The 57671-nt window shown below is 44.6% G+C and carries 41 protein-coding genes (1 of these 41 running past the window's edge); 9 read left to right on the forward strand and 32 right to left on the reverse strand.

Going from position 1 to position 57671, the window contains the following annotated elements; all coding sequences use genetic code 11:
• Window positions 1-357: 357 nt before the first annotated feature.
• From AC1DFM_RS31810 to AC1DFM_RS31825, 4 genes are all read right to left on the reverse strand, one after another.
• On the reverse strand, window positions 358-1155 hold the full coding sequence (locus AC1DFM_RS31810; RefSeq protein WP_477080815.1) for an abortive infection system antitoxin AbiGi family protein: 798 nt from the start codon (window positions 1153-1155) through the stop codon (window positions 358-360).
• Between the two features lie 1121 nt (window positions 1156-2276).
• Window positions 2277-2435: a hypothetical protein gene (locus tag AC1DFM_RS31815; protein WP_477080816.1), complete on the reverse strand. Its 159-nt coding sequence runs from the start codon at window positions 2433-2435 to the stop codon at window positions 2277-2279.
• Window positions 2413-2892 (reverse strand): PIN domain-containing protein, encoded by a 480-nt coding sequence (locus AC1DFM_RS31820; RefSeq protein ID WP_477080817.1) that lies wholly within the window; start codon window positions 2890-2892, stop codon window positions 2413-2415. Before AC1DFM_RS31820 ends, AC1DFM_RS31815 begins: the two co-directional genes overlap by 23 nt.
• Window positions 2893-3071: 179 nt before the next feature.
• The gene (locus tag AC1DFM_RS31825) at window positions 3072-3356 is read right to left on the reverse strand and encodes a SymE family type I addiction module toxin (RefSeq protein ID WP_477080818.1); all 285 of its coding nucleotides are present in this window, start codon (window positions 3354-3356) and stop codon (window positions 3072-3074) included.
• Between the two features lie 199 nt (window positions 3357-3555).
• Here AC1DFM_RS31825 and AC1DFM_RS31830 point away from each other — a divergent pair, with 199 nt between their 5' ends.
• The gene (locus AC1DFM_RS31830; RefSeq protein WP_477080819.1) at window positions 3556-3867 is read left to right on the forward strand and encodes a helix-turn-helix domain-containing protein; all 312 of its coding nucleotides are present in this window, start codon (window positions 3556-3558) and stop codon (window positions 3865-3867) included.
• Between the two features lie 85 nt (window positions 3868-3952).
• On the opposite strand, the gene AC1DFM_RS31835 is transcribed toward AC1DFM_RS31830, so the two are convergent.
• Complete coding sequence (locus tag AC1DFM_RS31835; RefSeq protein ID WP_477080820.1) at window positions 3953-4162, reverse strand: hypothetical protein; 210 nt, start codon at window positions 4160-4162, stop codon at window positions 3953-3955.
• A 47-nt stretch (window positions 4163-4209) separates the two neighbouring features.
• A complete protein-coding gene (locus tag AC1DFM_RS31840) occupies window positions 4210-4983 on the reverse strand; it encodes a hypothetical protein (protein WP_477080821.1) in 774 nt (257 codons plus the stop codon).
• 141 nt (window positions 4984-5124) lie between these two features.
• On the opposite strand from AC1DFM_RS31840, the gene AC1DFM_RS31845 reads away from it, so the two are divergent.
• Complete coding sequence (locus tag AC1DFM_RS31845) at window positions 5125-5337, forward strand: hypothetical protein (RefSeq protein WP_477080822.1); 213 nt, start codon at window positions 5125-5127, stop codon at window positions 5335-5337.
• Between the two features lie 53 nt (window positions 5338-5390).
• On the opposite strand, the gene AC1DFM_RS31850 is transcribed toward AC1DFM_RS31845, so the two are convergent.
• The 5 genes from AC1DFM_RS31850 to AC1DFM_RS31870 form a co-directional block, all read right to left on the reverse strand.
• Window positions 5391-5723, reverse strand: a complete 333-nt coding sequence (locus tag AC1DFM_RS31850; RefSeq protein ID WP_477080823.1) for a YegP family protein — start codon at window positions 5721-5723, stop codon at window positions 5391-5393.
• 799 nt (window positions 5724-6522) lie between these two features.
• Window positions 6523-11388: a PKD domain-containing protein gene (locus AC1DFM_RS31855; RefSeq protein WP_477080824.1), complete on the reverse strand. Its 4866-nt coding sequence runs from the start codon at window positions 11386-11388 to the stop codon at window positions 6523-6525.
• 521 nt (window positions 11389-11909) lie between these two features.
• Entirely contained in the window at window positions 11910-12488 is a 579-nt protein-coding gene (locus tag AC1DFM_RS31860; protein ID WP_477080825.1) for a Crp/Fnr family transcriptional regulator, read from the reverse strand.
• A gap of 42 nt (window positions 12489-12530) precedes the next feature.
• Entirely contained in the window at window positions 12531-13544 is a 1014-nt protein-coding gene (locus AC1DFM_RS31865) for an NAD-dependent epimerase/dehydratase family protein (RefSeq protein ID WP_477080826.1), read from the reverse strand.
• 228 nt (window positions 13545-13772) lie between these two features.
• Window positions 13773-14000, reverse strand: coding sequence for a DUF6434 domain-containing protein (locus AC1DFM_RS31870; RefSeq protein WP_477080827.1), 228 nt, complete (start codon window positions 13998-14000; stop codon window positions 13773-13775).
• A 355-nt stretch (window positions 14001-14355) separates the two neighbouring features.
• Here AC1DFM_RS31870 and AC1DFM_RS31875 point away from each other — a divergent pair, with 355 nt between their 5' ends.
• Both AC1DFM_RS31875 and AC1DFM_RS31880 read left to right on the forward strand, forming a co-directional pair.
• Complete coding sequence (locus tag AC1DFM_RS31875; RefSeq protein ID WP_477080828.1) at window positions 14356-14937, forward strand: TetR/AcrR family transcriptional regulator; 582 nt, start codon at window positions 14356-14358, stop codon at window positions 14935-14937.
• A 44-nt stretch (window positions 14938-14981) separates the two neighbouring features.
• Entirely contained in the window at window positions 14982-15773 is a 792-nt protein-coding gene (locus AC1DFM_RS31880) for an SDR family NAD(P)-dependent oxidoreductase (protein WP_477080829.1), read from the forward strand.
• 89 nt (window positions 15774-15862) lie between these two features.
• Here the strand turns inward: AC1DFM_RS31880 and AC1DFM_RS31885 are convergent, their stop codons facing one another.
• From AC1DFM_RS31885 to AC1DFM_RS31895, 3 genes are read right to left on the reverse strand one after another with little or no spacing between them, the layout of a single operon-like run.
• Window positions 15863-16996 (reverse strand): glutathionylspermidine synthase family protein, encoded by a 1134-nt coding sequence (locus tag AC1DFM_RS31885; RefSeq protein WP_477080830.1) that lies wholly within the window; start codon window positions 16994-16996, stop codon window positions 15863-15865.
• A 17-nt stretch (window positions 16997-17013) separates the two neighbouring features.
• A complete protein-coding gene (locus AC1DFM_RS31890) occupies window positions 17014-17400 on the reverse strand; it encodes a hypothetical protein (RefSeq protein WP_477080831.1) in 387 nt (128 codons plus the stop codon).
• Complete coding sequence (locus AC1DFM_RS31895; protein ID WP_477080832.1) at window positions 17384-17728, reverse strand: hypothetical protein; 345 nt, start codon at window positions 17726-17728, stop codon at window positions 17384-17386. Before AC1DFM_RS31895 ends, AC1DFM_RS31890 begins: the two co-directional genes overlap by 17 nt.
• A 276-nt stretch (window positions 17729-18004) precedes the next feature.
• Here AC1DFM_RS31895 and AC1DFM_RS31900 point away from each other — a divergent pair, with 276 nt between their 5' ends.
• Entirely contained in the window at window positions 18005-18415 is a 411-nt protein-coding gene (locus AC1DFM_RS31900) for an SMI1/KNR4 family protein (RefSeq protein WP_477080833.1), read from the forward strand.
• A gap of 92 nt (window positions 18416-18507) precedes the next feature.
• Here AC1DFM_RS31900 and AC1DFM_RS31905 read toward each other — a convergent pair whose 3' ends face one another.
• From AC1DFM_RS31905 to AC1DFM_RS31925, 5 genes are all read right to left on the reverse strand, one after another.
• Window positions 18508-19101: a 2OG-Fe(II) oxygenase gene (locus AC1DFM_RS31905; protein ID WP_477080834.1), complete on the reverse strand. Its 594-nt coding sequence runs from the start codon at window positions 19099-19101 to the stop codon at window positions 18508-18510.
• A gap of 86 nt (window positions 19102-19187) precedes the next feature.
• Window positions 19188-19553 (reverse strand): nuclear transport factor 2 family protein, encoded by a 366-nt coding sequence (locus AC1DFM_RS31910; RefSeq protein ID WP_477080835.1) that lies wholly within the window; start codon window positions 19551-19553, stop codon window positions 19188-19190.
• Between the two features lie 1037 nt (window positions 19554-20590).
• A complete protein-coding gene (locus tag AC1DFM_RS31915) occupies window positions 20591-21184 on the reverse strand; it encodes a Crp/Fnr family transcriptional regulator (RefSeq protein WP_477080836.1) in 594 nt (197 codons plus the stop codon).
• A 674-nt stretch (window positions 21185-21858) separates the two neighbouring features.
• Window positions 21859-22668 carry a hypothetical protein gene (locus tag AC1DFM_RS31920; RefSeq protein WP_477080837.1) on the reverse strand — a complete coding sequence of 270 codons (810 nt, stop codon included), beginning with the start codon at window positions 22666-22668 and terminating at the stop codon, window positions 21859-21861.
• Window positions 22669-23409: 741 nt separating this feature from the next.
• The gene (locus AC1DFM_RS31925) at window positions 23410-24042 is read right to left on the reverse strand and encodes an inclusion body family protein (RefSeq protein ID WP_477080838.1); all 633 of its coding nucleotides are present in this window, start codon (window positions 24040-24042) and stop codon (window positions 23410-23412) included.
• An 896-nt stretch (window positions 24043-24938) separates the two neighbouring features.
• Here AC1DFM_RS31925 and AC1DFM_RS31930 point away from each other — a divergent pair.
• Window positions 24939-25763, forward strand: a complete 825-nt coding sequence (locus AC1DFM_RS31930) for a M57 family metalloprotease (protein ID WP_477080839.1) — start codon at window positions 24939-24941, stop codon at window positions 25761-25763.
• A gap of 115 nt (window positions 25764-25878) precedes the next feature.
• Here AC1DFM_RS31930 and AC1DFM_RS31935 read toward each other — a convergent pair whose 3' ends face one another.
• From AC1DFM_RS31935 to AC1DFM_RS31965, 7 genes are all read right to left on the reverse strand, one after another.
• Window positions 25879-34464: a hypothetical protein gene (locus AC1DFM_RS31935; RefSeq protein WP_477080840.1), complete on the reverse strand. Its 8586-nt coding sequence runs from the start codon at window positions 34462-34464 to the stop codon at window positions 25879-25881.
• Window positions 34465-34522: 58 nt separating this feature from the next.
• Window positions 34523-35779 carry a ComEC/Rec2 family competence protein gene (locus AC1DFM_RS31940; protein ID WP_477080841.1) on the reverse strand — a complete coding sequence of 419 codons (1257 nt, stop codon included), beginning with the start codon at window positions 35777-35779 and terminating at the stop codon, window positions 34523-34525.
• Window positions 35780-35952: 173 nt separating this feature from the next.
• The gene (locus tag AC1DFM_RS31945; protein ID WP_477080842.1) at window positions 35953-37359 is read right to left on the reverse strand and encodes a ComEC/Rec2 family competence protein; all 1407 of its coding nucleotides are present in this window, start codon (window positions 37357-37359) and stop codon (window positions 35953-35955) included.
• A gap of 21 nt (window positions 37360-37380) precedes the next feature.
• Window positions 37381-40830 carry a hypothetical protein gene (locus AC1DFM_RS31950; protein WP_477080843.1) on the reverse strand — a complete coding sequence of 1150 codons (3450 nt, stop codon included), beginning with the start codon at window positions 40828-40830 and terminating at the stop codon, window positions 37381-37383.
• Between the two features lie 13 nt (window positions 40831-40843).
• Entirely contained in the window at window positions 40844-41296 is a 453-nt protein-coding gene (locus AC1DFM_RS31955; protein WP_477080844.1) for a hypothetical protein, read from the reverse strand.
• 13 nt (window positions 41297-41309) lie between these two features.
• Window positions 41310-41690: a hypothetical protein gene (locus tag AC1DFM_RS31960; protein ID WP_477080845.1), complete on the reverse strand. Its 381-nt coding sequence runs from the start codon at window positions 41688-41690 to the stop codon at window positions 41310-41312.
• A gap of 136 nt (window positions 41691-41826) precedes the next feature.
• The gene (locus AC1DFM_RS31965; RefSeq protein ID WP_477080846.1) at window positions 41827-42477 is read right to left on the reverse strand and encodes a response regulator transcription factor; all 651 of its coding nucleotides are present in this window, start codon (window positions 42475-42477) and stop codon (window positions 41827-41829) included.
• 345 nt (window positions 42478-42822) lie between these two features.
• On the opposite strand from AC1DFM_RS31965, the gene AC1DFM_RS31970 reads away from it, so the two are divergent.
• The gene (locus AC1DFM_RS31970; protein WP_477080847.1) at window positions 42823-44166 is read left to right on the forward strand and encodes a serine hydrolase; all 1344 of its coding nucleotides are present in this window, start codon (window positions 42823-42825) and stop codon (window positions 44164-44166) included.
• Between the two features lie 29 nt (window positions 44167-44195).
• Here AC1DFM_RS31970 and AC1DFM_RS31975 read toward each other — a convergent pair whose 3' ends face one another.
• On the reverse strand, window positions 44196-45194 hold the full coding sequence (locus tag AC1DFM_RS31975; protein ID WP_477080848.1) for a terpene synthase family protein: 999 nt from the start codon (window positions 45192-45194) through the stop codon (window positions 44196-44198).
• Between the two features lie 563 nt (window positions 45195-45757).
• Between AC1DFM_RS31975 and AC1DFM_RS31980 the strand changes: the two genes are divergently transcribed.
• On the forward strand, window positions 45758-46753 hold the full coding sequence (locus tag AC1DFM_RS31980) for a terpene synthase family protein (protein ID WP_477080849.1): 996 nt from the start codon (window positions 45758-45760) through the stop codon (window positions 46751-46753).
• 64 nt (window positions 46754-46817) lie between these two features.
• On the opposite strand, the gene AC1DFM_RS31985 is transcribed toward AC1DFM_RS31980, so the two are convergent.
• The 5 genes from AC1DFM_RS31985 to AC1DFM_RS32005 form a co-directional block, all read right to left on the reverse strand.
• On the reverse strand, window positions 46818-48332 hold the full coding sequence (locus tag AC1DFM_RS31985; protein ID WP_477080850.1) for a redoxin domain-containing protein: 1515 nt from the start codon (window positions 48330-48332) through the stop codon (window positions 46818-46820).
• 29 nt (window positions 48333-48361) lie between these two features.
• A complete protein-coding gene (locus AC1DFM_RS31990; protein ID WP_477080851.1) occupies window positions 48362-49936 on the reverse strand; it encodes a RagB/SusD family nutrient uptake outer membrane protein in 1575 nt (524 codons plus the stop codon).
• Between the two features lie 38 nt (window positions 49937-49974).
• Complete coding sequence (locus tag AC1DFM_RS31995) at window positions 49975-53301, reverse strand: SusC/RagA family TonB-linked outer membrane protein (protein WP_477080852.1); 3327 nt, start codon at window positions 53299-53301, stop codon at window positions 49975-49977.
• A gap of 235 nt (window positions 53302-53536) precedes the next feature.
• On the reverse strand, window positions 53537-54694 hold the full coding sequence (locus tag AC1DFM_RS32000) for a FecR family protein (RefSeq protein WP_477080853.1): 1158 nt from the start codon (window positions 54692-54694) through the stop codon (window positions 53537-53539).
• Between the two features lie 160 nt (window positions 54695-54854).
• The gene (locus tag AC1DFM_RS32005; protein WP_477080854.1) at window positions 54855-55439 is read right to left on the reverse strand and encodes an RNA polymerase sigma factor; all 585 of its coding nucleotides are present in this window, start codon (window positions 55437-55439) and stop codon (window positions 54855-54857) included.
• A gap of 439 nt (window positions 55440-55878) precedes the next feature.
• Between AC1DFM_RS32005 and AC1DFM_RS32010 the strand changes: the two genes are divergently transcribed.
• Window positions 55879-57671, forward strand: partial view of a hypothetical protein gene (locus AC1DFM_RS32010; RefSeq protein ID WP_477080855.1) — the 5' portion only. It continues 226 nt past the right edge of the window; only the first 1793 of its 2019 coding nucleotides appear in the window; it begins with the start codon at window positions 55879-55881; its stop codon lies beyond the right edge, outside the window.

A 57671-nucleotide genomic window follows, 5' to 3' on the forward strand; every position in this document is an offset into this window, starting at 1 on the left:
TCATAGCCTAAATGACTATCCAGTTCACCTTCCAGCATCTTTTCAATGCCCCGTTTCTGAATCTGGGCCAGGAAATTGTTTAGTTGATCGGCCGTTTTAAACTGCTTCAGAAAGTCGTCTGATAAAAAATCTTCTGTCTTCATAAAACTRTATATGCTTTAAAATTAAAAAATCGAGGTGAAACACCCCGATTTTTAGAATTTACACAGTTTATGAGATAGTGTCTTTAATTAAGTCTTTTTGTGAAATATTTGCCAGATATGTAACCTGGAAAGTTTGAAATTGCTCCTTCTTTCCAGGTTACATTATTTTGGTCATTTGTCTTTTGGTACTTTGTGTCAAGCCTATTTTTGAGCATTATATATTTTTCTCAATTCTGTCGAAAGAAATTATTTTAGTTTTTAAGGTTTCTCTTGCAGAACCTGCAAAAAAAGCTGCATCCAATTTGTCTATTTCTGCCATCATAGGTCCTATTTCGCTGTCTTCTTTCACAAGTATAAATTCAATATCTTCTGCTAAAAAGGTCAGTTCTACCTCTGGTAGTGTAGGTTTGGGTTGATCTTCTGGGCCACGCCAAGCAATATATTCAGCTTCTGTCATTTTTAATTGACATACAGCACAGTCAAATTCTGGAATGTAGCGCCATTCTCTCTCGTCATAAAATCTATAATTGTTAATAGTACCTTCTTTACGTACTAAATCATCTTCGTAGTGTTTGGTGTGATAGAGTGAATAGATTAAATAGCTGACCGAATCATTTAGATTCTGAGTAACCAATATTCCCTCTGGAGTTTTGTTACTAGCCAGTATAGTTCCAGCTACTGCGACTGTAGTCTGGCTAGCATTTAATGCCTTAATAAAATTGTCAATCAAATTGGACGTTTTATCAATGTATAAAACAGGATTTAATTTGTTCTTAATCGCCCATGCTCTACTTAAACCAATGCCATATCTTCCGTAAATTGTTTTCATCTTTATGTATTGATTCAGTTGCATGTCGCAAAAGGAAATCATTGGCACATATAAAGGGACTTTTTCCCCTCCATGATTTAATATTTCTTTACATCGGCTACCATAGAATTTACCTTTTAATATTGATAAAAGATTTTCTGAACTTTTTGTAAAATGAAATATTCCACTGGATGATAGAGACATATAAGACTTTTTTTACAAGGTATTCAAATTTTGTGTTATGCCGAGAGATGAAGCACGAAATGTTATAGGTGAAGGTTTGGATTTGGTACCCAGCATTGGAATTCTATTGAACATTCTTGCGTCGCACTCTTCAGCATTTGGAATTCTATTGGACATGAGTAGTAGATAGATGCGGATTTTTATTACCGGGATAGAAGCGTAGATCTAAGCGGGTTTAATGGTCTCACTCCGGCATCAGTCGGCAAAAAGGGCGCCAGGCCCTCGCTTGCCCCTTCCGCTGCGCTTCAGGGGCTGCACTCGGCCCTGTCACCCTTTTTGCGCTCCCTCCGCCTCCGTTCGGGCAGCTCCCAGTCTGGCTAAGGGCTGTTTTTACAATTGGTCGCTATTATGCCCGCCATCCCTCCGCTGCCCATTTTGTCCGCCCCCCGCCCGCCACCCCCGGCCTTCCATTTTTGATTTGCCGTCCGCTGGCGCTCCCGGCTAGACAAAGGTCGAAGGCGCGGCCTGCTGGGGCTCGCCCTCGCTTGGCCCCTCCGCTGCGCTCCGGGGCCTGCGCTCGTGCTGCCGCCCCAGCGGCCGGGGGTGGAAGGGCGGCGGGGGCGGGGCGACAGTAATCCTATTTAGCGGGAGATTATAGCACTGATCGACAAAACCCTGATTAAGCGACCGACAGGAGAACCAGGCGCGCGAACACCAGCATTTGTACCCTGATCGACATTGTACTATCGCGCGGCGTCCGTGAGAACAGATGATGGGATCAACTGTAGAGCATGGGCTCAACGGTATCACTTTGACCAGCGAAAGAACATAGGCCCAGCGTCAGTAACCCATCATCTATTCTCCCGGACGTTTGCCGATTGTTCAAATAGTGCTTTTTGTCAATTATACTTTCTCTACATAGCTGACTACTGATTGCCTGTTCGGCCCCATTCACGCCCGGCAGCCTCCGGACCGCAGCGCCCCCCTCACGGATCGGCCCCGGTTGGTGGCGTAGCACCTTGTACATCGCACACGGGTGCGTAGCACTCAAATAACGGCCCGACAGCGCGGCAAACATATCTATTAGCCACGCTGGCAAGCCTATGATGTAATACAGTAAATGTAAAAGTGAAGATGGGGAGTTAACGCTTCTTTAGGGCTTTTTCTTCCAGGTGGAATTCCCTCCACGCTGTTTTTAGATCTCTCAACAATAAATCATGGTTCCCTATGTATTTGACACTCATTTCCTCCCTGATCTTTCTCACCTCCGCCACAGCATCATACTTTTTTCTTTTTTTCATGATCATATGGTTTTAAGATTTCGCGCGGGGTCCTGATTTCAATTTGCCGATACCCCATGTGCAAATTTATGGAATTATAAAGTTTTATTCGGTCTAGGTTCACGATGTGTTTAAAATTCCAACTGGCAAGAACGTCAGCCCCATGCAACGTAGCCAAGGCAATATGTAACGCGTCATTATAGGAATTGTTACTTAGCGCGCCCGCTGCGATATACGTATCTGCTAGTTTCATAGCTTTTACATGCCCTTTCACTTTAACTTTAAAACGTTTGGGGATTTCCGCCAGCTTGGCCTTTACTTCATCTCCCGCGGGCTTCAACTCCATCATGACCAGATCAGACAGCATCAACTTTTTTACACCGGTCCTGAATTCCTCAAAAAGAGCATTACTGTGTACTTGAAATTCTTGATCAAAACAGCCTCCAATTACAGAGGTGTCTGCATAAACATTCAACATGATTGATAATTGAAGAAAGTGAAGAAGTGGGTTAAATCAAACTGCCTGATATAGGCACATAGTTACGCTACGAACACCCGGTGTTCGTTGGTAGGAGCATTTTCATTTTAAAACATGGTTTAATGGCAACCGATGTGCAGAAGGTTTACCGGTTGCTCTGGGTTAACAGAAAGTTGGGGCTATTCCTCATCAAGGTTAATGGAGGCAAGGAGGCGGCTGATTTGTCGCATCTTCCTTTTGCTGGCAGTTGGTTCCGGTTGGAGGGGTACAACTGGCAGTTTTTCATTGGTAATTACTAAACGGTTGCGTCGCACTTGGACATTAACCCGGTCACCAATAACAAAGCCGGCATCATGAAGCCATACACCGGCAAGTTGAATACAGGAAACTGATATCCATTGATCGGCTCGTTCCTGATGGAGTTGTTTGACAGTTATGCTTCTTGTTTTTAATTTACTTTTCATATTGTTAACTATTTATCACAAATATACTGATAATGTTATAAATATGATGTTTACATTGTGTTGTTTTGATCGTTTTTACGTCATTTTAATGTCATTTTATGTTAACTATTTATCACATTCTGTATGTCATTTGTGTTTGGCAATCTCTCAACTTAACATTTAATTTTAAATCAGTAGTTTAGCGCGAAAATCATCCATTATGACTTTTGGTGAAAAAGTTACCATAGCAAGAAAACAAAAGAAGTTAACACAAACAGAACTGGGGGACAGTGTTGGAACATCACGAGATATTATCGGAAAATATGAACGTGATGAAACAAAACCATCAATTGAAGTAGCAGCAAAAATTGCTGATGTCCTGGAATGCTCATTGGACTATTTAATAAGAGATATTAACCCCGAAGATGCACTTGCTAAAAAAATCAGAGAGCTTTCCCCGATCAATAAGGAATATGTTATGGCTGTAATTGAAGCGTTTGAAGCTAAAGAGAAATTACAGGGAAAAAGATAAAGGCTCCCGCTTGCGCGAAAGCCTTTACACCAAACAATCCCAAAGGTAACCACACCTTATAGCCGGGAAACGATTTAACAGCGGTCTAACCGCCTTCATTTGAAACTGCTGTCTGGCTTACCCCCGTCATGACAGTACCGGCAACAGCGATATAACCGGCAATTTTCACGATGATGACAGGGATAGCTGGGATGCCCATCAGGGCGCCACTAATCGCTGTCAGGAGCAAACCTATATTGCGCACCTTACTAAAAAAAGGCGGTGTTGATGCAGTGAGTCGTTGTGCAAGTTTCATACACACAATTTAAAGGTGAAGAAATGCCGGCCCATAAAGGCCGGTAATTAAGGGTTTGGCGCTGCCGGCATACCGGAGATATTCACCAGTGCGAGCGCATTGTAAGCACCATTTTTAAGGCTATACAAGGCCCCGTTAACCTGTTGGTAGAACTCTACACCCAACGCCAGAAACAACGGTTTGGTGCTGTTATCTGTCACGTTTACGGTCAACGCCATAACAGCGGTAGCAGTTGCATCGATGGGCAGCTCAGCACTGGCCGCATTGCCGTTKACGAACGTTTCCGCCTCGAAATCGACCTCCGCACCGGCAGCCTGGACTTTGAAATGCGTAGCACCTGCAGGAGCGGCAACCATGTTGATGGGGACGAAAGAAGGGACATCGACAATCAGAGTACCCGCTGCGCGATCAATGGCGGTGGTGAATGGGGCGTACAAGGTACTACCCAGCCGCGCACTGCTGTTGAACTCAAAACCTTTGAGCAGCTCCGCCTCGCCGTCAATGACGTTGCGCTGGCCGCGTACATTGGTGGCATCTGCCTGAATCACCTTTACCATTTCACGAGTAAGACGGGATGACATATAGCTATCCCCGACGTTCAGCAGCATTGCCCGGAAGGCTGTTCGTAACAGCTTACCAGCTTTACCAGCGCGGCCAAACTCCGCTCCATTCTCACGTGTACGGACAAACGCCGGGTCTGTAGCGATACGGCTGGCATCTACGCCGCCTTTTTCACGTGCCAGGTGTCCGGCTTTCGTTTTGTAAAAAGTGATATTGCCGATTGTTCCTTTCAGGGGAATAATTCCACTTTGTCTTGCCATATAGAAACAATTGAATGATAGATAGGGCTGTTTACATAGCCAAGCCCGTTAGGCTCACATCTGCGCATGATGCAGTACTTTTGTGGTAACCACTCCAAACCTAAGCCGGCATTTTAACCCAGAAAAATTTCCATTCCGATTATGCCATTTTCGCAGAAAATAGTACCTAACCGCATAGTGATTTATGCAAAAGATGTGATGAACATTACCGGCAGAAGTGAGCGAACCGCCAGAAAGATCCTGCAGCAGATACGGGAGATTAACGGGAAAGAAAGGGGAGCTTTTGTTACTGTAGCTGAGTTCTGTTGCTACACTGGGTTGGAAGAGAGTAATGTCCAGGTGTTTCTGAAATAGCTGGAGGGAACAGATACATGGCCGGACACATAGTTCGGCCATGTATTAACGTCTTAGACAGTTTTGTCATCGACAGTAGCCGTAGGGGCATTACTCTTAACAGAAGCAATGCCATTATCACGACTAGAAGCACTTTCGTACATTTCGCTGGTGCCGATCACCTGGCCATTCGTGGCCTTTAGGTTAAAATAGTGTTTCCCATTTGAGGAAGTCTTTTTCTCGAATCGCTCATCATGTTGGGAATTGGTGCGTACAGATTCAATTCCGTTTTCACAATTTGCTTTTGTGGTGTAGCCTTCACTGACAAGAATAGTTTCGCCATTGCCAGCATTCAGTTTAAAACGAAACTCGCCTTTGGCGTCCTTGGTGATAACAAATTTTCCCATATAGATTGGTTTAATGTAAGCTCTGAAGATAAGTAAATAATTTAAAATATGACGCGAACATATTGCAGTGTATTTTAATGGGTGGTATATGCCGGTTCCAGGTTGGTCCCAGTCGTGTATACGATACTGTTAGATACCAGAAATATAATTTATACCCGTTTGTGCTTATTTAGCAAGGGTTTTCGTATCTTTGTAGGGTTGAAAAGTTCTTTTAAACCTAAGCAAAATAAGTTATTCCGGAAGGATACAAAATCGGATACACCAGCTAAAAAATCCTTGAAAAGTGGCGGCAATTAAGCCTTTGATATAGTCCCAAGGGGATCACTGGAAAGCTTCAAAGCCTGCGCTAGTCGCGGGCTTTGTTGTTTTGGTCTATTTCTTAATCTACCAAAGTGCGAAATTACTTTTCGTGGTTACTTAGTTTTATTTGGGTTGACTTGTCTATATGTAAGGTGCAATTTTTTAAGATAATTTTTAATAGAATTATAGGCAATTCTAGATTATGCCATTCTCAAAAAGATGTGTAAATTATCAGAGAACATTGCAAGTATAAAGTTTTCTAAACGTAATAGCCTATTTTTTATCATTGTTACCTATTTTATTACCATGGCAGGTGCGCTATTTTTTTCCATAGCCCTATAAGTAAAAATGTCTCCATTAAACCATTATCTTTTTCTATCCGGCGAAAGCCTGGGCCGTCGCGGCAATTAAAGGTGCCTTAAATTTTTAACACCAGGCAGACAATGTCCTGCCCACTACTTGCTATGATGACGATATGTCAACAGTACGTACAAAGGTGTTATCGCACCAATAATATACTTCCCTTGAATGTAAATTTTTCTCCGTTTTCGCAAACGGTTTCCATAAAATAAACATAACTGCCTGCCAGGGATTTCTGATTATTCTTGCTGCCATCCCAGCCGGCAGCAGGAACATTGATCTGGAAATGTGTATTTTCAAATACAAGATTTCCCCAACGATCGTAAATACGCAGGTAGATAATTTCTTTTACTCCTTTCCCTTTCGGATAGATGCGGTCATTTTGTCCATCAAAGTTGGGGGTAAAGGCATTGGGCATAAAAACGGCTGCCTGGTTACAGAGAATATGTATGGTAACATCATCTTTTGCCTTGCAGCCATAGCGGTTTGATACCTCTACAGTATATGTGGTGGTAAGGTTGGGAGTTACCTGTATGCTTCCACAGGCAGTACAGGTGATATCATTTTCCGGAAGCCATTTATAGCTGATAACATCATTACTTGTCAGTGCGCTCAGGGACACGGAAGTGCCGGCCATTACATCCTGGTCAGGTCCTATATTAACGGTAGGATAAGGTGCTACGGTTACCTGCAGAGATGTTTTATCGGAAAAACATCCTTTGTTGTCGTAACCGGTTACGGTGTAGGTATAGTTACCGGTGTGCGGCAGCCTTGCTTTAGTAACGGCGGCATTGGGATCGATGAGTCCTTCGCCTTCCCATTTATAATAATCTGCTCCGGATGCATATAGTGGCAGCAGGGTGCCCAGACAGAGTGTTGTATCCGGTGCGGCTATCACTTTAACAGGCTGTATCACCTGTAGTGTTAACTGCGCTATATTGATGCAGCCATTATTGTCTGTTCCTTTCACCTGGTAAGTGGTACTGCTATCAGGGCTTGCTGTAGGAGCAGCTATTAATGGATTATTGAGCCCGGTCACCGGCGTCCATTCATAACTGCTTCCCCCAACAGCTTCTAACACAGTCGTATTACGCCGGCAGATAAAGTCGCTCAGTGAAGTGGCTTTTACGTTCGGCAAAGGTTGTACCTGCAGCAGATGCAGGGCGGTATCTGTACATCCATCTTTGTTGGCAACAATGAGTGATATATTGACAGCGCCGGATTGGGTGTATACCTGTTGAGGAGGTGTACTTACTGTAGCGGTTTGTCCATTGCCGAAGTTCCACTGCCAGGTGAGCCCGTTGTTGTTTGTGGCGCTACCGTTGAAGCTGGTGGGTGACTGTACACAGACTTTATCCGGACCGGCAATGCTGACTGCAGGTTTCGTGTATACGTTCACGTTGGTAGACACCGTTTGATGGCAGCCATAGGCAGTGGTGGTGGTAAGACTGAAATCATACTTACCGGGGGTGGGTATGAAAAAAGATGGCGTGGCTGTACTTACGTTGGTGGGTATCAGCGTAGAGTCGAAAGTCCATTGATAGCTGCCTGGCTTGCCCAGCTGATCTATGGAAAAGCTGTTGAACACCGGGGCAAATGTTACTGTTCCTTTCCCGCAAAGGATATCTGGTACTGGTTTTATTTGTACATCCAGTTTGTCAATAACAATAGGGTTAGGAAGCCGGGCACTGCCCCTACAGCCATTTTCATCAGATAATAACAGCCGTGGCTGATAGATGCCGGGTGTTTTGAACAGGTGTTTTACTGCTGTATCTTTTGTATGAAGAATAATACCATCGGTAAAATCCCAGCTAAAATCCTGCGTGCTTTTACTGAGGATGGTAAAGTGAATTTCCTTTTCCAGGCAGCCGCCATCTGAACTGGCTATGATTGCGGCATAAGGACCTTTCACTTCTATAGTATCGGTGAATTGGTCTGAGGTTCCGGATGCTCCCATGGCTGTGAGTACTATGGCATAACGCCCCGGCTCCGTATACGTATGTACGGGATTGACTTCCGTTGAGAAGGTGCCGTCGCCAAAACTCCAATAACTGGAAACATAATTCAGGGAAGTGTTGGTAAAGTAAAAGATCATGGGGGCACAGCTGCCACCATTGGCAAAGATGGCTTTGTAGGCAAAGTTTGCCCCGATAGGAGATACCTTCACCTGTTTTACTGCCTGGTCTTCACAACCATTGTTATCCTTTACACGTAATACTACCTGGTGAATGCCGTTTTGAGTATAGTTATTCATGGCGGTGCCTGTAGCGGTAGAAGTATTTCCATCACCAAAGCTCCAGTCAACATTGGTGATGATGCCATCGGTTTCGGTCGATTGGTTATAGAAATATACATCGGTGCCAGGTTTGACCAGATAGCTGCTGGCGGTAAATGTGGCATGGGGGCCTTTTACAAGTAACGTATTATCGTAGCCGTAACTCATGCATCCGTCTTTATCGGTGACCTTCATCATTGGGTTATAACTGCCCGGCTCTTTGTAAGTGTGGAGAAAAGGCCCTTTGGTAAAGGTTTGTATGGGGGAGCCATCACCGAAATCCCATTGCCATTCGATAACACCGGCGCTGTTGCTGATGTTGGTGAGGTCTGTGAAAACAAGTTCATTACCGGGGCATTTTGCGGGGGGCAGCCTGAATGCCGCCACAGGCCCCCGTACGCTGACGGGTACCATGTTGCTGAGGTCTGTACAGCCTTGCAGGTTTTCAACGGCCAGTTGCATTTTGTATTTGCCGGGAACCAGGTTTTTGTAGGTGAACGTATGCTGGTTATCCGGATCGCTTACGTCAGTTCCATTGGCCATCCATTTATAGCCATCGGTTTTATATATGGCCGGGTTGTAGGTAGTAATGGCAGCACCCAGTAATTCATTGCTGCACAAAGTATTTTTGTCGGTGGTGATCACTATTGGCGCAGAAGCGATCACGGTTACAGGCATGCTTTCATGTGTGGTACAGTGGCTGTCTTTTACGGTAAGCCCCACCTGGTAGGTGCCACTGGCAGGGAATACGTGAGCTAAAGTACTGGTGGAAACCGTATAGCTGGTATCGGTACCATCGCCCCAGTTCCATTGCCAGGATTCGGCGCCGATGGAATGGTCTTCGAAAATGATGGTAGTACGTTTATTACAATCCACCGGCTTGACAGTATACCGGGGAAATGGGTTGGTGGCAGTAATATATTTCTTTTTGATGATGGTATCATAGCAGGCATGGTTACCTACTATCAGCTGTACCGTGTAGGTACCTGGCAGTTGGTAGCTGTGGGGCGTATTTTTTCCGGACCCGGTACCCCCGTCGCCGAAATTCCATTGCCAACTGTCGCCAATATCTGATTTGTCTTTGAAGACAGCCGGTGTATTGCCACATATCATGGGTGCATCCGGTGAAAAGAAGTCAGGTACAGGTTTCTGGTATACTTCTACATTATTCGTTGTTTGTACTTTGCCTTTACAACCATTGATGGTAGTATATTTCAGGAAAATCAGGTAGATGCCGGCTTTATTGTATTGATGGCTGGGGGTGGGCGCTGTGGAACTGGGACTACCATCTCCGAAATCCCATTCATAGGTTTTAATTGCGTCTGTATTACTGCTGTAGGCATGGAAGGTAGTAATTAATCCCTCGCAGCCACTCCGGTTTTCTGCATCCGCTGTGATTTTTACGGGGAATACGTCCACACTGACCTGGCTCATCGCAGTACAGCCATCTTTACTGGTGGTAGCCAGTGTAGCGGCATAATTACCTGCAACTGTATAGGAATGAGATGGAGCTTTTGAGCCAGAGGTCTGACCATCACCGAAGTCCCATTGTCTGGAAGTGCCGGCAGGGGCATTGTCTGTAAACTGAACGGAGGCTGGCATATTACAGAAAGGAGGTACCATTGCTGTGATGCCGACAGTCGGAGTTGGTTTGATGCTCAGTTTTTTTTCAATGATATCCACACATTGACCGTAGGTGGCAATCAGTTTTACATTTAGCGGACCTGCAGCCGGAGGCGTATAGGTAGTGGTATTGCCGGGATTGTTCATAGTTAGCTGGCCATTGATTTCCCAGGCTACTTTTAGTTGGGAAGTAGTGGAAAATACTCCACTATAGATCCCCGGTGTATTCGAACAGATGGGAGTCGGGAAGGTGAAGTCGGTCGTGTAGGCGGCAACGTTAATGTCATCCATTTTTTTGACAGCAGTACATTGCCCGGTATTCGTTACTGTTAGGGTAACGTTGTGCATACCTTTGCCTGTAAAGGTATGTGTACCGGGATCTTTTAAGGCGGAGGTGCTCCCATCGTCAAATGTCCACTTATAGGTCAGTGTACCCGGTCCTGTAGATGTATTGGTCAGTTGCACGGTGGCGGGTGCCTTACAGAATATTTTATCAGTCACATTAAAATCGGCTACTATAGGCGGTGTCACCTTTACCAGGGTATCTATCAGTTTGAAGTTGGTACATTGATAGCTATTAGTAACAATCAGGGTAACAGGATATTTGCCTGCCTGCTGATAGGCATGTGTGCTGCTGCTGCCAGTCCCGGTAGCGCCATCTCCATAGTCCCAGGTATAGGTGATCAGGGTACCGTTTACCGGGTCTGATTTGTCTGTAAAGGTAGGCTGTAAAGGGGCGCAACCACTTGCGTTGGTGGCTGTGAAATCCACTTTTGGTTTCGATCTTACGGTGATATACCCTGTTTTGATAACTGTGGCGGAATGGCCCGCCGTGTCTTTTACGGTAAGGCTTACCGTATAAATACCGGGTTTAAGATAGGCAGCCCCGGGGTGCTGTTCAGTAGAGGTATATCCGTTGCCGAAATCCCATTGCCAGGAAATTGGCTGTCCGGTTGACTTATCACTAAATGTTGTTAGCAGCAGTTCACAATCTGTGGTTGATGAAGCATTGAAGTCTGCTTTGATTTGCGCGTTAACTCCCAGGGAAATAAAACAGCATGCTAATAGATTGGCAAGTAGTGATGGACCCGATTTATGCTTTGCCAAGCTAAAAAGGTTCATTCATGGATACGTTGTGTATCTTGAATTTACGTTATTAATTGCAATGTACAAAATAGCCGGTATCTGGATTCCTAACCAGAAAGACCTTATTAGACAGGTTGGGTATTATAATGAGCATGTCGGAAAGAATGTTTTAAATGGATAGAGAGTAATAACCCAACAGCCAGTGGGGGCGGCAGTAGCCTTAAAATTAGTGGTTAGTTGCTATCTATGAAGGAAGCATATTTTTCTTACATTTGAGCTCACTACCCTGACTACAAAGGTTACACGTAATTAAGGTGACATTACGGTTAGCAAAAGCGCTCACCACTATCAGACACAGAATCTACAAGACATTACGAAGATATGTGCTACTCCCAAGAGGATTACCGGAGTTGAAATCCGCTACTATAGGGGATTTTTACGTATATCCCGTTAGGACACCAGAGCTTTTTCTGTTTTACAATCAATGCTTCCGCAGAAAGGAGCGATTGTCCAGACGCAAGATTTTAAAAAAGATGCTTATTTTATGATGTTAATCTGCGACGTATCCTGCTCAGGCTTTCAGGCTTCATGCCGAGAAAAGAGGCGATATAAGTAATAGGGACATTGTGCAAGACTCCAGGATAATCCTCAATAAGCTTTCTATAACGTTGCTCCGCAGAAAGTGTTGCCAACTCTGCAGAGCGATTTTCATTATAAGTTATAGATTGCTGAAAAACCGTTATACTAAAGTTTTTCATAGCGGCACTTTTTGACATCAGTATCTCAAGGTCAGTCTTTGTAATGCGCAATAGTTCACACTCAGTAATACACTCCACATTTTCATTAGATTTTGTTCCATTTACAAAATGGAAATAGGAAGTGAAAAAACCGGGAGGACAATTGATGTGGGTGGTGACTTCATCTCCATTTTCATTATAATGGAAAAGGCGTAGATAGCCGGATACAATATAATAAAGGTATTTCGGTACCTTTCCCGCTTCTTCAATGATACGGTTTTTAGGGAAAAGTACCGGTTCAAAATATTGGACAATCAAATGCTCATCCTCATTTGAAAGAGAATGGCCGGACCGGATAAAATCAATTAATTTCCGTTGCATCATATCTTCACAACCATGAATAACTGGTTTTCAAATTTACAATAACTATTTTAATAGCTCTTTATGCTCCATTAAATAAGCCAGTGCATCTTGTACAGCCTGTTTGGGGCTTTTGGGATTGAACCCCAGTTCTTTTCTTGCTTTTGTAATATCAAAATTTTGTTGCAGGCCAGAGAACATAGCAATGTCCTTACGGGTCAGCACTGGTGGTTTCCCAACCATCCTGGCGGAAAGTTCCATTATCCAGGCAATAATAAACAAAATGAATTTGGGCACTGAACCAGGTATTTTAATCTTCAGCTCAGGATATAATTTGTTAGCTAAAATGGTAGTGTCAGTAATAGTCATACATTTTTCGTTAGCAAGAATRTATCGTTCTCCCCCAAGGCCATTCAGTGCAGCCAAATAGCATCCTTCTGCCACATCTTTTACATCGATCCAATTCAGGGTGATTTTGGTATCAACCGGAATTTCCTTGTTGAGGATCAGCTTCAGAACGCCATAAGATACATTCAAAGGCAGAAAAGCTTCACTTCCGATCATTGCTGAGGGCATTACAGAAACTAATTCTATTCCCAGCTTTTCTGCCAGCTCGAAGGCTAGTTTTTCGCCATCATTTTTGGAATTGTAATACATGTCTCTGCGATCGGGGTTGTACCCATAACTTTCCTTGGTCGGAAGGGTTGTATAATTCAACGCAGCTATAGAGCTTACATAGACGATACGTTTTACACCTGCTTCTGCCGCGGCTTCAATAGTATTCCTTGTCCCTTGGATGTTAACATCGTAGATTTCTTTTTTGGGGTCCCTGGCCCATAACTTGAAAGAAGCACCTACAGCGTAGAAAGTCTCTACTCCCTGCAAGGCCTTTACAAAAGATGGTTTATCGGTTATGTCGGCCTGCACCACCTCACAGTCCAGGCCGGCAAAAGGAGCTTTATTATTAATGTTCCGAACTGTGGCCCTTACAGGAATTCCTTTCCTTATTAAAAGTCTAACCAAATTATTGCCCAAATGTCCGTTGGCACCGGATACTAAAGCCAGATTTTTTTGTGTCATAGTATTTCATTTTTAATGACACAAAGCTCCAACAACTATTTGCMAATTCACTTGACTTTTGTTAGGTAAAAAATCTGATGGTTAGCCTATTTTAATAATAAAAGTCTAGCCAATTGCTTCAAATTATCAATAAATTGGTTCGGGAATTGTCCGTCCGGACTCAGATTAATTAAGCAACTGTGTAGATATATAAAATCAAAGTTCTAAAAAGAGCTTCGCTTTATATATCTACACAGTTTTTTTTGAAATAAGGTCTTTATTTTCAAACTCCTTTATTGCATCTCCTAATGTTTTGCCAACATTTGCCTTCAACCAAGCCATAAACTCCCGATTCATTTTAAAATTAGCACCAAAATGAGATTGGAAAAAACGCCTGACGTTTTGAGTGTTTTTATAACTGGTTGTAATTATGGTGTTATCCTTTAATGCTTCTGAATGCCAATCAAATTTATTCATAAAATGAAGTTAAGAAAACTTTGTCAACCTTGTGGGTAAAGTAGATATTGCACATTMTACAAGATGTTACAAAGATACATGCTACTCCCAGGTGAAGGACATTTTGGTATTTTTAATTCTTCCAGTCGTTCTAACATCAACCCGCGGCCATTCATGTGGTCTTTAGTCTTGTTGTTATACTCACTGATAACGGCTGATTTATATATCTCTACCATACCCGGATGGGGAACCAGCTTGTTCACCTCTACTATAAATAGTTTGTTGACCACATTGATTCTAATAGGCTACCAAAAAAGAAATTTTTGGATATATTCATCCGGATTATTATTTTTGTATCGATCATTACAGAAATAAAATGAGAGGGAGACCAGCTACATATGATAATGATGCGGTGGTGCTCAAAGCCCAGGAAGTATTCTGGGAGAAGGGTTACAGCGCTACGTCTTTGCAGGACCTGCAAAGCGCTACACAGATGGGTAGCGGCAGTTTGTACAACACATTCAGGGGCGGTAAAAAGGAACTTTTTTCAAAGGCGCTGCAGCAGCGACGGGAGGCTTTCCAGGCGTTTAAGAAGGAATTGAAACAATGTGTTTCGCCGATGGATCTGATCAGGGACTTTTTTCGCAGTGTGGCAATGGCAGACGAGCATACACACCTGAGGGGATGTATTGTGGCCAATACAGTAACAGCACTGGCTTTTATCGATAACGATCTGGAAGCGGAAGCCGTTGGTATATTAAAAGATGTAGAAAAAATGTTTACTGACACCATCCGGGAAGCCCAGCGTACAGGCGATGTTACCAATCCTGCGGATGCTGCTGTTTTAGGTAGATATTTAATTACCTGCTGGAACGGTCTCAATGTAACCAGACGAATGCACCCTCATAAGGAAAAATTGAAGGAGCTCATTGAAATGCAACTGAGCATACTGCGCTAAAATTTTGTGTTTAATTATGTAACGATCATTACAAAAATATATTTATGGATTTACAATTAAGCGGTAAGACCGCCTTTATCAGCGGCTCTACCCAGGGAATAGGATTTGCCATTGCCCGGCAGCTGCTACAGGAAGGTGCGGAGGTAATACTTCATGGAAGAACATCCGCTAAAGTGGACATCACGGTGCAAAAACTCCGGACGGAATTTCCAACAGCAACCATCAGCGGATGGGCGGCGGATCTCAGCATCCAGGAAGAGACAGAAAGCCTGTTGCGGCAGTTGCCTCCAGTGGATATACTGGTCAACAATGCAGGCGTATTTGGATTAAGAGATTTTGAGTCGACAACAGACGAGGAGTGGAATGATATTTTCCAGGTGAATGTGATGAGTGCGGTAAGGCTCTCCAGGCAAGTATTACAAGGGATGTTGTCCCGGGATTGGGGTCGGATTATTTTTATCAGCAGCGAGTCGGGCATGAATGTTCCGGGCAATATGATTCATTATGGTGTCACGAAAGCTGCTATGCTGGCCCTGGGTAACGGGTTGTCAAAACTCACCAAAGGTACAGCGGTAACAGTCAATACAATCCTGGGAGGTCCGGCTTACTCGGAAGGTGTTGCGGCTGCGACGGAACATCTGGCAGCGCTACATCAACAGCCAGTAGGGGTGATGAAGGAACAGATCATACAAAGTACCAATCCGCACTCATTGCTGGGACGTTTTATCGAACCTGCTGAAATAGCCAGCTTGGCGGCATATTTAGCCAGCCCATTGTCTTCTGCCATCAACGGCGCCGCTCTAAGGGCCGATGGTGGGGTGTTAAGAACGTTGTAGTTGGCGTGACTGGCATAGCTTTACCATATTTTCCTGGTCCCCGGCCAGGCAGCTATATAGGGACCAGGATTGATATTTTGCTGATGTGATTATCCATCAATCATATGAGGCACGAAGCGGCTTTTATTATCGGTGATCAGGGAGTCCGCTTCGCGGATGCCGATACCTGCAGCCTGCTGTGCTATCACCCAGCTGCCTATCACCGGATATTTGCCATCATAGGCTGGAAGCTCGAACAGTTCCTGGAATACATATCCTTCCTGGCCGTAGCCACCATCGGAGGATTGCAGCAGCTGTCCGTGGTCGATCATTTCTATATTGGCTCCTTCTCTGGAAAGAATAGGTTTTTTCACGAAGCGGTTCATGCCGTGTGAGTCGAACCATGCTGGCAGCAGATTAGGGTGATTCGGGTACATCTCCCACAGGATAGGCAGCAGTGCTTTGTTGGAGAGTATCATTTTCCAGGCAGGCTCAATCCAGAAGGCCTGATTGGCATCTTCTGGTATATTTCTTCCGAAATCTTCTCTCAGCAACCATTCCCAGGGATATAACTTGAAGATGTTCCTGATAGACTCATTCTCCAAATCCATAAATGTTCTCGTGCTGTTATCCCAGCCCAGATCGTCTATAAATACCAGCTTGGTATCCAGACCCGCCTGCATAGCACAGTCGCGCAGGTACTCGGTATTGGTAAGGTCTTCAAGGGTTTGTTTCAGACAGCTGAAATGCAGTTTGCCAGGACGCAGGTAAGATGCGAGCATTTTCCAGCCGTCGATCAGCTTTTCATGAACAGAGTTGAACTGGTCTTTTGACTTATCAAAATCCTGCAGCCAGAACCACTGCACGATGCCTGCTTCATAGAGAGAAGTAGGAGTGTCGGCATTGAATTCAAGGAGTTTAAGAAGACCGTTCTTATAACAGAAGTCAAACCGGCCGTAGATAGCAGGATGATCTTCCTGCCAGGTTTTTTCTATGTAAGGGATAGCCCAGTCAGGAATCGCAAAGCGATGATACAGGTTGTTGTCCATCACATATTGCACTGCGCCCAGGCACATATCCCACAACTCCTGTGTGGCGCTTTCAATGCTGTTTATTTCGCTGAGCGTAAAGTTGTAATAAGCACTTTCATCCCAGTAAGGGACATCTGTTGTATGAAATCCAAACCCCAGCTTCTCTACGGCGCTCTGCCAGTTGTTGCGGGGCGGAATAGTAATTCGTTGCATCTGAAAATTAATTGAAATTAGGAAGAAACACTGAAACCATGTGAGCCAAATCCGCCACGGGTAATACTTCCTTTGAAACCATTACTGCCGGTGTTGGCATGCTCACTGAGGCCTCCGGAATAGTAACCGGCACGCGTATAACTACCATTGTAATAATGACCATAAGGTCTGAAGGCATAGTACCAGAGATGCGAATGGTGGTGGTATCCGTTGTTACCGGAATAATATTCATTGTCATTCCCATAATAACTTCTTACACCGTTGTAGGGAGCAGTGCTATCGCCGCGCATAAATACCCTGCGCTGGTGATGGGGGGTAGGCTTATGACAGCTGGCAAGTATTGCGGTAATCAGCACCAGTTGTATGTGTGCCGATTTTTTAAGGTTTTTATTGAACGGTGACATAAATCTCGTAGTCCTTCTGAAGTTTAATAGATGTAGTATCTCCGTTCCCGTTTTCACCCTGTTCTGTGGTTTGGCCCAGGGCTGGAATTGTATCGCGGTGCACTACTGTTTTGTACAGTGATGAGTTAGTCCATATTTTATGGGTAGTCACCATTTCATCATGAAACTTGTCGAGGTGGTTGGTACTGAGTACTGTTTCAATAGAACCTGTTTTGTCGATGGCATCGGTAATGTCTTCATTATTGGGTTCACTGGCGTCATTACTACAGCTTCCCTGTGTTAGCATACAACAAATGAGAGCGCCTGACAGGTATAGTTTTTTATTCATGGCGGATATAAATTATACTACGAAGTTAATAAGGGAATATATTATTTATATAAAATTTTTAACTATAATAGCATAGCCCCCAGGGTAACTATCGCTCAAGTAAGCTGCTTGAGGCTCATATTCGATACTTTTTTGCCAATAAGAAGAGTAGACATTCCGGGCGGGTTATCTGTTTATCTTGCTGAAATACTACGGGTAATTACCGTTTATTATTTTGTGATCAATTTTAATAAGGCCGGCAATTCAGGCAATTATTTTATCTATCTTCATGATAACATGAAAAGTAATATTATTAAGATATTGGAACAATGGAAGAATGAAAAGATCCAACTAAATCCTGCGGCATCTCTCGATTTAATTGTTGAGGTAGAAATAGCAACAGGCTTTATATTTCCTGAAGAGTTCAAGGAATTATATCAACAAGTGAATGGATTTTCAGACGGTGACTGGCGGGAAAACATGTTTTCAGTCTGGCCACTTGAAAGAATACTTAAGGAGTACAACGGGAGTGATGATAGCGATTTTATTGGGTTTTCTGACTTCCTCATTAATAGTCACAATATCGGGTTTCTTAAGACGCAAGGCGGGGTCTTTAAAAAATATGGAATTAATGAATACACCTATGTCTCAGATTCTTTTATTGAGTCAGTTAAGTTGATAAATTCCGATGCTGATCTAATTTATTGATGAAGGAGCTTTCTGCGTCGTATCAAAAACGCATAGTAGCCGATTTGAAATCGGCGATAAAGACAAGCAAGGGTAGAAAAGCGAGTGTTGGGCTACCGTTTCAGCCATCCCGTAATACTCATTCTGCGCTTATTCGTCAACAGAACTTCATGCTCCAGTTCACTGCTTTTGAAAAAAACAGTTTTGCCACTGTCCGGATCTATTTGCTGTGCATCACCATCTTTGTGGTAAACAGCCAGCTGTCCGCCATCAGCAGGAACCCAATCACTGTTCAGGTAAATGATCATCGAATATTGCCGGCTATCGTCATTACGGAACTGATCCAGGTGCTTTTTGTAAAAGCTGCCTGCTTCATATAAGGTGTAGTGAAACTCATAACCGGTGATGCCGGTGTAACAGGAGCGGTTCAGGTATACTATAAAAGCATCCATTACTTCGAAGAAAGCATTTTCATGGACATTGTTATGCGCCTTATCCAACCAGTAGATTACATCGCCACGAACGGATTTGTCTTGTGTCACCAGCAGGTGGTTACCCGTGCCCGCCGGGAGCATACTCTTGCCCGAATGGAGTTGTAGCAGGTTGCCCTTTAGGTCGCCCGCCAGCTGCAAGCTCAGAAAATTTGCTGAAATACCAACCTTGTTTTCAATAAAGCTGTTGATCAGTGTGTCGAATGACTGTTGCAAAAAAGAGCAGATTATAGGGACAGAATTATCCGTAGTCCGGTGAAGGTAACTGGAAATAAAGGATTTTAAGTATATTTCTTAACCGCCTACCCATGATACACTCTGGAAGAAGTAATGATGCCGTCTTTTATCTCCAGTACTTCTCCTACCAGCAGATCCTCTTCGTTGGGCACCTGACGGAGATATTCCATAAATACCCGGTCCTGATTGGCGGTTAACGTATGTACGATATATTGCAGGTGAGGATATCGCTCAAAAGAGTCCTTCCACCAGGCACGGAGTGCGTCCTTGCCTTTGATAAGGCCGCCTGTAGCTGGCTGCCGGATTTTCAACTTCGGGCTGTAATGAATCGCATTATCGTGGTACAGGGATAATAATTTTTCCAGGTCATGTTCATTGAAGGCTTCGAACCATTTGTGGGCAATGAATTCCAGTTCATTTGGTGCTGACATATACTGCTGTTTGTAAGCAGCAAATATAGGTTAGTTGTCTGGACCTCACCTACAAATTGCACCGGTAGTTATAAAATTGCAACCGGTGGCGGCCGGAAAGAAGTGGAGAAACCTGATAACGGTAGGTTGCTAGTACAACACCTGGTCACGGTATGGCAAGAGCTGCCGACTTGATCTTATGCCGATCTATATAATCGGCTACCTAATCCGCCCAATAAATAGAGTAACCCAATAATTACTGCGAAGAGTGAATAAAAGGTTTCCAGGTATGTATTTGTACCATTCCAGGAATGAGATATTAACTCCCCAAATCCACGTAGTAAATAGATCCCTGAGATGATGAAGATTACCGGTTTTTGAAAAGGTAGTTTTTTGTATGGATGAGTGGCAGAAAGGCCATACAGTCCAAAGATGAAAAATATGACGGCAACGAGAACCGTTAATGCATATGGTAGAATGGGATGCACTGCTGATAGTAGCTGCATTTCATGCCCAATCCCCGTTACCTCAAACATTTTCTCTGCACAGAATAGCCCTATTATGTGGCCAAATGAAATGATTATATTTATATACCCGCCTAATCGTAACATCAGCTTTAATTTAAGGTGATGAATGGAATGAGATAAATAACCGACCCTATTATAAATAAAATGGTTACTATTATATTTAGCGGATGCTTAAAGGGGAGTAACTTCTTAAAGAAAAATTGCTCAATTGTTCTTCCAATCCAAAATAGAGAAGACCCGATAAGTATGGCTTTCCCCAGCCTGGTATCAAGTAGCTCAGACGGAAAATAGATGCACAGAAAAGAATGAAAAAAGAAAATATAAATTATCCTGAGATTTAGTATTTGCATGACCGCCTGATTACCAGGAGTGATTTTTTTGAGTTCATTTTTCCAGTGTAGTTTATTCCAAAACAAACAGTGAAATAGGGCAAAAATCAGGCTGTGGATACCACAGATCACTATTAAAGTGCGCATGAGATTATTTTGACCCAAAGGTCTCCTTAATTATCCTTAATCCATTTGATATAGATCAAATTCTGTTTTTGGGATTTCTTATTCTACTCAATGTTTCTAATGTAATACCAAGGAAAGATGCAATATGGCCTAATGGAACTCTTTGAGTAATATCCGGACGGATAGCTATTAGATTAGTATATTTTTGTAAGGCTGTTTCGAACTGTAATGAAATTAATCTTTGCTGAAGCTTGATCACTGATTGGGTAATAGCATACCTGGCCAGCTTTTCTATATCATGATGTTGATCACATAGTTCCAATATTGCTTTTTTAGGAATGATCATTAGCGTGGTCTTTTCCAGGGTCTCTATATAGTGAGAACTGGGCGTGTCGAGAAAGAAGCTGCTTCTTTCACAAATAAAGTCACCCTCAAATGAAAACCAATCGCTGATGTCTTTCCCATCTTTGAGATAGTATGCCCTTAAAACGCCGGTTACTATAAAAATTAGTATGTCAGCATACTGGTTCTCTTTAATGATGACTGCATGCTTATCGAAAACCTCGATTCTTGAACATTCTTTTAAAGCCGATCTGCTTTCAGGTTTTAGCTTTAAATACCTCTTGTCGATTAAATTAATTGTATCATCAATGCTTATTATATTGTCCATGTCTGCTATTGAAATCCTTTTTAATGGCGCACAAAGATAACAAACTTATAAGGGTGAAAAACAGTTCCGGATGCGTTTGGTAAACCAGCGTTAATATCATCACTATACGCTTGAAGTTTTTTGTTATTTCCGAAATTATTTTTCACCGTGAATAGTTTTAGAAAACTGATAGCCAAAACAGCTATGCCAGAAGTTCAGTCGGTAATACCCCTCCCATGTATTACCTTTCTTATTTTAATGGAAAGGAGATGGTGGAAGATAGTTGTCCCGTGATTAATGAGGAATTTGTACTTAAAGGTAAAATTGAAAGGATACAACGGGTGGAGTTTTATAAGCAGTATAAAAGTAAAGGATTGGAAATCTGCGCTATCATTTGGGGTCTTTTCAAACTTTGAAGGAGATACTGGAATAGCTTATGTTTTGTTGTCAGGAAAATCTGATCTGACATGAAAAAAACTGCAAAACCTGTATACAGGTTTTGCAGTTGCTGAAATACGTTATACTATTTAGAGGATTCTTCCTCCATAAAAAACGAAACAAGCAACAAGAATCATGCTTTGCAACGGTATCTGACCCTATTGAGCAAAGCGATCTCAACTGAGAGTGCTTTTTTGCTTTGTGGGGAAATATATTTTTTAGCCCGCCCCAATCTGAACAGATGATCACATGCGACCTTAGTTCCATGTTTGTCCCAGTGCAGATCCGCCACTAGCTATTCCTGCACCGATCCAGCCACCTGCAGCACCACCGAGATCAGCAAGTGCTACTCTCACGAGTGGTTGCCAGTTGGCCTTTAACCAACCCCAAAAGCCTCTTGCTGCGGGGTTGTTCACAGCGACCATGAAACGAGCTTCGTTAGGGTTGCTGCCAGCTGGATTGCCATCATAATATTGATTGGTCCAGAATAATACGGAGTAACGGCCTACAGATGCCGCTTGCAGGACATACTGTGCATCTACCTTGGGCAAACGTGGATCTGACAACACATCTTTCTCAAAACTTACAATACGTTGTTTGTAAGTATCCCAGGTATCGGTAGTGTCATGCCGGTTAACAGTAGCCACCAGCTTCGTCATGTAAGCTTTCCCTTCAACGGACAACCTTGCCTGTGCAATCGTATTGATCAAATTATTTGCAGCATCAGCTTTCAGTTGATCCGAGGTAATGTTGGCACTCTGCTGATCAGGAATAATAGTACCCGGATAGTTCTTATTCGCAAAGCTTACATAGGCAACGTACAAACGCGGAAAGGTTTGATCCTTACTGTTCCATGATGCATCCTTTGTTGCAAGCAGACTTTGGTTGTGGATGTAACCGATCTTGTCATAGGGATTGGAAGGATTGGCAGCATCATCTATAGCAGCAACAACACGCTGTTGCGAAGCAGGAAGAATTTTGGAAGCTATATCTTGTTCTACAGCTTTCTTCTGGCATGAGGATAGCGCGGCCAGCGCCAATGCGCAGGCAAATAGTAATCTTTTCATTTTGATTTTGGTTTAATTGGGTTTAATTATAATGATACAAATTTTGAGTACATCTCAGTATCCATTATCGTCCTGTATTGATGCCTACAGCATATTATTAATAACAGGGGCATAAGAGAAAATACTTACAGTAACTTTCATGAATAATGAAAATTTTAAATTGCTAGTGATAGCTTGTATAAGCCTCTCATGCCTGTAAAATTCCTGTAGATGGCTGATGGTTAACGGCTGATAGGATAGCGGAATTATTGGGTTACATGTGAAACGGGATTTTTTTAACGTTAAAAATCATTAATAATAAATTCGGTCAATGGGCTTGGGTTATCCTTACTGCTAAAATGAGCTTGACGGTTAATGAACTAATATCCTTTATGAAGATAACTTTTTTGAATGAAAAAATAATTTTTAAATTCATGAAATTACTTACTGCAAAGACTTTGCAGGGGCTTCTCGATTTGAAACAAAGTACGCGGGTAACAACATTACATATACCCCAATAATTTAAAAAGCAAGTGTATGAATGAAAATGTGAGTAATGARAATGCGATGTCTTCCCATTGTATCACGTTTTATTTTTATAGCCAGTATATTATCTACAGGTTATAGATCTGAGCTTTACAAGTGCCTGGATCACGAAAACCAGTGCAACCAATGTAAATATTCACTATTACGTCGGGACTTACTAAAAAGCATATAACGGGTATATGCTTTTTAGTAAGTTTGAAGTTTCGGATCTATATGTTATTGTTTTGGCACCGTAATGGTTGGGTCCCATTGGAAGTAACCATATAAGTTTTGATTATTTCCTGAATCATCTAGTCTATATAGCGCAAAATTTATCATAAATGCTTCGGTTCCAGGTTGGCCTACCGTTGCTTTGTACGAATAAAAGGTGACTGTTTGATGTAGTGCAGGCAATCCATTGGAATTTGGATTGGAATTTGGTACAGCGGCACCAATTCTTTTTAAAGGAGTATATACAAACGTGTCAAATACGTCGTCATTAGGTGTTATATTCGGATTAGTATTCTTAAGGATACCATACAAAATTACAGAATTATCCTGGTTGTCAGAAGCAGATATAGCACGGAATGACACGGTATCTTCTACATGCGCCTTGAAATTTAAATCGGCTGTACCCTGACCACTGATGATTCCACGTGATCCGGTACAAACCATGTATTCGCTGTTATGGTCTATCGGATAAGGGTTGTCCTGTGTGTACTTGGTAACGTCGATACTGTTATCTTCACAATATTTAATTACATAGTTCGTGTCAATCACTATTGTAATTTCAATGTCTGCAGGTTCATTCTGATCTTTTTGTGAACCTTTCAGTGGGCTTTTTTGAGGGCTTGTTCTAGTGGTTGTCATAAAATAGAATTTTTTAGTTTATACCTACTCTATTATGGCTTTTCGGTATCCGCCATTTGTTAAAGAAATAGTTGTTGGAAACGAAAGAGACAATCATGGAGAGGATATAGCATCCCCATCTGTTTACATTAAACAGTTATGAACTAAACGGCTGTAAAGTGCTACCGGTAAAGGTTAACCGTTAACATAACAGATGAATGTTTCCGCCGTAAATGTATTTGTTTTAGAATTTTCCTATAGTAAGTTTGGAGTAAGGTATGATACCTTAGGCTTACGGTTATTTTGAGTTAATGAATAAATAAATAATTGCTACTTATTAACACGCGTAAATATCATTTTGTTTGATGGGAAGCGTGTTTTTATAAGAGGTCATAACACAAATTCTTTCCCTGATTTTAATAAGATTACCGTCTGCCTCGCTCCATTCAAAAGTATGGGCAAATTGCCTGATTCGAATTTATAGCCGATGGAGATTAGAAAATGCTTAAAAAGTGATTAAGAAATCATTAGAATAGACTTAAAAAGAGTATAAAATAGTTCGGACTACTGCTATTCTATTACGGATGAAAGACCGGGTATTTAATTTAAAATATTTTTTTCAGTAATAAGAAAGCTGTAATATTGGAAAACGATCCGATACAAACCCGAACGCAGAGCCATAATCTTTAAGCAAATCTAAGTAACCCACATTTCAAATCTGTAATACGAGAAAACCACAATGTTCATTCTAAACATGCGCCTGATAACGATTGTTACAGGTGAATAGTCAATGTTTTTCCCGTCATTTCAAGTAGGTGTATGCTTAAATATTAGTTGTAAAAACACAGCTATAGTAAATACTTTTTTCGTGCAGGCACGATAGCAATCTAAAATCTAAAACCCAAAATCTTAACCCGATGAGAAATCAAGTATTTTTTCTTTTGATCTGTCTGTTGGCAGGTTCGTTCATCACGTCATGTCAGAAAGGTAACAAACAAGGGAATGCTGATAAACCCGGTATTTCTAATGACGTATTAACACAAATCAAGGCAAAAGGCTTCAGTACCAGTAATGTACATGCCGTAAACGGAGGGTATCTCGTAGAAGGAGATATTTTTCTTAGTTCAAAAGACCTCAGTCAGAAAGCCAAAACAAATAAAGTTAGAGTGGCTAAAACAGAGCAGTATTCCACTAATAACCTGGTAGCTAGCCTGCCACGTGTGATTACCGTGAGGGTTAGTAATCTGGGCAGTGCTTTTGTACAAGGCGCCGACCTGGCCATTCAACGTTACAATGCGTTGGGGCTGCGCATCCAGTTTCAACGTGTTACCAGCGGTAATGCGGATATAACTATTCAGGGCTTTTATGAAGGGCCCAGCGGTGGCTATATTACTTTAGGATCATCCGGTTTCCCTACCGATGCGGGAGACCCTTTTAATCTCATTCAGATGAATACCCACCCTGACGCATACGGCAGCAACCCGAATGTGCAGTACGTAGGTTCTGTGCTTCAGCACGAAATAGGACATTGCATTGGTATGCGCCATACCGACTATATGGACCGTTCCTATAGCTGTGGCGGAGATCCGGTGGATGAAGGTGATGGCGGTGTTGGGGCTGTATATCTGCCAGGCACTCCAAGCGATCCTGACCCGGATTCCTGGATGCTGGCCTGCTCCAATGGGGGCAACCGCACTTTTAATGCGAATGATATTATTGCATTAAATTACCTCTATCAGTAATCCATTGCTAACCGGAAATGCATGAAAAAAGAAAGGTTACACCGCGGCTATCGTGCCGGTGTAACCTCTTTGTTATAGCTGCCTCATAAAATGAGGCAGCTTTTCTGCTTTTGATTTAATGTCCACTTATCAACAAGTACAGTGGCACCTGCAGTACCGGCCTTGTACTATCGTCAGAGAAAACCGTCAGATCCAGGTCGTACTGCGCCTGGTTGGTTTCCGGCATATGTGTATCCTTCCATTTCTGCATGGCTGTTGCTACCATGGTCGCTACTGCCAGTCCTTTATCTGCGATACTTACTTTCGTTGAAGCCAGCAGTAATACAGGCAGGTTTATTGCGAATGAAGTGCCCGGTTTGGTATACTGATAGCTGACGTGTAATTTAATCAGTATATCCGTTAACGTTACATCGGCGGTGAGGGCAATGAAGAGCTGGGCCATGTTCTCCTGCAGCGTTCTCTGTTGCGGCGCAGGGAAGACATTGCTGTTGATAGTCGCGATATCTACGGCGCGGTTACAGTTGAGTAATGGCACGAGCTTGTCGAAGAAGCGCACCCACGGCGTCTGATAGATGAACCGTTGGTTGGTGGGCTGCCAGGTACCATTACCATTCTGTATCAGGTACTCATTGCGGATGATGCTGGCGCCTGACCAGCTGTTTTGCTCATGGAGTATATCCAGTGCCTGCATGATCACTTCTCTGTCAGGATCGTCGTTCCGGTGGGCATACGGGAGATATTTATCTTCCGCATTTTTGTATATCCAGGTATTACTTTGACCGCTCACCGGCTCTGCGGTGTAGTTGCTGATGTTGACCAACGGAACCATCGGCACGCTGTTGCCGCTGTCTGCCGCAACGGTGATGCTGAGATAATTGGTAGTCTGCTGTTCATTTTCTGTGATGGTATACGATAAAGTATATGGCGACAATGCCAGGCTAAGCGGTCCGTGACTTACCAGTTTTTTGGTGCGCGGATGTATCTGGTTCCAGGTGCTCCATGCAGTAGCCACTACAGTTACCACATTGATGAAAGCCGCTACGGCATTCTTTGCAGCCTGTGCATTCGGCGTGTTTTTCGTTACATCGTCAGCAGTCAGTGTCAACAGGTGCATGTTGAAATCAGCCAGCATGGCAGGGTATACAGACATGAACTGAGATAATGCCTGATCCAGTGTAGGCGCGTCATCCAGGTTCCGTGACAGGAAAGTATTACTGGATGCCGGGATATTGAACTGCACCTGCGTGTGTATGGTATCCTGTGCGGCAGACTGGTTCTGATATACATAACGGTAGTTCCATGCTCTTGTATCAGCGATGGTGATAGGATCGCTGTTACTATTGACAGGATATTCAAGTCCCTGGCTCAGGATGGAAGGCGGCGTAGGATAGGCACGCAATGGAACCGGTATGGTGATGTTGCCTATCTGCCCCAGGCTGTTATCCAGCGGGATAATGAAGGTCAGCCAGGACGATGCCATGTAGCCTTCGATGCCATCAACAGGTTGTAGTTGGTATTCCAGGTGACTTACCGCATAGCGCATGTCTGTGAAGCTGAAGCTGCGACTGGCCGGCAGGTCTTTCGATTCAAACATATACGTTAGCCACGATTGCCCGGTGCCCAATGGTACTTTGGCGTTGGACAGGGAATAGGAAGTATTAGGCGGTGTACCGGGTGGCAGGGAAGGATCAGTACCTTTCATGCTGCCATACAATGCAGGCACATAAGGTGCTTCCGGAGGCTGATTGTTGCTGCCTGTCCATCCGGAGCTGATAGTGGCAGGTGTCTGCACAGCTGTCGTATAGCGGTAAGCGTTAGAGAGCAGTTGAAGGATCACCTGTTTCCATTTGTCCTGTGCGTTGCCGATGTTGGATTGTGGTGTATTGCCAGGATCTATAATGTAGTCGATGGTTCCTTCAATAGCATTGGCAATGTTTTCTTTTTCAGCCAGCAGTGATGCCAGTGATACACCGTTATCTAACAGGAAGGCGGGCACAGCATATGCCGGGCTGAGGAAATTATCTACCGCGGTGAGGAACTGCAATCCCCAGTTGTCGAGGTCTATACTGCTGAAATGCTGTGTTACTGCGGCGCCTGCAGGATAAGGCTGTCCACTTGCATACGGATAGTTGTTGCTGCTGAACGACAACAAGTTGTTGGCCAGCGGTACGGGTGCAAAGAAGTATACTGCAGTGTTGTTGAAGTTGAAATTGATACCGCTCTTTCCGTTGGTGTCCAGTCTTATCATCCAGATGGATGGTATCTTGTCTTCGCTTTCCTTCGGTGTGCCTGTCGCCAGTTTTAGCGTGATGCCTGCGGTAGGCTGATTTTTGAAGGCTAGTTCAAACTGTTGCGCAAATGGGGTGAGCGACAAAGAATCATCGTTACCGCTACCACATGGCGTGCCTTTAGATTGTGGCGGTACGGTGGTCTGTGCGCTGGCGATACCGGCAGTATTGGCAAAAGCCGGATCGATGTGCGCAGTACGTTGTACCGTTGCCGTTAATGTCAGTGGCAGTATGTCTGCATAGCTCGCAATTGTGGCGGTATCCACCGGGCTGCTGATTGTATACAGGATGCTGTTGCTGTCTACGGTAGTAGCGGCTACTATGGCTTTCAGGTAGCTGATCACCGGTGTGAGGAAGTTGGTGTTCAGGGCCGCTATATTTATACTGCGACTGGAACCTTCCGGTAAGGCAGCCGTGCCATCAATAGAGGAACAGAAGCTCATATTCACATCCGTACATACTACCAGCTGATAATAGAGGCGCATGTAGGTTTCGAGGTCTATGGCAGCATTGTTCTGGCTCTTGCTGCCGGTGTATTTTGTCTTGTCGAAACAGAAGCTGAGCTGTATTTCCGGCTTGCCGGCATTCTGGGCAAACTGGTAATAGGAAGATACGGCAGGCCACTGGGATATTGCGATGAGTGGATCTGTGTATAATGATGCCATTGATAACGCCAATGGCTGCACGTTGCTCATGGGTATGTTACCAAACATATCCTGCCAGTTAAGCCGCATCTGCACTGTAACGCCGATGCCTCCATAAGGATTCGGATAGTCTGGGTCTGTACCGGAAGGCTGCGCGTATTTGTAGTAAGGGATCACCGCTGCGTAGTTCCAGAAGTTAGTTTGCTGGTCCAGCGTTTCACCTGCGCGCAGTTGATTTACCTGGTCTTCATCCAGTGTGTCTGCAGGACCTGCGGGCAGCAGGTTCTGATAGGCCGCCACGCCAGGTAGTGTAGTACCCAGCAGGTTGAATTGGTTTTGCAGGTATACCTGGTTATCAGCGGTGGTTGGTGGTTGCTGAGAAGGATTGTATTCTCCCGGATTATTGCGTACTACTGTATAGCCCACCGTGCCCACTGGTATAGTAGCCACGCGGGTGGTGATGCTGGCTGCCTGCGCATATACACTGGTACTGGAAGTATCCACCGGATCACCGGTGACCACGCTGTTCACAAATGGTTGTATGAGCAGATCCGTATAAGTGACCACCAGCGTGAGGCGCGCTACACCGTCTTTATTGAACAGATACGGTGGAATGCCAACGCCGTCGGAACTGCGGTAGTACAGATAAAATCCGCCTGATCTTACAATACTGTTTTCCCACAACAGTTGCAGGAAGATGCCTGGTTTGTTCAGCGTGTTATAAGTGTTGCTCACGTTGTCTTTCAGGTAGCCGAATGTGCCTACCGGGTTGGTTTCTGTGCTCAGGTTGGCCTGCACAATAGCCACTTCTAATGCGCCATTGGCAGCGGAGATATTACCTCCGGTGGAATCCGTTGTCGGATCAGGTTCATACAACACTTGTATTTGTGCAATAAAGCTGTCGTCACCTTTGCGGGTAGTATTAAGGAAGATGACCAGTTGTTGTAATAGTACCACGCCACTGTCGTCTGCGCCGGTGAGGTTGTACATGTTGCCGGTAAGCGGTGTATTAGGTCCTGAGCCAGCGGTGATCTGCTGTATTGTAATCGGTACAGTGGTAGCCCAGGCAAGATGACTGATGCTTCCTTTCTCGCTGCCATCGCCGGAAGGCTGGATGGTTTGGATGGAGAAAGGAATGGAGGTACCGGCATGTAATGCAAATATATCGATCAGGTTTTGTGGTAGCAGCCACAGCACAGGATTTCCGCTTACACCGGCAAAGTAATCGCCGGGGTATTGCCACAGTGCCGGACTGTTGAGCGTAAAGGCCTGCGGTGTATCGCGGTAATTTACCATAGCAGCCGGTGAGCCGGATTCAAGGGTAGGCGCCAACACTACACTGCGCATATCATTGATGCGGGTAATTTCATCATTGTTGATGGTGATATTGAGCGCAGCTGCATTATTGGGATTAAAGGAAATCCAGGTGGCTGCGGCATCTTTGGTGATGTCTATACTGAAGGTATCACCGGTTTTGAGCGCCGCAGGCAGTGGGAACTGCTGGCCAGTAAGCTGGTATAGTGGCGTAATAGCGCCGGTAGCCGCATTGGGTGGCGCCGGTAAGCGTAAGCCATACAGGAGGAACCTGGAAGACATGCTGCCGGCCTGCGTTACATTGGCGGTTGTCACTACTGCATTGACAAGGCTTTCGGCATCCAGACTTGTTTTCTTGTTGGCCTGCATATAATCCAGCGCATGTTGCAGGAATGTTTTGGCCACGAGGGCAATGAAATCTGTGAAGATAAAAGTCGGCATGCTCAGGTTCTGCTGCTGCTGATAATCGGGGTCAGTCACCTGCGAGCAGGCGTTGCCGTAATAATCAGCAGTGAGCTTGTTTTCTGCATCCATACTAAGCGTACGCAGTATGCCCGAAACGGCGCTGATATAGCCATTGCTGCCGGTCATGCTCTGTGTGGCGAAGTTTATCTGTGTTCCTTTGGCGCCATTGTAATCTGTTTGCACCAGCAGTGGCGGCAGCGCAGGGAAGATGGCGGCCTGCAACTCCTGCTGGGTTGCCGGGTCTGTAGCGGTGATTTGTACGCTGAAGAAGGTTTTTAAGAACGAAATAACGTCATGTCCTGCTGTATTGCTGTAGTTGAATGGGGCTGCATTATCAGGCCTTGTGTTGAAATAGCATAACAGCGCCTGTAACTGATCAGTGCTGATCTGTTGTGTTTGCAGCCAGCTCAGTGGAACACTGCTGCGGCCATTGCTGACCAGCGCGCTGAGACACCAGTACAGCACGCCGGTGCTGAGCGCGGTGAGACCGTTCACCGTATTGGCAATATTGGCGGAGGCGGTATCGATATAAAATATCATGTTGTATTGCGGGCCAGGTGTAGCGCCTTCTCCGGAAAGAGTCAGCTGTGGAATCACATACAGATCCAGCAGGTAGTTGGTGCCGGTATCCGGTGAAATAGGCTGCCAGTTTAATGTTACGGCCAGGTCTGCGGCAATGCGGTGGTATGCCGGGAAATTGCCGCCGTTGAGACATCCGTTCCATCCTGCATCCTGTGTATGATTACTGCCAATCACAAACTGCGCCCTGATAGTTGCGCTGAAGCTGAGGTTGATGTGTATTTTAAATAATCCCAGGTTGATGGTGATGCGTAGTGAAACGGATACACCTGCTACAAAGGAGATCGGTATCTCCATATAACTTTCTATCGTAATACTCACATACACATAAGCCAATATATCCACCCGTGCAGATATAATAGCAAAGTTCACTTCACCATAGATATGACCCACCAGTCCGAATGTGCCTTGCAGCTTATAATAGGTGTCGTCTTTTGCACCACTTAATCCTGGTGTTGCATGGAAGATGGCGATCACTCCCTGGAAAATGCCTACAGCAGTGAGATACAGCCCCGCCTTCAGAATACCTTCATCAATTGTTTTGCCTACGCCCAGTTGCAGTCCCAATCCAAAGGCTATCACGGGATTGAATATGCCGCAGGTAGTTTGTGGGATATTGGTAGCGGTAGCGCCACTCAGCCAGCCGAAGTAAAAACCGCCGGAGCCGGTGAACGGAAACACCTGTACGGTGAAAGAGCGCGAGAAGTCTGTAATGCTGGCAGGGAAGCCGAAGTCGAGATAGAAGTTACCATTGGTGTAGATCTTGATTCCGATATTGGGAAGCGTAACGGATACTTCCCCAAACTCAAGATGTCTGAAAGCATCTGGCAGTTGCAGATCTATCTGATACATGCCGATGTTGTCATTTATTTTCTTATAAAGAATTTCAAAATAAAGATTAGCAAAATAAGCCGCTGTAGGATCGATGCTGATCATGAGGCCATATAGCTCCGGATCATTGAAGATTAGCGCCATCCTGTAAAACTTCGCTACGGTGAAGTCTGCGCCGAAGAGCCAGTGGCTGTTCTGATCGAAATACAGGGTGCCTTGTTTGTCAGGTTTGATCGGTACACTGTTAGATTGACCATTGGTGTCAGAGAATGATTTCTTCATGGTATCGATAGCGCCCTGTATGTTGCTGATATTGCCAGGATTGGTAAATGCCACATGCTGGCCCATACCCAGGAAACGAAGATCAAAGAACTGGCTGCCCATACCCGGCACGCCCGGCATGTTGCGCACATCGCTGCCTTTGCCTGCCAGTGGAGCGGTTTCTGGATTGCCACTGCTGATAGTCATGCCCAGGAACTTGCCTTCAAAGCCAAGATATACACCGGTACTATCTTTCGTAAGTGTAATGGCAGAAAGTTGCAGGAAGCCCAGGTCTACATTGCTCTTATACACTACTTTCAGACTGCTCTGTGATGGATCACCGATATTTCTTACATATACAAACGACAACCCGTTCAGATTAATACTGTTGAGCACATTCCAGGGAGCCGATAGTGTGAAGCCCGGCTCAAATGAAGCAATTAGATGTGTGATGATCTCTCCCAGCGACATGTTTCCGAATACCACCGTGATCGTGTCTGTATTCTTCCCACTGTCGTGCTGGTATTGCGCTACAATACCTTCCCATTCGAGGTACACCTGTGTATCCGGTGTGCCGAATTTATAACCCACCTTGAAGTTCATGCCCAGCAGCAGGGCTTCCACGGTGATATTACCGGAAGCATTGCCATTTACATAATCCATCTGCAATGTAGCGGTGAGTTTAGGCAATATAAAGCTCTGGTAATTGAGCTGCCATTTAACGGTGCCGCCTGCACTATATTTATTTTTCTGATCTACTGCTCCCGGCGCCGGCGTGTATACGGTGACGTTAACCCCCTCGATATTCAGTGAAGCCTGATCTAACCAGGCGGGCAGGTTGGTGATACCCAGCGAGGAGAGGAACGTTTTCACCAGCTTCATGATGTTGATGCTGGAACCGGGCAGCATAGCGCCCATGAATGTCCATCCTGCGGAAGGATCTGCCTTCTCTGCGCGCAGTTCCAGCTGAATGTCGACGATGTTAAGCTGTGTGCTGATAAACCCGCTGATGGTGCGGTCGGCGGAAGAGAAAGGATTCTCTATATCCAGCGCCATCGCTGGGTTCACAATATCCAGCACATTAAAGAATTTAATATCTACCTGTGTGGATATATCGAAGTTGATGCGGCTGATCTGTCGGGAGCTGGCGTTGTAGGTGATTTCAAGGGTATTGAGATTGAAGCTGTCAAAAGTAATATCTACGGGCAGTGCAGGTGCGGGGGTAGTGGAAAGCCCCGGGAGCGCCGTGAAAAACTCATTGTATTTATTGATCTCCACTTCAGCGGAAAAAGCAAGTAGCCATTCATCTTCGCCGAATGGCAGGTGCGCATTGACTTGCAACTCTGCTGTAACGGAAGACATCTTCATATTAAATATACCATCAATGTCCAGTGTGAAGGTGGGTTTCACCGGCACTCTGTTAAACTGCATCATCACGCGTAGCTGCTCGATAGCAAAGCCGCTGGCCACCTGCCAGGGATGCGGGTTGGAGATGATTACTGTTACATCATAAATCTTCTGTATGGCCGGATTAAAAAGAATGCTCAACTGAGTGATACCGAAATTACTCAACACCGCCACTTCTTGTGGCATGCTGCCCAGCACATTCATACCGGGGAATAAGCCCAGAATATCGTATATGCCTCCCAGTAAGGTTTGCTGCGTGGAGAATGTCAATGACCATTGATTAGCTGGCATATTGTTGTTGATCGGTACGGCCAGCGATATAGACAGATCCGTTTTACCAATGCGGAAAACACCGGTGACGGCGAGGTTGGGGGTTCGCTCATTATTAACCGGATTGACATACGTAAGAACCGAAAAGCCGAAATCCTTCAGCGAAAGTCCTGCTGCACCTGGAATAATGGGGAAATCGATGTTGGACGAAAGGACGGAAAGCGTCATGGCATAGGTGACGGAAGAGGCATTTAACTGAATCCCCGGAAATGGAGCAGAGGGAAATATATTGGGATCTGCCAGCCGGTTCAAGGGCAGCAGTCCCATCTGTGACAGCTGTAGTATCGATAGTTGGTTAAGAATGGAATCCAGTACTGTTTCCAGTATCTCGCCCCGCGTGTTGATCAGTTGCAGCACACCGTCATTATTCTGGTTATACAGCGCCACTTTCCCGGAAATGGACAGGATATTATCTTTCACGGTGATATCAGCCGGAGTAAGCGTAAACACCATGTTTTGCAAGGACAGCATCTGCAACAGGAACGGGAACCTATTGCTGGGTATCAGTGTAGGCGTAAGCGTTAGAGTGCCGTTGGTTTGTATCTGCTGTTGCAGTTTGCTGGCTAGTTGCTGAAGGTCCATGGTGACTGTTTTATGGAAATAAGATGAGGAACAAAGTATTTATCGATAACAACAGTGATTACGGTGGTGTATTACGATGGCACTGATACGTAGACAAGAGTTGATTGGTGTTCTTGTAATAATTCACCCGGTAGACGTAGAACTGGCTTTGTGTCATGATATTATTCGGTTCTACTTTCAGTACATAACTATCTTTACAAGTCACATCTTTGCTTTGGTACTGATTGTTACCATGTACACCCGTTGCGCTGTAATCATTGCCATAGCTGAAGTTGGTACTGTCCTTATTGGCAAACAGGTTGATAGCGGTAGAGCGACAGTACTTCTTTGTACCACTGGTGAAGTTATAGAGGTTAGTGATATAGATTCCACGATTATTAACACCCAATGGCCGTTGCGCGGAAGACCATTCAGAGAGCGGATCTAATAACGTGTCTATGCGTTCTTGAAAATCAGGTATCGGTAGTCCCCATTTCGACATATTACCTGCCGACAGAAACATTGCACAGGCTGTGAATCGGAGAAGGTCGCTGCTGGAGCTGCAATCACTGCCGTGATGACTTGTCTTGAAAGCACAGACATGACCTTTGGCTGATACATCGTTGGCATTTCTATCGAAGCGGTAACTTTTAGTATTGAAAAGCGAAACAATGCCTCCGTCCACCGTGGCTTCCTGGTCAATGTAGTTAGTACAGGTGCCGTTGCTATATCCACCCATATCTCCCGCGGTGAAGTAGCGGAACTGGCCATATTCGAGTATAAAGCCCAGCGAAAAATTATTGGGATTGTTACGGTTAGTAATACCATTATTCACGGCGGTGTCACCGGCGCTATAAGTGTAGCCGGAACTGGCCACGCATTTCAGTGTAGCAGGCACACCGTTCAAAGTGTCTATCTTCAACACTTTGCCTATATCACGTGGAAAAGAAGTGACCACGAGGCTGCGGGCCCGCAGGTAATTATTAGTGAACCCATCTTTCAATGCCTTCCTGTAATTGGGCGCATCGCTGGCACCTCTGTCTGGAGTGGCTTGCGGCGGATTGATAGGGGCAAAGGTACCGCCAAGCGCATATCCACCGGGATCTATCACGGTGTCTGCTCTGAAGATAGTACCGTTCGCCAGTTTATTGAAGCCTGCATAGTGATCCTTATGGAAATGTGTCAGGATGAGGTATTTAAAAGTTACGGGCATATTGGTCGCGCCAAAATAATTGGTGAAGTAGTTTTGCAGGAATCTGTCTGTTCCTGAATTGCCGCCGTCAATCAGTATCTTCACCGGAAAGGTGTTGTTGGCGGTATCGTGGACTACTATCATTGTTGCGTCGCCATTTTCGACATTGATATGATGTATCTCCAGTATTTTATTCTGGGCCGCTGTGTACAGCGGAAGCAGGAGGCATAGGCAACAACAGCATCTGCGAAAAAGATTATATAATTGCTGATAGCACATTGTTTGTTATTATTGAATGATGATGAATGAATACTTTACTACGGTGTGTTGCGATGACATTTATATCCCCCCAGAAAACGCATGATAACACCCTTCCAGTAATTAGTCATGTATAAGTAGAAGACGGATTGTGTGGTGATATTATTTGGTTCAACGGTCAGTATATAGCTGTCTTTGCAGGTCGGATCATGGCTGGAACCGGTCATCGCACCGGTGGCCACGCCCGAGGTATCATAATCGTTGCCATATTGAAACTGCGTATCTGTACGGCCGGCAAACAACTGTACCGCATATTTCAGACAACTGTCCCTTTCTCCGCCAAATCTTTTGAAGTCGTACAAGTTGGTGATGTAAAGCCCGCGATCAGATACGCCGAAAGGCCTTGTGCTGTCTGCACGGCTGGAAAGCGGCTTCCACGTGGTATCCAGGCGTTGTTGAAAGGCTGGGTTGGGCAATGCCCAGTTTTTCTGGTTGCCTGCTGAAACGATAGCTACTGCAGGTCGTATCTTTAAGAATACAGGATTGGTGCTGTGATCACTGCCGTGGTGACTTACTTTGAAAGCGCAGATATGTCCCGTTGCACTGTCCCTTGTGGCGGTGTTATCAAAGCTGTAGCTGAGTTGATGCAGTAGGGTGTCCAGCCCACCTACCAATGTCGTTTCCTGGTCGATGTAACTGCTTCCGTTCTGACCACCCAGGTCTCCACCTGTGAAGTAACGAAACTCACCGTACCGAAGTACAAACCCAAGTGAATAATCATTGCAATTATTACTACTGGAGACACCATGAGATACAGAATCTCCGTTTCGTGCATATGTATAGGACGCAGCGGCCACGCAGGTAAGCGTCACAGGGACACCATTGACGGTACCGACAGTAATGGTTTTCCCTATATCGCGGGGAAACGAGGTGAGCACCTTACTTCTGGATTTCAATAAGTTGTTATTGTAGGCCTTTTTTAGCGCAGCCAGATAGACACTTTTGAATCTCGGAGTTGAACCGCCTCTTTTAAGTGCTGCGGCACTGGTGTCCGGAGGAGCTATTGCCGCGTAGGTACTGTTGAGTTTATAACCGCCAATATCAATGACGGTGTCCACCTGGATGAAGGCACTGTCGCCCAGCGATTTAAAGCCGAAATAGTGATCCTGGTGATGGTGGCTCAGGATCATATATTTAAAGTGTGCTACAGGCATCGAGTCTCGCAAACAATTTTTGAAATAATTGTTGATGAAGGCATAGGATTCTCTCAAACCTCCATCAATCAATACGGCCGCCGGAAAGGTATCCACTACGGTATTATGTATCAGAATCATGGTCGCATCTCCGTTTTCTACATTGATATGATGTATTTCCAGTCTTTCCTGCGCTTTTAGCGAATGCGTTAGCAGCAGGCACATACAGCATATAAGACTGTACAGGTTTGTTTTGAGGGAGAGGGGAAACATAAGATTGATATTTTAACAGCGTCATTTTTTTACATAGGCAGCATACCAGCCAAGGCTCTCTGGTGGTGCACCCAGATCCGGGTTGCCAAAGAGGAAGAAGCCAATATTACCTCCTGGTGGAAACGAAAGACTGAGCAGTTTTACTGCAATATTATTGATCTTCATAAGATAAGCTGCTTTACCAGGACCGCTGCCATCCGCCAGGGATAAGGATACGGAACCGATGTCCAGTTTTAGTACACCTTGCAGGCTGAAGAAAGGCGCCTGTGGATTTACACCAGGGAGCTTCAGCGCGGCAGCAGTGCCACTACCGCCTACGTTCCACGCAGCCAGGAAGGTGCTGTTGAAACCTGCGGCTGAGGCCAATGCGCCCAGGGTACCCATGTTGAGTGTGAACACGAGTCCATACCAGTCACCTGAAATGCCTTCCTGTGGCTGGTTGATCCATTGTGTTACGTTCAGGAATCCCTGGGATGCAGGCGTGTTGTCTTTGGAGCCACTGGTCATACCCGTGAGCTGTAGCGGGAAATGCCTGTACAGGCTATCATTGCGGGCGGTACTCTGACCGATGTCTGCGGCAAGATGACTGATGTCGAAGCGGAAAGTACGTGTGGAGGGTGTTTCCAATGGAAAGTCCATGTCGAGGTTCAATCCTGCACAGGCAATGCCGGCACTACCCGGTGACGCATTCACTTCACTTCCGAAGGAAAGGATATCAAAATCACTGAGCTTGTTGAAGTTGATGAATCCCCAGCAGGAAAAGACCGACTGCACAATGCCCTGACCACCGCTTTGCGGCACAGTGGTGCTGAAGGATGCTTTCTGTATTTCTACATCCTGCATAATTGCGCTGTCAAGAAAGATGAGACTATCATCTGTACTCACAAACGTATACGCCGGAACGCCATTGTGATTTTCACAGGCTCCTCGCAGTATCACGAGGTTGTTCCGGTTATCTGCTTTTGTTTTCTCACCGAAAAGCCGGTTGATGGTAAGTGCAATATTGCTGTTGAAATTCACCACCTTCGCATTGCTGAACAGCACTTTGAGATTGAGCACCTTAAAGTCATAATCCACGTCTGTATTGATCACCGCCTCTTTCTTGTATCTTTCTACGGATTGTCCGAGTGAAAGAAATACCTGGTCTTCATAATCAATCAAACCAAACAGGGCGCTCACAGGCAACATGGATAATGCACCGTTATCATTGTGTACTACGCTCATGTCTATACCAAAATGATGGGCATTGAACCGTTGCAGGTCGATACCAGCCAGCAGGCCTTGAAGTGCAGCAGGGAAATGTTGCACATCCACATTGATAGCAAGTGCCAGAACTCCCTGCCATTGTGGGTCTGTAGCTGCTGTATAGAATTTATAGTAGTCGTTGTCTTTATTCACCAGGTAATTATCAATACCTGTTTGCACATATTGCTGTATCCATGTTGACAATAATTCGAGTCCATTGTTATCAGTCATGTTAAACTGATTCGCCATCGTCCATCCCTGTGGATTGCTGATATGATCTGTCAGTGCACCGTTGCGGAATTTGAAGATCAGCACATTGTTGAACTGACCATATACATTCTGCTGCGGTACATCGAGTATAAAAGGCCAGCCGTCCATATACATTTCATTGCTGAAGGAGCCAAGTACTGGAGAATCGCCAACAGTAGGATTGAAAGAGATAACGTTGAACAGTTGATTGGTCTGGAAGGCGCTTTGTAGGGTGGGGCTAAGATCGCTGAAGAAAAGTTTGTAGAGGGGCGACGTGGTGCCATCACTCTGCAGATACTGATTGCTGGCTAATTGCAGTAATTTCCATACGCCGCTTGTTTTGTCGGCTTCGATATAAAAGCCTTGCGGGCTGGTACCCGGTACGATATCAGCGGTTGCCGTTTGCATAGATCTGCGTGCCTGCATCAATTGTTGCTGCTGGCTAACGCCGATGGCATTTTTGCGTTGCGCACTGATGATTTGTAGCTCGTATTGTTGAGGGTCAGTAAGTACATTGCTGGAAGTAACGGCGCCGTAGGAAGCCATCGGAAATACGATTGTTTGGGAGAGTGTTCCTGCATTGGGAATGAAGCTGCCTAATACTTCCTTATTTGTAAACACATCCTGATCAGCCGCAAACAGGGAAGCGCCTACCGGTTGTGCATGATAGATAACAGTGGTGTTGCTGCTGCTACCTTGCTGGATAGCGGCCCATGCAGTCTGGTAGCTGTTGTTGAGCACGGGAAGCACCTTGCCATCCTCATCCAGGTTGGGTGATCCTGCTAAAGGAAACCGGTCTGCATAGGCAGATTGTTTTGCAGTGAAACACAGCAGATCGCCGGTGCTGCCATTCACTTCTGGCGTGAAGCTTACACTCTCTGTGCCGGCGAGGCCATTCATGAAGCGCATCTGTTTGTTGCTGTCGAGATAGGGAGCATATTTGCTATCCAATACCAGCGTGAAGTTACCGGACGGTATGAGATACCAGGACAGTGTATCGGCGACATCCCGGTGGCTGAATACGAGCAGGGCGCTGCCAGGGCCAGGGTAATTATCAGTACCATTCACGGAAGATAGGTTGACCACCGGTTTCATCTGCAATGGATAGCCATAATCCGCGGTATAATAAGTATCGAATAGGGTGGGACTGGGGGTGTTGACCTGGGTATCAGAATAGATGGTTTGTCCCAGCAGGGCAAAGTAAGTTCCTGTCTTATGTATGTTCATCATATCCACAGGATTGATACTTGCCTGGCAGAGCAGATAGTAATTGAGAAGGCCATCTGGCACAAGCGGATAGCGGATGGTACAAAGGGAACCATCTGTTGTACTGTTATAGAAATATTTTATGCTGAGGTCATAGGCTACCGCGGTAAAGTCACGGGCAAGGTTGAATCCGATCACCAGGCGCATGCAACCTCGGCCAATGCCGGTAAATGGGAGTACCAGCGGCTGGAGTTGTGTAACGGTGCTGGAGGCTATGGTGTTGGCCTGAAAGCTGACCTGTGAAGGATCATTGAAGGTGAGCAGCAGGCGATCATTGTCGTCATCAACGGAAAAATAAGTGTTGATGGAACCGATGTATAGTGATGCATAATTGTTACCGAAGCTGAAGTTCATTTGCTGCATGATAGCAAAACCTTTATTGTATTGTGTCAGGAGCAGCGCTATTACATTAGCCGATGAAAGGGCATCATTGGGGGACCTGAGCCATAGGATTGCGTTATCAGGTGTACTACTGGAAATGAAATTAATATAGTTCCATATATTCTGTACCAGCGTATCTGCACTGATGGCAGGGGCGCTGGTGGCAAAAAGATAATAGCCATTGACAGCAGTAGTATCGATGAGGCTGAGGGTATCTTTGCCGGAGGAGGTACCGGATGCCAGCACAAAGGCACACCAGCCGTTATCGTCAGGGGTGGTGTATAGTGATGTATTACCTGAATGGGTGTTGCTGAATGCAAGGGTGCTCATAGTACTCAGCGGTTTATGGTTTTTGCATGCTTGGTGGTGAGATGCCATTGACAAACCACGCCGCCAGCAGACCTTTGAAAACAAAACTTTGGTTGTTGCTTGATACGCTATAACTGAAATCGCCGTTCAGCATGCCCGGCATATCAGGCAGCAAAGGCAACATTTTCAGTAAACCGCTGGCACATCCTGTTCCCAACTCCAGATCAAAAATATAGGTGTTGGTAGTGGGGGTGAGTCTGCACAAACCTGCCACCTGTGTGTTCAGTAGCAACACACAAGTGACAGCATTACCGCTGCTGTCGATCTTGTATATTATCTGCAAATCACCCAGGGCACGTTGTGTGCATTTTCCGGGAGTAGAAAGTACATCGGTGACGCAATCCGCCTTTGGTTGTTGAGCGTATAGCAATGAAGAGATAAGCAACAACAGGACAATACCTGTTGTTGCTATTAGTTTTACAGACATCTATCTGATGATATTAAACCTGATCCTCTTTAATTTTGGGTTTAACTTTAGCGCCTGCCTCGCCACTGGCATTCCATGCAGCAATGGAGGCTGAGTAAGGAGTATCGTTATTACCTTGTTGATCTGTAGCGTCACCTTCTGCAAAAACGCTACCATCAGTGAATCCTATAGCAGCTGTGAAAGTGGCCTTTTTGAGATTTACGGTCTGCTGCCCTCTTTGAAAAGTTACAGGGCCTGCTGTAGGCTGAATAGGCGAAAGTGTTACGCTGCCGAGATCTCCGGCGGCAGACGTAAATTTTACTACTGCTATCTGCATGCCGCCACTAATGCTGACGGTGGTGGTGGCAGAAACGGAGTTTACCAGAGGTGTAGTCTGTTTATAAGGGAAACCCATAGTGATAAGATTTTGAGGGTAAAGAAATTGTTGTTTGATTACAGCCGTAAAGGTAGGGTGGCTGTTATTCTGTAGAACCCGTATTTATCCCGTCAGCCATACGTAATATTACGCTTGTTCTGTCTGTTTTTTTTCTTTATACTACTACCATATGCTGCCGGATAGCATACACAACAATGCCTGCAGTGCCGCGTACATTCATCTTTTCCATGATCCGCAACCGGTAGCCTTCTACCGTTCTGTTGCTAAGGCCCAGCCTGGCCGCTATTTCTTTGGTAACCATATCCTGGCATATCAACTGAATGATCTGCTTTTCACGGGCGCTGAAGATTTCCTGCTGTGTGGAGGAACGTGGCGCAGAAAAAAGGCGCATCGCCTGTGATGCAATAGCACGGCAGTAATAAAGCTTCTTGTTGTATACATCATGAATGGCTTCCAGTATCTCCAGCCTATCGCATTGCCGGAGCAGAAAGCCCTGCACACCGGCTTGTAACATGCTGCCCAGCATCGGTATATCATCCAGCAATGATAATGCAATGATGTTTACGTTCGGCAGCGTTTTGGGCACGTATTGMAGTACCGTGGTGTTGCCGTCAATATCAAATGTGGGGTCAGTGAGGAGAATGTCTGGTTGTAGTATAGTCAGCGCGGAAGTAAGCTCGTTGCCATCAGTCGTGGTTCCCAGTAGCTCTATATCTGGTGCGGTCTGTAGAATATGCGAAAGCCCTTCAAGGTACACCTCCTGACGGTCAGCCACGAATAGGCGGATAGGATAGTATTGTTTCATATGCGATGCAATTCCCAGTCAATGTATTTCATGGGGCTGGTTATTTTGAGTAAGGGGCTCCTGGCTTATAATCTTGTATGCATACTGTCTGAAGCTGGTGGCCTCATTATATGTCTTTACGCTTTGTAAAGACACTGTGATAAAGGTAAGGGAATTTTCATTAGCGCATATCGGGAAAAATAACGGGTGATAAGTGCCGTTTAGTTATTGCCTCCGCATAATATTTCGGGGCGAGTATCACATTAATACGGTATTTCGTCACATTATCCCTGTATTGTTGGGTTTGAGGATACTTTTGTCAAAGTAAAGAAATTACGCACGTTGATATCTTCAAATTTAATGACCATGAAAACGCTATTCGCATTTCTGTTTTGTTTTATGCTGTTGCCTTATGGGAAGGCGCAGCATGTGTCGGTGAAGATAGACTCGTTGATATCTGCTTATGTTAATCTGAATAAGTTCAGTGGTGTTGCACTAGTGGCCTACCATGGTAAAATACTTTTTGAAAAAGGCTATGGCTGGAAAGACTTTTCAGATAGCAGCTTAAATAATGCCAACACCATTTTCCAGATTGGTTCCATCACAAAGGAATTCACGGCGGCAGTCATCTTAAAATTAATTGCACAAAAAAAGCTGGGATTGGAAGATAAACTCAGCAAATTTTATCCGGATTTTCCCAAGGGAGATAGCATCAGTATTAAAAATCTGTTGACACATACCTCCGGCATTCCTGATTATACCCACCGTGATGATTTTGTAAAGATATCCGTTATACCAACGAATGAAGAGAATATGTTAACGCAACTGAAGCAACAGTCGCTGGAGTTTTCTCCCGGAGAAAGATTTAAGTACAGCAATTCCGGATACGTATTATTGGGCTATATTATTGAGAAGGTGACACATGAGCAATATGAAAAAGTAGTCCGGGAAATGTTGCTGAGTCCTTTAAAAATGGAAAATACCGGATTTGATTATAAGGGATTAAAAAGTATCAATAAGGCGCAAGGCTATATGATTATTTCCGTGTTGGAGAAAAAAGTATGCCCCGTTATCGATTCTTCAGTGTTCTTTGCTGCAGGAGCTATGTATTCCACGGTAGGAGATTTGTATAAATGGCATCAGGCGTGGCAACAGGGGTTGGTGGTGTCCGGGGAATTGTTAAAGGCCGCCTATACGCCATTTAAAGGGACATATGGTTATGGATGGGATATGGATTCTGTATACAACAAACTAATGGTTGGACATAGTGGCGCCATGTTTGGCTTCAGGTCTAAAATGGTCCGGATACCTTCAGACGACCTTTTTATTGTTTTGTTGAACAACCGTTCTGATGATCCTTACCTGGCAGCAATTTCGAAAGGTATTGCAGCTATTATTTATCAGCAGCCATATGCTTTACCTGTTCCGGCAGCCAAACTTAGCAGGAAGGAGCTGGAGACTTATACGGGGAGATATGAATTTAGCAGTACCGATTTTGCAGATATCTTACTGGTAGATGGTCATCTGATGGGGCGTTCTCCCAGAAGGTCCCTGGAGTTGATAGCCCGTGAAAAGGATCATTTTTGGGTAATGGAAAGGGAAGGGGAAGAGGGAGAGATTACCTTTGGACGAGACGCGAAAGGTGAGGTGAATGAGATATATTTAAATAAAGGAAAAGGTGAGATACGGGTGGGGAAGAAGATGCAGTAGTTGATACCAGGCATAGTAGATTTTTTTTCCTACATCTGATTCAATTTTTGCTTCAGTTCAGCTGCATCGGGAAATTCCATAGCGTTATAACGATCTAGTCTGGTAGATATATTTTTCCAGCCACTAAGTACCATGCTCATATAATGCACCCAGTTGACTACAGCATCCTGCCATATACCGAAATCCGGTAGAGAGGATTGTAGTGTGATAAATTCTTTCAGGTCTTCATTATGCAGACGAAGATCCTCGAGGAAGGCTTCTTCCAGGGATATCTTATATTCATGCTGAATTACTTTTACAATGTTATAGTAAATGCTATCCGTTGCTTCGTCTTTCGCTGCTGACTGAATCTCGTTAAAATACGTGACCAGGTGGCATGCCAATGCCTGGAGACGCAAGATCGCAGGATGCTGATGTATCTCAGGAGGTAGGATGATACCGGTTTCCACCTCAGTAAGCTGTAGGAATGGGTATAGGCATATAGAGTCTTCACGCAAAGCGATGCATTCTTTCACTGTTGGAAACGCTTTGTTCTTTTTGTATATCAACTCAGTTCTCAGCCCGGAAAAATACCGGTTGATCATGTCCGCAAAACGGGTGATAGATTCATTTGGGATGAACTGTAGCAGTTCTTGCCTTAAGGTAACAAGCATCTGACCAAGGGGGATTTCTGCTTCAGTGGCTCCTATTTCACCTTTCAATATAGCCAGGGAGCGCCTTTGTACACCGTCAATATCTTCAGGGCTACTTTCTTCGTACAGGTCGTCGTTATATAATGTCCATAACATGAGCCTGCCCAAGGGCTTCAGTCGCTCAAAGGAGGCAGTAGGAAACCATTGGGAAGTAATGTGCGCTGTTTTGGTTTTCTTATATTTTTCACGTACATCTGGTGCCAGCTCGTAGAGCCATAAGTATTCTCCATCAATCCATTGTTGGTCGGTCATTTCCTGCAACTGGTCAGCGTAAGGGTTTTTTAACGTTGGAAATGGATATCTGAAATGTGTTCGGAGTAGTTCAAGGGCATTCATATTTCTGAATATTCTGGGTCATAAATAATGCTATTCGTCTGCTTATAGGGCGACTCTCCAATTCCTGCGAAATGTCTTTCACGGGAGTTGAGGGCAGGAGACGTTCGCCAGTGAGAGAATAGATGTCTTTAAATGGTAATTGCGAAAATTGGCATCAGTTAAATAATATGGCTATTGTAAACCATATTAAGTAGGTAACAATGGAGTAACTGCTGGGTTGCGATGTCGAGGGTCAAACACTTCCGGCATGGTCACTCTAACTGGTGTTTATTCTTTATGTGATTAACTAAAACTTACATCAGTACAGACTCTTTGGTCTCCTTGATTTTTTTTGAGTCAGTAGCTTAATACAAACTTAAACTAACGTGATGCTGTAAGACCGCAATCTGAAATTACTTTGTTCAACAAACGGTAAAACAAAACAAGGAGGTCTGCTGCCAGCTTGCAGCAGCAGACCTCCTTATTTTTATGCACGACGAACCTTTTTTTTTGATTAATCAATTTACAAAGTGGAGTCGCAGGGCATGTGACAGAAATATCTATTGCTAAACTCAATTATAAATATGAAACCTGAAGAATACAAATCCAGCAGCTACCTCCCTTTGAATTACTATCCATGGCCTAATCTTGTGAATCCACATATAGCGCAAATGGGGAGAGATATGGATTCCTGGATCGACAATGATTATATTTTTCTGACAGACATACAGAGAGAGAAATACAAGAAGATGCGATTACATGCCTGTACAGCCTGTATGTGGCCCGATTTGACCTATGAGCAAACTATTCCCTGCAACAGGTTCATGCTCCAGTATGTTGTTCTCGACGATCAATTGGAGCACTCCTCGCTTCAGGAAATTCAACAGCAACGAATCCGTTGTACAGCAATTCTTAAAGGAGAACAACCTGGGCCAGACGAAAATGCACTTTATCAACATATGGCGATTCTCAGAGACGAATTTCGGGCTTTTATGCCGGAAATATGGATGAATCGCTTCATTAATTATTTCTACAAATCCTTCAGATACGGGATTGAATTAGAATATTCTTTTAAAGTAACCAAACAACCTCCTTCTCTTGCCCTTTTTAAGGTTATCCGCGAGTATTCGGTGCTTATGCATCCATATTTGGTCTTGGGTGAGATTGAGTCGGGGCTTGTCCTCCCAGACCATATTATTGAGCATCCCATTATTCAAAAGATAATATCCTTGATTGTTAGAGTTGTTGCCTGGCAAAATGATATCCATTCTCTGCCAAAGGAAATGGCGAAGGGTACAGAAGTGTTTAACTTAGTCCTTGTGCTGCAACGGGAATATCATTTATCGTTGGAAGAAGCTTGTAATGAGGCTTTTCGTATACATAATGCAGATTTGGAAGAAATGATCAACTTGCACAGGGACTATCGTGAGTTTGGTGAATACCAGGAACACGTGGATAAATTTCTATATTATGCGGGAGTCGGTCTTCAGGGAGTAAATACATTTTATTTACAGGAAACGGATAGGTACCTGCATGGAGGCGTAGGATTTGCCTGGCCTGAAGAAAAGCATTCTCGCTGAAAGCCACCAAACCCCAAAGGGAAAGGCCTACAAGCGCCTTTCCCTGATATAAGCACTGATTTTATTACACCGAATGACTCAGCAACAACTGTATCATATCCTGTAACATTAACTCTGCCTCATGATTCTGGATCATAAAGTCGCTGAAAATAATGCGTCCGTTCTGATCTATCAGAAAATTAGAAGGGGCTCCTCTTACTGGCAAATTATGCCGATCGGCTTCTCTATCTTTCAAAACAGTAAAGCTATAACCGCTGGTCTTCACAAACGGGATCACATATTCATCCTGCTCTGGTGCAATGTTTACGGCTACATAAGAAACAGCTTGTCCCTTGAAATTTTTCAGTACCCTTTCAAAGTGGGGAAACTCTCCTCTGCAGGGGCCACAACCCGGAAACCAAAAGGTGAGCAATACTACTTTGCCCTTGTAATCTTTTAAAGAAACTTTACCGGGAGTCATATAAGCATTAAAATTAAAAGATGCATCTTTCGATGCTGCGGCGAGCTGCTGACGGATATCGGTATTCACCGCCGCTTCCGATTTGCCGGTTTTTTCTCCATAAGCTATCAATGCTTCTTTCGTAGATCTGGTGGGTGTTTTAACATAGTACCTCAACAGGGTATCATAAGCCTGCTGTGGCTTGCCGGCTTGTGCTGTCGCTTTGGCTTTCAGTAACATCCACAGGGTTGATTCATTCCCCCGTTTCTTTACTTTCATCGTTGACAGTAACGCGATGGCTTCGTTTGTTTTTTGGTCGCTTAGTAACTGATTCACCTGTATGATCTGAGTAGCCAGTTCCTGTTGCTTCTCGTAATCTGCTTTCGTTTCTGCATCGATACCTGGTGTCTTCGCCAGTTCTGACGCGAGTTGCAAAGCCTGTTGCGGATTATCTGCCAGCAGGATATCAAAATATTCAGACATTGCCCAGGCAGACCAGTTAAATTTTGCTACCGGATAATCCCTGCGCAGCTGCTCGTAGTAAGCCAGTTGTTGTTGCTTATCTGCTGTCCGGAAAGCCAGCCAATACAAGGATTGTGCGCTACGGGGGCTTTCAGGGAATTTTTTAATTAGTTCATGACTGAGTGCAACATACTTTTCCGGATCACTGCTCTCAAAAGAATAAGCATATGAAGAGAAGTAGTCTGCATTATCCGGTTCCGCTGCGACGGCTTTACTTATGTACTCAGATGATTTTTTAAATTCACCCCAGCGTTCTGCATCAATGGCCAGCTCCGCCCAGGCCACTGCCAGCTTGGGGTCCAACGCCACTGCTTTCAGGAGAAATGGCCTGGCAGCAGGGCTTTCCTGGTTAGTGTAGAAAACGCCATAGCCATATGGTACTGCCGCTACTTTGGGGTATTTCTTCATCCACAGGTGATATTGTTTGGTCACCTTTAAGCTGTCTTTCCGCGCTGATTGCACATAAGCTTCATGTGCAGATAGATTGTCGGGATGGGCATTAATCACCGCCAGCAGGCTATCTGTTTTTTTTTGTTGTGCTTTTACAGCCATGGGTGCATGCAACAGGGCAATCGCCGTGATGGTATAGCTGCATAGATAATGGAGATTGATTTTCATATGTCAGTTTTTGATAATTATTGATGAAGTTACCAGCCTGGATTTTGCTCCAGCACTTTTCCTGCCGGATACTTTTCCAGTTCGGATTGTGGAATAGGGAAATAATACATTTTTGGATCGAAATAACGTTGTTCCAATGGCACGGTAGCATAGGTTCTGACGCTATTGATGCCACCAATTTTCACGGCATTGATAGTGCCGCCAATCATGGTTGCTCCGGTTCCCCATCTCCGGATATCGTTCCAGCGTTGCCCCTCAAATGCCAGTTCTACGGTACGTTCCCGTACATAATCATCCCAGGATAATTTTCCTGCCGGTATTTCCGGCATGTTTACCCTTTTACGCAACAAGTTAATGTAAATGCGGGCTTCTTCCGGATTACCCAGTTTCAGCTGACACTCCGCGTAGTTAAGATAAATTTCTGCGAGCCTTAGCATAATACAGTTCTGGTAATTCGTATTGTTACCATAGAAAATATAGTGCGGATTCAGAAATTTACGCAGCATGTAGCCCGTATAGGTAGTACTGTAAGTAGATGGATTGATGACGGAGCCCAGCTTCATATCCATATTCGTATTCATCCAGGTAGTGCCGTCATACATAATGCTGGCCTGAAAGCGGGGATCGCGGTTGGTGTAAGGCTTTGCCGGATCAAATAAGGGGGATTGATTCCATGCCTTGCCGTCCGTCATCAGGTATTGATCCACCAGGTTCTGTGTAGGGCATTCTACCACACTGCTAAATCCGGTAAAATAGGAGGAGTTGTCATACGTATCCAAAGAATGCGTTTGGCCGCTTTGATCACCTGCATATTCCTTGTTGAAGATGACTTCATTGTTATCATCATTTTCCGGATAAAACATGGCGCCATAATCCGGGAACAAACTGAATCCTCCGTGATCAATAATTTCTTTGGCGGCAGCGGCCGCACCGGTATAATCCTTCTGATTCAGCAGCAGTCTGCATCTCATGCCCAGTGCCGCAAATCGTGTAGCCCTTCCCGTGGATTCATCTGGATACCTGTCTGGCAGGGAGGCGGCAGCGGTAGTCAGGTCATTCAGCATGAAAGCCATACAGGCCTCATCAGAGCCGCGGGGAATAGACAAATCATCCGCGAGCGACAGTACTTTGTCTACAATCGGGAAACGTCCAAAGGTCAGGTAGAGGTCCTGACAGCTCTGTGCCCGCAGAAACATTACTTCTCCTTTGATCTGTTGTTTGCCGGCAGTGCTGAGTGGCATATCATCCAGATGGGACAAAATGGTATTGCAAGCCCGTATATTCGTATAGGAGCCTGTCCACAGACCATTATAAATTCCCGTAGAAGGAGAGTACTGGCCTGTATTCACGAGGGCAGCCTGTAAATAAGGACGGGCACTTTTAGCCTCATCGGTAATATCACAGGGCAGCCAGTCGCCGGCATCATCATAAATAGCATGCATACCAGTATAGGTTTGCAATACCACCCGGCTTATCAGGGCGCTGTCTTTCCATATATTGTTGTCACTGTAAAGATTCAGGGGTCCTTTATTCAGTGCATCCTTGTTGCACGACAGGATGGCCAACATAATTACCAGTGATATATAGCTGATTAATTTTTTCATTGGAGAGCATTAAATGATACAAAAATTCGTTTCACTCATCAGAACTGCAGGGTGGCGCCGGCGCTATATGACTTCATCAGCGGATCACGCACCTGGCCGGCGCCTTCCGGATCAAATAATTTGAAACGGGAGAAAGTAAACAGATTGTTGGCGGTAACTGACAAACGTAAGCTACTGGCGCCAATGCGATGCAACAGTGCGGTTGGTAATAAATAAGCCAGTTCTATGTTTTTTACACGCATATAAGCGGTACTACGTATCCAGTAGTCGGAGTATTCTGTATTGTTCTGATTATTGTACCACAAACGGGGGTAGGTGGCATCTGTATGCGTAGGTGTCCAGCGTCCCAACAAATCTGTGGAGGCGGGCAAACCAGTATAGGTATATCCTTTCACATTACCAGCACCCTGGAGCAGTATATTCATGGCTATACCCTGATAGCTGACACCGCAACGGATACCGTACTGAATCTGTGGAAAGAAATTGCTGCCTACTGGTACGCGGTCTTTCGCTGTTAATACACCATCTCCATCTATATCTTTATACCTGATATCTCCAGCTGCTACGCCAGGATACAGCGGGGTAGGACCTTTTGTGACTTCCTGCGGGCTCTGATATAAGCCGTCCGACTCGTAACCAAGGTATTTGGAACCCACTTCACTATTAAAGAATCCGATAGATTTACCTGATAACTTCTGCCAGTCCGGGATACTTTGTGATTCCGGGTAGTACACTATTTTATTCCTGGTAAAGCTGATATTTGGTGAAATAAAGTAGTTGAATTTACCGAGATGATTAGTATGACTTAAAGCTATTTCAACTCCTTTCGTATCCACAATGCCGCTGTTCATGTCTGGTAAGCCAATGCCAATCACGGAGGGAACCTGCATAGATGGCGGCGCCAGAATATCTTTGGTACGTTTGTAAAAATAGTCGGCTTCCAGCGTCAGCAGATCTCCTGCGAAATGTGCTTCCAGTCCGCCATTGGCAATAACGGCACGTTCCCATGTAAATGCCGGATTGGCCAAAACATTAGGCGATAAGGTTTGGTAGTACTGTGGCGTAGCTCCTCCCAGTGAATAGCCTGGAGTCGTTCCCAGTGCATAGGTGGTGAGGAACTGATAGGGGGATACCCGGTCGTTTCCCAGCTGCCCCCAGGAGCCTCGTATCTTCAGAAAATCAAGGTGATTGATTTTATCTTTCATAAAAGGTTCTTCTGATATCACCCAACCAGCAGATACGGATGGGAAAAATCCATACCGTTGATTGGGAGGAAATATATCAGAACCATCATACCGGAAGTTGAACTGAAACAGGTAACGTTCTGCGTAATTATATGCCAAACGGCCCACCAGGCCTCTTCTCGCACTCTGGGTGCCGCTGCCGTCGTTGGTAGCCCTGGTAGGATCACCCAAACTCAGCTCAGATAAACTGGAAGATACAAAGCCGGACCGTTGTGTATTGAAATTATCGGTAGTGGCATTTGTTTGTGTATAGAGTAACATACCAGATACCGTATGTTGCGCAAATGATTGGTCGTATTGCACACCGCCTTCCAGTGTAACGTTCTGTGTTTGTCCGAAATATTCTTTCAGGAAAGGCGCCGTAGGATAGCCAGGCACTGGGGTGTATTTGCCGGCATCATCTATACTATACATGTCAAAAGGTGTCGCAAAACGTTTACCAAAAGAATAATATTTATCATAAGCCCCATTTCCCTTCAGCGATAATCCTTTTATCCAGGGCAGGTCATATTGCAGGGTCACCTGCGAATTGAAAATATTACCATTGGTCACCCAGAAGCCTGACTGTCCGATAGACTGCAGATAAGCATTGCCTCGCTGTTCCGGTACATAGGCATATAAGCCATTACTAAATTTATTGACACGGGTAGGAGGGGTACCGTACATGTTATTAATAACATACTCCGAACTATATACCGCTTCTGCATTTTTTTTATTGAAAGATCCACTCACGTTCATCGTTACTTTCAGATCCCTTGTCACTTTCGCCTCCATATTACTGCGTAGATTATAGCGACGATAGTTTTCTACCGGAAATAATCCGTTATTTTTTGCGTAGCCTCCGGAGATATAATAACGCACTTTATCGCTTCCTCCGGAAACGGCCAGATTATAATTCTGCTGCCACATAGAACTGGCCAGTACCTCATTGAGCCAATTGGTATTTGGGTAGTGATCAGGATCAGACCCATCTTTGAATTTTTGTACTACTGCCGGACTAAATCCCATTCCCTGGTCAGGCTGATAGAGATTTTCGTTCTGCAATGATTCATTGTATAGCTGCGCATACTGATAGGCATCGAGTTGTTTATAATATTGCGTAGGGCGTTGGTTAATCATGTTGGCGTTAAAGGTGATGCTTGTTTTACCGGTGTTGCCTCGTTTAGTGGTGACCAGTATTACGCCATTGGCTGCCCGGGCGCCATACACCGAAATAGCCGAAGCGTCTTTCAATACAGAAATACTTTCAATATCGCTGGCATTCAGATCATCCAGACTTCTATCCGGAATACCATCTACCACTACTAACGGGGCGGTATTATTGAAGGTACTTAGTCCCCGGATAAAAAAGGAAGAACCTGCGCCTGGCGCCCCTCCCGATTTCATAACATATAATCCGGGTAGCCGGCCGGCCAGCATATCGGAAACAGCTACACTGGAATGATCTTCGGATAATTGTTTGGCATTAACAGTGGCAATGGCCTCTGTTTTATTTCGCTTAGTGGTGGTGCCATAGCCGATTACAACGGAAGCGTCCAACTCCAGTATCAGTGGCTTCAGGGTAATGAATAGCTGCAATGGGGTATTGCCTACCTGAATATTTTTCTCCACGGAATGGTATCCAATAAAGGTAACTGTCAGGATATAACTACCGGGAGATAGATCCCGGAGATTGAACTGTCCTTTTTCATTGGTAACGGTGCCTCTGTTAAAAGGTTTTACTGATACCGTGGCGCCTGGTACGGGAGCGCCATGCTCATCCACTATTGTACCCGAAACAGCTCCCATTACAGCCATGGGCGACGTTATGATAGCTGCAGGTGTTTTCGTTCCGATTACTACCAGTTTATTTTCCTCATCAATATGCCAGGAAAACGGTCGGCCGGCCATACTCTGCTCCAGCGCCTGCCGTAGCGAGGCACGACGCATCTCAATGTTAATATGCGTCACATCTTTTATTAGCTGTGCATTGTAGAAAAAATGATACGCGCTTTGGTCTTTGATAGCCAGCAACACCTTCTCCAGTGTGGCGTCTTTCAGCGATAATGTAATCTCCTGAGATACTCCCTTGGCACTTACATGCAGACAAAATACAACGATCAGGAAAAAATTCATTCTCATAATCAACATCACTTTTTTAAGAAAAGGATGGGCACAGGAATGCCTCAAGCAATTATTTAATTGCATACATTTGTAATGTTTGGGTGAATTGATCAACTTTCTTTAGTCGGATAGTTTCGGTAAACCCGGATAAAAAACAGAAGTGTCGCAAGCACTTCTGTTTTTATTTTTAAGACGTATTCTTTTTCATGACTGGTTGGTTTTTGGTTGATAATAGTAATAAATGGTTGGTTGATTAGTCGATAATATGGATCGTTCTTCCTTTTATAGTATAGTGTATATCGCTGAGTGAAAGAATTTGCAATGCCTTATCCAGGCTTACATTGCGGGGTATTTCTCCCACAAATGCCTGTTGTCTGTTTTGGGTGTCAAATACCACCTCCACATCATACCAGCGCGACAGTTCCCGCATCACGGTTGTAATGTCCGACTGGTTAAAGGAAAAGAAGCCATTCTTCCACGCAATCACCTGATCGGTATCGATTCCCTTTATCAGCTGCCATCCACGGCTTTCCTGTCGCGATGCTTGTTCTCCCGGCTGCAGTACCCTTGAAAAGTCAGTACCGGTTACCTTCACTTTACCTGTGAGCAGGGTAGTAGCTGCCACCGGCTCATCATCATAGGCCTTGATATTAAATTGTGTCCCCAATACTTCCACTGTTTGACCTTTTGACTTTACAATAAATGGTTGCCCCGCTTTGGAAGCCACTTCGAAGTACGCTTCGCCGGTAAGCGATACTTCCCGCTTATCTCCGGTAAATGAAGCCGGATAATTTAAAGAACTGGCTGCATTTAACCACACCATGGAGCCATCCGGCAACATGATCTTAAACTGTCCCCCGCGTGGCGTGATCAGGGTGTTGTACACCTGTTCCTTTGTAGTACCGCCCTTTTCCTGCTGATAGGCGAGAAAGCCGCTATCCAGCTTTACTAATTGGGCCGCCCCTTGTTGCCCTACCACGCCATTCTGTACATCTGTGAGTGCAATGGTACTGCCATCCGACAATTGCAACACCGCTTTGTTCGTACCCGGCGCTATATGTGCCACTATTGGCGTGGATGGCTGCCTGGGATTGCTCCACTGGTGCCACCATATCCCTGTTATCCCTATCAATACTGCCACCGCCGCGGCATACTGCCACCATCTCCGGTATCTCACTTTCAGCGAAGGAGATACTTTATCTACCAGCAGCACATGGGCCAGTAATGGGTTCCAGTCTTCTTCCGATATCACAGCTCCTGCCGGCGTATTTTCTATTAGCTGAGCAGCTTCCTCGTTGAATAGCTCACGGTTATCTTCATTCAGAAAAAAGGCCGAAAGCTCCTCCTGCTCTGCTGTTGTCAATCTGTCTACACTGCATTTTTGTAATAAATATGCAATTCTTGGTTCCATAGCTTCTAAAAACGTGTAGTGAAAATTTACAGGTATCCCGCTGTTGTAATGACAGCCTGGTGTATATAAGAATGAGAAAAAGGGAAATGGTACTTATCCAGATACTTATTTTTTTTAAAATAAATATCCGAATAAGTGTAACTTGTTTATTATCAATATTTTAATGTAGTAAAAATAAAAGAGGAATTATTTTCCCGGCGGCAATAAGATACTCGCGGATATAACCGAGGGCTGCACTGAGGGTATTTTTAACGTAACTGTGGGAGCAATGGAGTTGTTCGGCTATTTCCGCTGTCTTCAAGCCTTGTTCCCTGCTCATCTGATAAATTTTCTTTCGCTGAGGCGACAACTTATTCACGGCTTGTTGTATCAATAGCTGGGTTTCCTTTACCTGTAGCCGATCTTCACCCACATTGGCCACCGCATCGATGGTGTCATCCTGCAGGTTAGTCATTTTGCGGCTGGCAGCCTGTTTATTAAAATAGGTAAAGCATTCATTGGTGGCTACTCGTATCATCCAGGCCCCAGGCTCCAGTAAGCCTGGTAATTTATCACGACTCATCCAAATCCTGATAAATGTTTCCTGAACAATTTCCTGTGTGCCTTCAGCTGATTTAGCCATACTCCTTATAAAAGGAGTCAACCAGGGAAGTACGCAATAAAACAGTTCGCGAAAAGCATCTTCATCTCCCTCCGATATCCTGATTAATATTTCTTCTTTAATATGAAAGTTGGTACCACGCAATATCCCCGGTATTAGATCGCCAGCAATTTAATCATTCTCTGATTTCTTTTTGAAAAATGCTGGGGGATTTGTTGATGGCTATTATTTTGTCAATGAAATGAGGGATAGCAAAAAAAGAAGTGGAATAGGGCAAAAAAGCGGTGGTGGGTGATGAATAGTACTGCTACTTTTATGTGAAGTAGAGCAATTATGTTGCATTGTGAAAGAAGAGCATTACCAAACATCAAATGTGAAAATAAATTGCATGGTATCTAAAATTAAAAAGTATTCATGGCTGCGTCACTGCGCGCTCCTTTTTTTAGTATTGCTCTATTCACAACATGTAAGTGGGCAAAATCTCCGGTTTTCTACCAGGTATTGCTCCATTATAGTTAATAACAAAGGTTTTATTACCAGTATCAGACATCATCAAACAAAACAGGAATATTGTCCTCCTAATATGTCGTCCGCATTAATGGCTTTGGAAAAAGGAGGCCATTACTTGTTGCCGGTGGCAGCCCGGGCAAGCGGGAATACCATCATACTGAATTATCCCAATGGCTCAGTAGCTACGCTTAAAACCGAATCTAAGGGTGATTACCTGCGCTTTGAGTTGGTGTCGCTTAAACCCCGTAATAACATCGACAACGTTGTATGGGGACCATACAAAACAAACATCTCTCAATATATTGGTGACGAAATTGGGGTTGTTCATAATCAGGATTTCGCCTTCGGCATTTTTTCCCTGGATGAAAACACTACCGGAGGTTTGCCCTGTGATGGCGATTTGGCGCAGGGATATTACTATGTTCATTCGAGTGATCCGGTAAATCATCCACTTCCCTCACATCTTAAAGAAGGGCAACGTTTTCGTTATGGAGGAGATGGAATAAGTGATGTGGATATGTCGTCACAACCGGAAGAGTATTTTAAAATTAACGGTGGTATCGCAGCGCAATTGGAACCCTCTTTTGGCTCCAGCGTTACCATGCACGCCCGGGACCGGAGGAAAAGGCATTTGGATTTTATCACCTTGCTACCGGGATACGAAAAGATGAATTTACCCCGGCATCAATGGGTGGATTCAATTGATGTTGATTTAATAGGGTCTTCCATTGCCATGTTTGGTTGCCCGGATTCGGTGACACTTCCCTTAATAGAGAAAGTGGTGATCAATGAGAAATTGCCTCATATTAAAACAAATGAAGGTAAATGGATCAGAGATCCGGCCACTTTTAAAACAGATATTGCCTGGTCAGGCGTACATGATAGTCTGATCAGTTATGCCCGGCAGCTTGGTGTTCATGCAGTACAGGACGAAGGTTTGGGTGAGTATTATCCCAATCCGGCAAACCGATGGGGAGATAAAAAAGTCAATTTCAAACATGGGAATATATCCATTGCAGAATATACCCAACAAACCAATAAGTATGATATTGCTTATGGACTACATACCTTGTGCGAATTTTTGCAGCCACACAATAGTGATGTATCACCGGTACCCAGCGATAGCTTGGTAGTACTTTATTCCACCACTATCGCTAAGCATATTTCTGCAACAGATACCGTTATTTATGTTACTGATACCACCTTTTTAAATGAATATGGCGGATGGGAAGGCAACCATACCAATGTACTTAAATTAGGGAAAGAACTGATTGAGTATAATGGGGTAACGGCAGTTCCTCCTTATACTTTGAAACATGTAAAGCGTGGACATTATAATACCGTTGCTGCGTCTCATTTAGCAGGAGACCGGGTTGATAAATTGCAGCCCAATTGTTACCGTGGATTTGCGCCCAATATTTATTTGCAGGATAAATATGCGGAATACTATGCGCAATGGTTGATTGACGGAGGTATGAATTATATTGACTTCGACGGCTTAGAGAGCTGCGCTTACCAGGCGCAGGGCACCTATTCATTTAAAAGATTTTTCAGAAGACTATTTGATACCTATACGGCTTTGGGTGGGAAGTATCTTCGGGTGATGGGTTCAGGAATATCCGAAGGAAGTTGGTTATATATGAGTACCAACAACGTTGGCGGGAATAGTAACATGTTTAATCCGGTTACAGATAAGTGGGGAATAGAAGGGAAGGATATTCGTAATCTTAGTTTGAGTAACTACCTTCCTTGTACCTTTGGTATTCAGGATTTTCAATCCAGTTGGACGTTCAGGCAGGCAGACATTCTGCAATCCAGGGCTATTGGCTGGAATGCCATGTATATGCTTGGCTTAACGGAAGCCAC

It is taken from the genome of Chitinophaga sp. 05T412 (assembly GCF_056396465.1).

Coding starts and splice junctions, on each gene's coding strand:
- AC1DFM_RS31880 (WP_477080829.1), top strand. CDS start 14,982: ATGGATTTACAATTAAGCGGTAAGACCGCCTTTATCAGCGGCTCTACC.
- AC1DFM_RS31940 (WP_477080841.1), bottom strand. CDS start 35,779: ATGATAGTAGTCCACGATACCGCCAACAACACCTTTCCGGTGAAGATA.
- AC1DFM_RS31950 (WP_477080843.1), bottom strand. CDS start 40,830: ATGAGCACCCTTGCATTCAGCAACACCCATTCAGGTAATACATCACTA.
- AC1DFM_RS31895 (WP_477080832.1), bottom strand. CDS start 17,728: ATGAATAAAAAACTATACCTGTCAGGCGCTCTCATTTGTTGTATGCTA.
- AC1DFM_RS31990 (WP_477080851.1), bottom strand. CDS start 49,936: ATGAAAAAATTAATCAGCTATATATCACTGGTAATTATGTTGGCCATC.
- AC1DFM_RS32000 (WP_477080853.1), bottom strand. CDS start 54,694: ATGGAACCAAGAATTGCATATTTATTACAAAAATGCAGTGTAGACAGA.
- AC1DFM_RS31815 (WP_477080816.1), bottom strand. CDS start 2,435: ATGAAAAAAAGAAAAAAGTATGATGCTGTGGCGGAGGTGAGAAAGATC.
- AC1DFM_RS31930 (WP_477080839.1), top strand. CDS start 24,939: ATGAGAAATCAAGTATTTTTTCTTTTGATCTGTCTGTTGGCAGGTTCG.
- AC1DFM_RS31870 (WP_477080827.1), bottom strand. CDS start 14,000: ATGAATAAATTTGATTGGCATTCAGAAGCATTAAAGGATAACACCATA.
- AC1DFM_RS31810 (WP_477080815.1), bottom strand. CDS start 1,155: ATGTCTCTATCATCCAGTGGAATATTTCATTTTACAAAAAGTTCAGAA.
- AC1DFM_RS31835 (WP_477080820.1), bottom strand. CDS start 4,162: ATGAAACTTGCACAACGACTCACTGCATCAACACCGCCTTTTTTTAGT.
- AC1DFM_RS31935 (WP_477080840.1), bottom strand. CDS start 34,464: ATGGACCTTCAGCAACTAGCCAGCAAACTGCAACAGCAGATACAAACC.
- AC1DFM_RS31960 (WP_477080845.1), bottom strand. CDS start 41,690: ATGGGTTTCCCTTATAAACAGACTACACCTCTGGTAAACTCCGTTTCT.
- AC1DFM_RS31920 (WP_477080837.1), bottom strand. CDS start 22,668: ATGAAAAGATTACTATTTGCCTGCGCATTGGCGCTGGCCGCGCTATCC.
- AC1DFM_RS31945 (WP_477080842.1), bottom strand. CDS start 37,359: ATGTTTCCCCTCTCCCTCAAAACAAACCTGTACAGTCTTATATGCTGT.
- AC1DFM_RS31850 (WP_477080823.1), bottom strand. CDS start 5,723: ATGGGAAAATTTGTTATCACCAAGGACGCCAAAGGCGAGTTTCGTTTT.
- AC1DFM_RS31980 (WP_477080849.1), top strand. CDS start 45,758: ATGAAACCTGAAGAATACAAATCCAGCAGCTACCTCCCTTTGAATTAC.
- AC1DFM_RS31860 (WP_477080825.1), bottom strand. CDS start 12,488: ATGATGCAACGGAAATTAATTGATTTTATCCGGTCCGGCCATTCTCTT.
- AC1DFM_RS31885 (WP_477080830.1), bottom strand. CDS start 16,996: ATGCAACGAATTACTATTCCGCCCCGCAACAACTGGCAGAGCGCCGTA.
- AC1DFM_RS31890 (WP_477080831.1), bottom strand. CDS start 17,400: ATGTCACCGTTCAATAAAAACCTTAAAAAATCGGCACACATACAACTG.
- AC1DFM_RS31910 (WP_477080835.1), bottom strand. CDS start 19,553: ATGTCAGCACCAAATGAACTGGAATTCATTGCCCACAAATGGTTCGAA.
- AC1DFM_RS31925 (WP_477080838.1), bottom strand. CDS start 24,042: ATGACAACCACTAGAACAAGCCCTCAAAAAAGCCCACTGAAAGGTTCA.
- AC1DFM_RS31995 (WP_477080852.1), bottom strand. CDS start 53,301: ATGAGAATGAATTTTTTCCTGATCGTTGTATTTTGTCTGCATGTAAGT.
- AC1DFM_RS31975 (WP_477080848.1), bottom strand. CDS start 45,194: ATGAATGCCCTTGAACTACTCCGAACACATTTCAGATATCCATTTCCA.
- AC1DFM_RS31825 (WP_477080818.1), bottom strand. CDS start 3,356: ATGAAAAGTAAATTAAAAACAAGAAGCATAACTGTCAAACAACTCCAT.
- AC1DFM_RS31955 (WP_477080844.1), bottom strand. CDS start 41,296: ATGTCTGTAAAACTAATAGCAACAACAGGTATTGTCCTGTTGTTGCTT.
- AC1DFM_RS31845 (WP_477080822.1), top strand. CDS start 5,125: ATGCCATTTTCGCAGAAAATAGTACCTAACCGCATAGTGATTTATGCA.
- AC1DFM_RS31830 (WP_477080819.1), top strand. CDS start 3,556: ATGACTTTTGGTGAAAAAGTTACCATAGCAAGAAAACAAAAGAAGTTA.
- AC1DFM_RS31875 (WP_477080828.1), top strand. CDS start 14,356: ATGAGAGGGAGACCAGCTACATATGATAATGATGCGGTGGTGCTCAAA.
- AC1DFM_RS31915 (WP_477080836.1), bottom strand. CDS start 21,184: ATGGACAATATAATAAGCATTGATGATACAATTAATTTAATCGACAAG.
- AC1DFM_RS31900 (WP_477080833.1), top strand. CDS start 18,005: ATGAAAAGTAATATTATTAAGATATTGGAACAATGGAAGAATGAAAAG.
- AC1DFM_RS31820 (WP_477080817.1), bottom strand. CDS start 2,892: ATGTTGAATGTTTATGCAGACACCTCTGTAATTGGAGGCTGTTTTGAT.
- AC1DFM_RS31970 (WP_477080847.1), top strand. CDS start 42,823: ATGAAAACGCTATTCGCATTTCTGTTTTGTTTTATGCTGTTGCCTTAT.
- AC1DFM_RS31985 (WP_477080850.1), bottom strand. CDS start 48,332: ATGAAAATCAATCTCCATTATCTATGCAGCTATACCATCACGGCGATT.